The organism is Photobacterium satsumensis (genome assembly GCF_050336935.1).
Classification (GTDB): Bacteria; Pseudomonadota; Gammaproteobacteria; order Enterobacterales; family Vibrionaceae; genus Photobacterium; species Photobacterium satsumensis.
Genome location: NZ_JAKJSK010000007.1, coordinates 576716 through 634386 on the forward strand (window position 1 = coordinate 576716; position 57671 = coordinate 634386).

The following is a 57671-nucleotide window of genomic DNA, read 5'->3' on the forward strand; positions in this document are numbered from 1 at the left end:
GATTTTATTGATAGCTATGAGCAATCGCGAGATCAATTACAAAAAGACTTACTGTCTCTAACCGATCCAAATAAGCCGGTTGATTTACTTGAAAAGGGAAATAGTCAAAAAGTAGAGGCACTATTGCGGCGTTTTATATGCCGGACGGAAAGAAGCCAGATTAGTGATGGATTCGATGATATTTACGACTCCAGTGAGTTGATCTGTAATCAAACATTGAATATTGATGAAGTAAAAGCTTTTCAGGCTCTTGACGCTATTAATAGCGCAATTGGACAGTATTCTCGAACTCAGACTGGCGGACAATTACTCGAATTTTCAAAATCAGCGCCTTGGGTGATGTCTTTTTTACAAGGGTATGTGTTTAAAAAGCAGTTTTTAAATCATCTTGATAAGCCTGAGGTAAAGCAATTACTTAAAGACGACTCTTCGGCCAATCAATTTGCGTGGCTACGTAGAGGGAAAATTGATAATCATACGCTTGATATTGCAAGGGAAACCCCTAATGCACGTGTAAGAGAAATGACAAAGACTGTCTTTAAAGGAAACGGCGAGCATTTATTGTGGGTGCCACCCTCTAAACCGAATTACCGTCCTACGGGTGTGTATGAAAACAGCAATAGTTTTACTAAATCACTGATTTTTTCCGCTTGGGCCATGGTTCCACGTGTCTTGAGTGGAATATGGTCTTATGAAGCCGAGCGGCGTGTTGTGTCTGGAGCAGAAGAGAAGGAAAGCTATTTCTCATCAAAAAAACATACACCATTGCTGCGCTTCTATGGTACTGCACCGCTCAATAACTGGGCTTTGTTGTACCCTTCTAAGTTTCTTCAGAGTTTCAAATTCAACAGTGAGACCTTGAGTAGTGAACTTGAAGCGCGCAGTGTTGTTATTGCAGATAAATTACTGGATTTGAAACGTTTTGAGAGTTCAGAGGGGACTGGGGCTGAGTGGTATCTGCTGGCGCCTATGCTGCTAGACCGTGAGCATGGCCTTGAAGGGCATATAGACGCTTGGCTTTCGGTGAATAAAACACCGATCTCGGTAGAGGATGATACTGAAGGGGACGAAGCTCAAGGGCCGAGTAAGGGGACTGGTCGCTTAGAACATCTTGCACAAATAGAAGCATTTATTTCTCAAGGTGAATCATTGGTACTTGGCCCTATGCCAGAAGATCTCGCAGACATACTTGCATTGTTGTCAGTAGCAAGTCCTGCGGTTTGTGCGTTACGTACTATTGAAAAGCATTGGGGACATGCTAACTGTGATGAGCAAATGAAGTTCTGCGTGTCATTTTCCAATGTCACAATAAAGTTATTCAATCATGAATATGCCAAGCCAATCGTTCAGCAGGCTGCAACCAGTCAAATATTCGTTGGTAGTAAAACTGCTGCTTGGCTTCAAGTCCTCGACTATTGCGCTCAGGGCAATTTTCAAGCAATGCTTGATGAGTACTGCCATTTATTATCAACATCCGGTTCTAGTTTAGAAAGTGCATACAGTAAGTTACTCACGGCGATGGGTATTCGTAGTACGCCGGTACATGCCCATTTTTGGGAAAACCGTTTTAACGATAAGCAAGAGCAATCGTCATTAAGGTGTCATTATGCGGTGCCTTTAGGTACTCAGAAAATGACTGATGATAAAGGGTTGAGTCGTGTTGTTAATATTCGTGACGCCTTTAATTCACCTTTTCGGCCTTTTGTTTTGAGCTCGACCTCCATCGGACAAGAGGGACTCGATTTTCATTGGTACTGTAGTCGTGTTATTCACTGGAATCTGCCACGCAACCCAATTGATATCGAGCAGCGTGAGGGAAGAGTGAATCGTTTTAAATCGCTGGTGGTGCGTAAGCGTCTCGCTGAAGTTTTTGCTGGTGATATCGATTTGAACGGTGATATTTGGCAGCAAATGTTCGAAGCTGCAGAAGTCACTCAAAGTAACCGAAGTAGTGATCTAGAGCCTTATTGGTTTTATCCGTATGGTTCGGCAAAAATTGAACGAATAGTACCCATGTACCCAATGAGTAAAGAGGTACAAAAGCTTAATGAGTCGCTGAAAATATTAGCTCTGTATCGGTTAGCTTTTGGTCAACCGAGACAACAAGAGCTGCTTGAAAACCTCCTTCATCGTAATTTGACTGCTGAAGAAATTGAGAAAGTAAAATCATCTCTGATTATTAACTTAGCGCCTTTGAAAAGAAAGGCTGAGGTTGATAAAGCGTTTACAGCCGATTGTGAAGTTGAAGCGCTGTGATTGTAAGCTTGCGATTGCCACATGAGCAAGAAAAGCAAATATGCTTTGAATTTATAGTATTGGTAACAAGATTGAATACATGATTAAAGACACGCTAATTGAACGCCTGCACCAAGAATTTGGCGCCCCAAGCCGTACAACCAAAAAGGTCGAAGCTTGGCACCTCACGAACCATTTTGGGTTTGTGATTGAAGTTGACAAGCCAGACCATGGCCGCTTTGCCAACGTGTGGCTACCGCACCCGTTCGGTAGCATCGAGATGCCAGAGGTAGAGCATGTGGTCTACCCACATGACAAAGGCCGTCATAGCAACACTTACACCACTCCAGGTTTGGAACGTGGTGAAGTGGTACTAAAACTTAAAATCACATCGCCGAACGATATTGAAAATTTGGTCGACTACTTGAAGCCGTAAGGATAACAATGAATACATTCCGACATTGCATTGCAGATATTTTGGCATCACGGCAATTAAAGCACGTGAATGGTGCACCGCTTTATAGTTATAAGCTAACCCGTGATGAGTATGAATCACTACAAACTGCTTTGATTGATAGCTTACGGAGCCAAGATATTGCCTGTCATGTTCCTGTCTCCATGAGTTCTGAGTGGGCGGGTGCTTTTGTAATGTATGCGGCGGAATGGTGGCGAAAAGAATTTAACGGCGGTCATTGGAGCTGGGAGCCTATTTTTAGCTCTCTGAATATCAGTGATGATGCCATTACAGCAGGCCAACGAAATAAGTTAATCGCGGCTGGCTTTCGTTTTTGGCGTCGGCCGATCCTTAGCAATGGTCAGGGGCGGATGTTTTTGGGCTCGGTTGCGGTAGAAGGGGGCCTACCACTTAAGCTGATTACCGATCCAAACAGTAAGCTAGCTCACTATTTTGAGCTGGTGATTAAAGACTTCGGCAAATTTACCTTATCGAATCCTAATGCGGCGGCCATCGCCGAAGCGCACGATCATTGCATTGCTGCTTCGTTCCGAACTGAAGCAGTATATTCCGTGGTCGGCAAAATTGCTCAGGCGATTTATAAACTAACCGATCAATATGGGCTCGATGAGCAGCATGACCCGATGCGCTTTTTAGACGCTGTTGCACCCAATTGGCCTGAACAACTACCGCTGAATATTGACCATGAAGTAGCGAAAGGTTTACTCAATAGTGCGCTAGGCCAAGCTATTGCTGTTCAGCGTAGCTTGCCGAGCACGATTCGTTTAGTTCGTCGTTTAACTCAAGCCTATGACAAGCATGCCTATGTCTTGGATGATCCCCAACAAGTTGAAGCCAAGTGGACATGCCAGCTGGCGGTTTCGCTTCGCTCCCGGGTTAATGCGCAATATATCCAACAGTTATTTGGCATGTCATCATTACCAGAGCGCTTTAGCTTGTTTGCCATGGGTAAGAAACCGCTGTTATTAGCTAAGGCGTTTCGCCCTAAAAACAATACAGAGCGTTACTTGCTGGATGTGATGACCAGTGAGTTACCGAATGACTGGTTTGATTGCGAAATACAGTTAATGGCCCGAGGCGACAACGATCAAACATGGTATGCCCCTTTACTGGGCGGAAGTGCTTTGAATAACGTTGAACCTTGGGTATTTACTGAAAACGAAGGCGAGTGGGTCCTAGCGGGCTCTGGTGATGTGGTTTGCGAGTCAAAAAAAGCGTTGATAGCGTTATCGCCTGAAATTGCATTGCCTCCCTTCTTTAGCGGCGAAAGCGTCTTGGGCATTACTGCACAACCGTACACCTGTCGTTTGTATCAGTTAAATGAAGCGGGCACTTACCCATTTGGCGATGCGGTTGTTGAACTAGGTGTAAGTAACAAATCAAACACAGAATATGTCTGGCAAGGTGATGAATTAGCGTACCAAACATTACCGACGAAATGTTTTATGGGTAAGCCGGAATTACTTGCGCTATCACCACAAGGTACGCATCACCGCCTATCAGTAGAAAAGCTGCGTTGGCATCATGCCTCAAAGCAACAATGGCAACCGTTTGACACCTTACCTTTAGGGCAAAGTGAAGTTGCATTCATTGACGGCGGTAAAGCGAAGAAGCGTTTCCGGTTGGCAAGTTTGCCGCAAGATATGGTGATTGAATTCTTGCCCGGTCGTCAGATCAACCGTGGCCAGATAGTAATATCGTCGTCACGCCCCCCGATGGTAGCACTAAATCAAGACGTAGATGGCCAAGTAGCCCATCAAGTGACTCAAACACAGCAGTCAGTCACGCTTGATTTGTTCTGCGCGCAAGAGCAACCGCCTGCGTTTGTTGAACTTGAATTGTGGTGGCAAGAGAAGCCCAAGTCAGTATCGATTACATTGCCATTCCCAAGTAAAGGCGTGTGTTTATTAGATGGTGATCAGAAGTCAGTAGAAAGCCATAGCGACCTACTGGTCGATAAAATCAATAGTTATGAGTTTTACGGCTATGGACTTGATGGCGAGGTGGAATTGCAATTTTCACTTCAAGCTCATGATGTCAGGGGCGCGTTTAGTCGAAGTGCTTATTTCAGCACGGTTTTACCTTCTATTGATGTATTGGCAACGGGGTTATCACTGTCGACATTCCGCAGTGACATCCAAGCACTTTTTGCGTTGTCTTCAAGTTTGGATGCCAAGGTAAAACTGTCTGTGGTCAACCACGGACAAGCCGTGTTTACCTGTTTCTTATCAGCTTATGCGCATTCCCTTCAACCTAATCGAGAGCAAGGTTGGGTTGAGCTTGCCGCTGAAGGGCTTGATGATAAAGCAGCGTCCATCGATTTATACACAGTGCCATTGGATCGCCCTGATCAAACACCGTTGCAGTTATTACCTGTTGATGATGCTGAACGCACACAATCGGCCTGGCTGTTTCCTAATGATGAAGTTGAAGCGGGTGCGTGGTTGGTATATTGCGATAACCCTCAGCAGGGTATCAGGCCATTAATGTGGAGTAAGGATTTAGAGCTACTGCCACAAGCCAGTCATGGTTTCGAGGCGGCAGCAGGTATAGGTCGACGAGCCGACCGGTTGGAGGCATTTAGCCAAGTCGCGAAAGAAATGGCCTATGACTTTTCTCGGTCTGAATGGAAGTTTGTACGTACCTTACTATCGTTCGATCATGTGCCGCTAACGACGTTTGATTTATGGCGCGGTGTTTCCCGCCAGCCTGAATTTATGTTGGCGCTGTTACTGACTGCAAGCAAGAAAGAAATTGACCAAGTGTGGAAAATGGACAAACAATTTCCACTACTTTGGTATTCGCTGAAGGTAACCGCAGCAGCCAAGGTGATGATGGCATTCTATGACCACCTGCTGCACCGCTTAGGTGATGATATGGCAGATGTGGCGCAAACGCGGGTGCAGAAGAAGCTGTCAGAGTTGGTCTCTTATTTCCCAGGCCTTGCCCCGCTCTCGAGCATGATGCAGTTTAAAATCGGTGTACTTGAGCAAAAGCCAGCATTGACGCCTGCTGCTTATATGCAGCATGTGTTTGACAGCCGAAATGCGCTATCCCAACGCCAGCTTGATGCCGATTGGCCCACTATTTTTGCTGATGGAATAATGAGTTCGGTGATCAGTAAAATGAACCCACAGTTCGTTCAATTGTGCCTGACCAACAAACATAGGTTTAAAAATAACGTGATGAATGCACCTGCATTATTAGCGTTGGCGACCAGTGGCCAAGCTGAATTAAGCATGACGCCTGAAGTGGTACATGCGATGCGCGAATATCGTCGGTTTGACCAAGAATATTTTGATGACTGTTTTGCTTTAACCCAAAAAATGATTATTGGTTTAGCTTCAATTTAACGCCTAGGAACAAGAGTATGGAATATTTTGAATCGATTATTGATCAACTGACTAAACGTGCGGCGCGTGCGACGTTAGGACAGTTTGGTCTGCGCTCTAAGCCTTTGCGTGAGTTCTTATGGCAAGCCTTTTCCAAAGCGCCAGGACAAGAAGGTGCCTTTCTTGGTGACCCTGTTTTTGAAGCGACATTTGGTTGGCAACCGCACACCGAAAGTATGAATGTGCTTTCCGGCGGGTTACTGCAACCAAGTGTTGTTCATGCTATGGCCAATCCACCGAAAGAGCTGAAAGAAGACTATCAGTTTGACTCTAGTTGGTACCCCTATGCGCATCAGTATGAAGCGTGGCAGCACCTATCAAACGATGAGCCGCGTTCAGTGATTGTCAGTAGTGGTACGGGTTCAGGTAAAACAGAGTGTTTCCTCGTCCCGATCTTGAATGATATCGCTAAGCGAAATAGCAAAGCTGAAGGGGTAGAGGCACTGTTTTTGTACCCTTTGAATGCGTTGATCAATAGCCAGCGTGACCGCTTGGCCGCATGGACTCATGAGCTGGGTTCTGATGTGAAGTTTTGCCTCTATAACGGTGAAACAAAAGAAAACATGCCAGTTGCCAAGCAGCGTGCACAGCCAAATCAGCAGCTATCAAGAAAAGCATTGCGTGATGATCCCGCCCAAATTTTGGTGACTAATGCCACGATGCTGGAATACATGTTAGTCCGCCAAAAAGATGAGCCCATTCTCGCTAAATCGAAGGGTAAGCTACGTTGGATCGTCTTGGATGAGGCGCATACTTACATTGGTTCACAAGCGGCGGAACTGTCGTTGTTATTACGTCGTGTGATGCATGGATTTGATGTAACGCCTGATCAAGTTCGTTTTGTGGCAACGTCGGCAACCATTGGTGGAAAAGATTCTGATGATGATTTGAAAGCTTTCCTTGCTGATGTTGCTGGTGTTGATATCACACAGGTTTATTTGGTCAAAGGTCATCGAGAAATTACTGAACTCGCTGAGTTTTCGACGCCACATGCGATGGATATTAATCAAGTAAAGGCTATCGAAGATACATCAGTACGTTATCGCGTACTTGAATCGATTATGCCGCTTCGCATATTACGCCAAAAGCTGAGTTCAGATGATAACCGACTGTCGCTTACTCAAATTTGTAAGCTGCTATCAGCAACTGATGAACCAATGGCTGAAAAGTTGGCGCTGCAATGGCTAGATATTTGTGCCTCGACAGTAGGGGCGGATGGACAGGCGTTTATCCCGTTCCGTTTGCATTTGTTCCATCGGGTATCAAGTGGCCTATGGACCTGTTCAAATTTAAACTGTAAAGCAAAATCGGGAACCGCATTAGATACGATTGATTGGCGCTTTGGCATGGTTTACATGTCGCGCCGTGAGCAATGTGGCTGTGGATCGCCAGTCTTTGAAATGACCAGCTGTAATGGTTGCGGTACGAGCTTGTTGTTAGCGGATGAAAGCGTAGAGAAAGAAACAGGAAATAGTGTTCTTAGCCTAACGAAGCCAGATTCAAGTATTGATGACTTCACGCTCGATATCGAAGTGGATGATGCAGAAGCCTTTGATGATTCCGAACCGGATGAATCGGACAGCCATTCTTGCATCTGTATTATGTCGGAACAAGCCCATGACGAAACAGGTCAATATTGGTTAAACAACGATGGCGTATTAAAGCCAAGTTCTCATAAAGGGGCGTTTAACGTTCATCGTGTTGAAGGCTACAGTAAATCAGACGGTAGTGGTGTTGCTCTACGTTGCCCTTGTTGCCAGCATGCTAAAATTCAGAATTATGATTTCTATCGCCATTTCCGCAACGGCGCGCCGTTTATGCTGTCGACCGTTATTCCAACGCTATTGGAATTTTGCCAAGACGGTAAAAAAGAGCAGCTAAAAGGCCCTTGGCATGGTCGCCGAATGATCACGTTCACTGATAGTCGGCAAGGAACGGCACGTTTTGCCGCTAAATCTCAGCAAGATGCAGAGCGTCAATTTCTCCGGGCTGCGCTGTTTCATCTCGTGGCTGATAGGACTCTTAAAAGCGGGTCTCTTACACCAGAGCAGGAAAAAGACCTTAAAAAGTATAAATCCCGTTTAGCGATGTTTATCGAAGACGGCGATGATGACATGGTTGAAATCATAGAAGAGAAGATAGCTTCTTTATGTGGTGGTGCTGGCGAAGTTTCAATTCCATGGTCTGATGTTGAGCATGAGCTAGCAAAAGAGAAAGAACTCCAGTATTGGATCAAAGACTCTTATCAACGGTTTGATGACAAGATGAATATGGTGAAAGACCCAATCCTATTGTCACGCTTGTTGTTATTGCGCGAGTTTAATAGCCGTCCAAAACGTCAGAATACATTGGAAACGTTAGGGTTGATCCGAATTGAATACCCTGCGATCAAGGATAAAGGCAATACCGCACCAACGGAGTGGGTATCGCTATTTGATGATACAGCTGCAGGGCAAGATGCTTGGGTCAACTTTCTGACCTTATGTTTGAACTTCCATGTACGTGCCAATAAAGCCATCTCCTTGACCGAAGAGCAGCAACGCTGGATTGGCGCGAAATTCAGTGCGGGTCTGGTTATTGCTCCTGATAGTGAGAGTCAGTTCAGGAATATTCAGAGTTGGCCGCAAGTAAGAAAAGGCGCGGTTCAGCCCCGATTGGTTAGGCTGCTCGCTGCAGCGTTTAATCTAGATATTATAGATAAAGAAGATAAGACACAGATTGATATCATCTTGCAAGATGCGTGGAAAGTACTTCAACGGTATGTGCTGTCGGCTAGTGGTGATGGTTATCGCCTTGAGTTAGAGCATCAGGCTAGCTTTAGTTTGATTGCCGAAAAGTGGCAGTGCCCGCATACCCAGAAGATCATTGATACGCCACTAAAGCAAATAACGCCTTATTTGAATGTTAAGGGGCATCATGATGAGCAACGTTGCCGTTTATTGGAGGCTCCTGCTTACCCTTACCCCTATGGGCGTCGTATAGAAGATGGCTCAGCAGTGAGCTTGAACGAAACGAGAGATTGGCAAGAACAACCGGAGATCGCCAATCTACGTAAAGAAAATGCGTGGTCCGATATATCCGATCGTATTGTTGAGCGCACGCCGTACTTTAGAGTGGCTGAACACTCAGCTCAACTACCTGCAAGCTTGCTTCGAGATTACGAAGATAAGTTCAAGAAGGGGGCAATTAATGTTCTGAGTTGTTCGACGACCATGGAGATGGGGGTCGATATTGGTGGTATTTCAGTAGTCGCGATGAATAACGCGCCACCTAACCCAGCGAACTATCTTCAGCGTGCAGGCCGTGCCGGTCGTCGTGGTGAAACCAAGTCTGTTGCACTAACACTATGTAAAAATACGCCGCATGGTGAGCATATTTTCGGCCAGACACGCTGGGCATTTGATACGCCGATTCATGTACCGAACGTATCTTTATCAAGTGAATATATAGTAAGGCGGCATATTAACGCTTTATTGCTGTCGGTTTTCTTACGTCAAAAAAGCATTAGCGAAAACTCATTGCGCCTGAGCTGCGGTAATTTCTTTATGCCTGCCCATGATAACTGTGCTTCACAGGCAGAGTTGTTTACCAATTGGTGCTGTACTGAAGCGCTAACGATGATGAGTGATGGCTTAGAAACACTGCTTAGACGTACTGTTTTACAAGCCAGTACAAAAGCGCATTTGGTTCAAGATGCAGCTAAGCAAATGACTCGAATTTTGCAAAGCTGGCAACAAGAGCATCAGTTGTTGTGCGAGCAAAGTGAGGCGGTGAAGGCTGACAGTAATCGACTCTCTACAGCTCAGGCTGCCGTTGAAACCCAAATTCAACGTTTAGAAGGGGAATACTTACTATCTGAGCTGGCGAGAAAAGGGTTCTTGCCAGGTTATGGCTTTCCTACCGACGTGGTTTCGCTCAATAACGACAATGCAGAAAGCATTAACCGTCGGAAAGGGTTAATCCAAGCGGCTAAAGAAGCGAAGTCGGCCAAGGATGATAAATTAGTTCATCGTATTGATAATTTATACAGTGCCCGAGATTACCCATCTAGGGATCTGTCGGTTGCAATAAGAGATTATGCACCTGGCAGTGAGGTTGTACTTGATGGCCGTGTGTATCAATCAGGTGGTGTGATCCTTAATTGGCACAGTCCTGCATCCGCCGATCAGGTGAATGAAATCCAATCTTTAATGTGGGCTTGGCGTTGCCAGCATTGCGGTGCAAGTGGCACCGATAGAAATATGCCCTCGGATTGTAGCTGTTGTGATGCGCCATTAAAAACTGATAGCTACCATCGATTTATAGAGCCTGGTAGTTTTGCCATTGATATTCGCAATAAGCCGCACAATGATATATCTCGGTTAGTCCATGTGCCATTCCAAGATCCTTGGGTAACGGTTGAACAAGCGGAATGGGAAGAAATCAGCGTTAACCCGAGTGCGATGTTCCGTTCCAGTCATGATGGGCACGTTTACTATCATAGTGCTGGCCTTTCAAACAGTGGTTATGCATTGTGTCTTGAGTGTGGCCGCATGGAGCCCATGCCTGATGCTGACGATGTAACGCCGCATCAAGTTCTTGAAAATCACACGCGTTTGCGTGGTGGCAAAGGCGAAATTGAGCGGGAGAGTGAGCACTTCTGTGGCGGGAATGAACGTGATTTCGCGATTAAAGGGCCGATAAAGCTTGGGCACAGCACGCGAACAGACGTTTTTGAATTATTGCTATTTAATGGAGACGGAACGGTACTTGATAACCGTACTGTTGCGCGGTCAATATCTGTATTACTGCGCAATGAATTGGCCGAAAAGCTCGGTATCAACAGTGATGAGATCGGTTGCACAACAAAGCCAGTAAACTATAAAGACCATGAAGCTCAAGCCATTGTTCTTTATGATTCTTCAGCTGGTGGTGCTGGATTCGCAATTAAAGCCCCTGAATTTATTGTTGAGTTGCTGCAACGAGCGAAGAAAAAGGCTGTTGAGTGCCATTGTGATAAGGCATGTCATCGCTGTTTGGTGGATTATTCGACTCAGCATGCATTGGAACTGTTGAATCGATGGAAAGTCATTGAGTTTTTGGATAACGACTTTTTTGCGCGGTTATCACTGCCAAGTGAATTTATGCTCTTTGATCATGCAAACCGAAGAGAGCTGCGTCCGCTGGTTACAGCCATAGAGCAGTCGCTAGCACGTCTGGAGTCTCCGGAACTGTGTATTTATCTCGATAGGGAAGCGCTTGATGATCTAGGAGAGTGGCCATTAATTGATGTCCTTTACAGTTGGGCGAGAGAGAGAAAGGTGAAAGTGGCGCTAATCAGTCGTGGTAGTGAACTATCAACGTCTGAGCAGATCAGCCTTTCATGGTTCTCGAACCATCCAAATATTGAGCTACGTCAGCGTGTTACACCAATTAAAAGTGAGATAACGTTATGTGCTGAAATTTATAGCGGTGAGCTTGCTTATGGGTGGGGCTTTCTTAATGAGTATGACTCGCAATTGATTACTGGGTGTAGCGGTGTACCTGAACTAGAAGCGATAGAGCTAAACCTAACAGAACACTCTGAAAAAATCGGTACGGTGCAGGTTCATAATGAATTAAATGGGACAGTAAAAGCATTTGGATCGCTTTTTTGGACCAAAGTACTCCAAGCGTCTGATTTGTTACTGAGTAAAATGCAAACTAATAAAATTGTAGAGGTTGAGTATTGTGACCGCTACTTGGCAGCACCATTACCATTTAGTTTGTGCTTAAGTACTGTCGGAGCATTACTCGCTCATTATGAAGGCTGTAAAGCGAAGATCATCACAGGTCGCTTACATACTTCGCCATATGCACCTGAGACGGTACAAGATAACTGGTACTGCGAAGAGGATAGAGCTGAATTAGTCGATGAATGTATTAATCAAACTCGACTTGATGTTGAGTTTGAAACTGTACACAAGTTTGCCCTTCCACATGCAAGAACCATGAAGCTTAGTTTTGATGACAGCACTGCGGTAACGATATGGTTAGATCAAGGCTTCGGCTACTGGTGGATAGACAAGTACGATCCTGAAAACCGCTTCCCTTTAGACCTTAACCTTGAAGAGCAGGCTGAACATATAATTCAAGGAAAATGGCAGCTGAGGGGCGGGCAGTGGCCTACCGCCGTTTTCTTCTCTATCGGTGATTAAGAAAATCAAGGGCAGCTTCGGCTGCCCTTTTTTATGCATACTATTAGCAACTTCCCTCAAGCCATTTGTCATATCGATTCATTTACAACAAGCAAACCGATGATCGTAAGCTTACGAAAAACATGATACTCATTTTGAGTTTTAGTATTACTCCTAAGTTGAGTTCAAGGTGATTTAAATCACCATAACAAAGAGTAATACATCATGAAAAAAATCGCAGTAGCCTTACTTGCCGCACTGGCACTTTCTGGATGTTCACAACGTGTGGCCGATCTTACCGTTGCCTCTACCAAAAACATGAACCTTAACTCAGACGGTTTCGTAACAGGCGAACGTGTTGAAGGTAAGGATATGGTGCCGGTTGTTCTGTTCCCGTTCGGTATTCCACAGGTAAAAGAAGCGGCCGATAACGCTATCGAGAATAATCACTGTGCCGTTGGCTTAACAGATGTTGTCGTAACACAAAACAACCATGCATTGCTGTTCCTGCTTGGTCAGATCGGTTTTAGCGTAGAAGGTAACTTGGTTATCGATTCGACCAAGCCAGGTTGTGAGAAGTACAAGCATGAAGCTTAACTTAACCGTTCCACCTATCGCAGAGCAGGAGCGTATCGCGAGGGAGCTTGATGAGCTAAAGGGTCAAATTGATAAAGCGACATGCTTGAATGAGAAAGAAGCGCTATCACTGAAGTTGCGCGACAAGATGGCGTTTTATTTCGGTCAAAAAGTGTGGTCTGAGCATAATGAAGAAAGTGAAATTGATGAAAAATAATTGGATTTTGGCTCTAGGCCTTCTTGTTGTAGGTACAGCTAATGCTACAACTAATAATCAAAAAACAATTGACCCAAAAGAAGTAGCAAGCTGTTCTGCTATCGATGGTGATTTAGCAAGGCTAGAGTGCTTCGATACTCTTTCAGCCAAGAATGGATTGAATGGGCTTCAAGCAGTACCTACAGAGACAGATGGCACTGGAAGCTGGATTGTCAGTAAAGACATCAATCCGGTTGATGACAGTCAAACGGTTACCATGATATTGCAATCTGAGTCTGGTACTAATAAGTGGGGACGTAAGGTGGCAATGGTGCTGCGATGCAGCCAAAATACCACGGATATGTATATTAATTGGGGTGAATACTTAGGGCGTGATGCAAGTGTGTTAACCCGTGTCGGTTCCGATAAAGCCGAAACCGAGAATTGGTCACTGTCAACAGACAGCAAAGCATCATTCAAACGCAAACCAATACCGATGATTAAACAGATGTTAGGGCAATCAAAGTTTGTTGCACAGATTACGCCTTATAATGAATCACCAGTGACCGCTATTTTTGATATCAATGGTATTGATAGTGCTATCAAGCCGCTACGAGAAACCTGCGGCTGGTAAGTAATAAATACAATAATGATTAATATGTTAGTGGTAAGTAGACTTACTGCTAACAGAATTTAAGGCTACGAAATATGAAGAACGTCCTTCTGTGCACAACAGGCGCAACCCCTCAAGTGCTAACTGAAACGCTGTATGCATTACATACCCAGGGCAAGACGTACCCTGATGAGGTATTTGTAATCACGACTGAAAATGCCAAGCAGTTGCTGATTCAAGGGCTTTTTGAGGAAGGGCGCTTACAGGCGTTGATTGAAGAATACGAGATGCCAGCTGTACGGTTTGATGAAAGTCATATATGGGTAATTAGCGATGAGAGCGGTAAGCCATTAATTGATGCCAAAAGAGAAGAAGATCAGGCGCATATGGCAGATTTTATCACGAGCAAAGTAGCTCAGCTAACATCAGACGAAAATTGTGCTATTCATGCTTCGATTGCTGGTGGCCGTAAAACCATGGCGTTTTACATGGGATATGCGATGTCCTTGCTTGGGCGTGAACAAGATGCGCTAAGCCATGTTTATATAAACGATGAGTTTGAGTTTGTTTATGACTTCTATTATCCGACAATAAATGACAACTGGATTGAAGGTAGAAACGGCCAGAAGTTAAATACAAAGGATGCGACGGTGACCTTGGCTGAAATTCCCTTTGTCAGGATGCGTAAGAAGTTTGAAGGTGATTTGATAGGCCAAATTGAAGAAACGTCATTTAGCAAGACTGTGGCGATGATGAACGCTTCCGAGCAGGCAATTTCTGCTCAAATATCGAATACTGCGGTTACGTTGTCGGCATTTGGAGTGGACATTAAGCTCACTACAAAGGAGCTAGCACTTTACCAATTCTTGGCGCGTGAGCCGGGTAAAAAAGTGACTATTGACCGGAGTTTCGTTGATAGTCTTGAGCCCAGTAAAGCGTATTTGTCCGTCTATTCATTGATGAAAGGGGATGCCCGCGTATATAAAACATTTGGCTTAGAAGATGAGATCGCTTGGAAGAGTAATGAGCTTGATAACCTGAAGCCGATGGAGAAAGAGTTTTTCCAGCCAATTCGTACCAACATAAACAGGAAGCTGAAAGAAAAGTTACCTGTAGGTATCTTTGAGAAGGTTCAGATCAACTCGAAACGAGTCAGTGGTGGAAATATCTATTGGATAGATGAAGATTTAACAATTTCTGAAACCTTCCATCCCTAATCATTCGTAAGCTTACAAAAAACAGATATAACTCTCTTCAAGTAATATAAAACGTGAAGAGAGTTTATACGCATGCCCATAACTCGAGGTTGATAATAATATGAAAAAAGAATGCCACCACAGAAATGTTGTAAGAATAAAAAGAAAGGTTTGGCAGAAAGTTTTCTATAAAGCCATTTATTATTGTAATGATTGTGGGGCAGTATTGAAGTTATGAGCAAAGACAAGTTAATTGTAAGGAAGATGATTAAAGAAAGATCTCAGTATCACCTATTAAAAGTTAAGTGTAATCATAAAGCAGATATAGAATTACAGTTATCGAGTAAAAATATCTATTTAAGTAATGAGCGTGAAAGCTCAAATGACAATTTAAAATGTATGAATAAACCAGAGGGAGGAAAAAACGAACAAAACCTTTAATTTACTTACCATTACAATGAACCTTTATGAATATGAAATTACCTAATATTAATCCACTAAAAGCTATTCCAGCTTTTTTCATTCTCGTTATTGTCTCTGGCTCTTTTTATACGGTACCAGAAGGGCATCGCGGTATAGTGAGTCGCTTTGGTGAGGCCACCAAGCAGGAGACCCCAGGCTTACATTTCAAACTACCTTTAGTTGATTCTGTCCGTGAAATTGAGATCCGTACTAAGCGTATGGAAGAGCCACTTGCTGTTGCAACTTCGGAGCAACTTGCAATTAAAACGAGTATCTCAGCGAACTGGACGGTTAACCCAGATACAACTCTTGAATTGTTCCGGAAGTACGGAGACTTGAATCAATTTGAGCAGCGGATCTTGGCGCCAAGGCTTCGAAATGCGGCAAAGATGGGGATGGCAAGACACACTGCTGAAGGGCTTATTCAAAATCGTCAAGCTGCTGTTTCTGATGTAGAAAGGCAATTAGCAAAAGAGCTGGAAGGGATCCCTGTAACTGTCGATTCGATTCAAATCGAGAATATAGAATTGCCTGCTAAATTCAGAGAGTCTATTGATCGTAAACTTAACGAAAAAAATCTGAGGGATGCAGAAGCATTTCGACTTGAGCGCCAGGATCTTGAAGCTCAGCAAGCAGTAAATACTGCAAATGCCGATCGTGATGCAGCAAAAGCAAGGGCTGACGGTGAGGCCTACACTATTGAGCAAAAGTCGATAGCAGAAGCTGCGGCAATTAAACGTAAGGGTGAGGCAGAGGCTGCGGCAATTTTAGCAAAGGCGAAAGCACTAAAACAATCTGGCGGCTTGGTGATTGAGCTTGAAAAGGTTCAGCGCTGGCAAGGTCAGGTTCCAGCAACAGTAATGGGAGATCAATCAATGCCAATTATTGATCTACGTTCTCATGCTAAATGAAGAATTATTGAGAAGGTATGAATATAAGCCTTCATTTATGAGTAAATACGGACCAGCAATATCAATACTGCTGATGTTGATTTCATGTGCCATGCTTATATCATCGCTTCTTTACGTTAAGTGGGATAAAAAGCAGACCTTGATACATAGTTGGGATAACTTTGAATCAGAAATGACTTGAAATAGTTGCCAATTGAGCTATCGGGAAAGAGGAAAATCATGGCCTAACTTTCCAATATTCGCCAAGTACACATGTTCGGGCTATATAGAGGTTTGGAAAGTGGAGCAAACAATCAAAGTAAACCCGTATCCTTCTGAGCATGAAAAGCAAAAGGAATTGTAATTATATAATCATGGGATTCAGTAGCTTTATTGAAAAAGCATTGGCTTGTTTGGTTGCAGTGTTTATTGGGTTTATTGTTTTCATGATTGGTGAGGCAATATTCTATAAAGTACCGCCGGTTACTCCGAAAGTGATTGATAAGACCGTTCGCTTTTATTGTGGTCACGGTGTTACCGATGTTCAGAAGCTGACCCAGTTTAGGAAGTCGGTTTCAGTAACCTGCAGCGATGGTAGCAAAAAATACGTAGATTACCTTTAACTAAAGGGGGCCAATATGGCCTCCTTTCTTGTATCCGAACATCAGTTTGGCAAGCGTTTAGTTACTTTCTGCAAAGAGGTGTCTGTTGTCCAGTTTGTCCGACTAAGCATCTACTCAACACAAAATGTTTCGAATCCTAACTACCCCCTAAAAAACACGTTCAACTACCTAATGTTTAGTACCCATATCAATCAAATGACCAGTAAGTGCAATATTTAGTACAAAAAACCATCATATTGCTGTATTTGAATTGTTTATCAAGAGCTGTTAACCTACGTCGACATTTTAAATTGTTTAGTGTTCTAAATTGTTTTTTTATCACTGGCAATTCAAAGGTGCTTTTCTTGGATAGGAAAGCATCAAAAACAAAGCGTTCAAAGAGTATTATGGATAGTGTACTAAAGAAATATAGTATCGAGACGACCGACTATCAGGTAGGTCAGGACAACATTCAGAAATGGGGTTTTGATATACATAACCCTGTCTTCGGCACCAGCGCAGGGTTGATCTTAATTTTCCTTGCTGCACTTTTTTTCATCGACCCAGAAACAGCCAAAGATGCGCTGAACAGCGTTAAAAATGGGATCCTCAATGACTTTGATGTGTTCTTCATGTGGCTGACAAACTTTTTCGTTGTTTTCACTATGGGGTTGATGCTCTCACCATTGGGCAAGATCCGCATTGGTGGTAAAGACGCTCAGCCAGAGCACTCAAGAGTGTCGTGGCTGGCAATGTTATTTGCTGCCGGTATGGGTATTGGTCTGTTGTTCTGGGGCGTAGCGGAGCCAACAGCCTACTTCACCAACTGGTGGGGGACGCCGTTCAATGTAGAACCGTATTCCGAAGATGCCAAAGCACTGGCGATGGGCGCGACCATTTTCCACTGGGGTATCCACGGTTGGGCTATTTACGCGATAGTTGGTCTGGCGTTGGCATTTTTTGCCTTTAACAAGGGCCTCCCACTGTCTATCCGTTCTGTGTTTTATCCAATTTTTGGTGACAGGGCTTGGGGCTGGTTAGGCCACGTTATCGATATCTTGGCGGTATTGGCAACATTGTTTGGTTTGGCGACCTCTCTTGGTTTAGGTGCGCAGCAGGCAACCAGTGGTATTAACCATGTGTTCGGTACCGAAGGTGGTATCGGTATGCAGATGGGGGTGATTGCTTTTGTTACAGCGATTGCGATCTTCTCTGTTATCCGCGGTATTGATGGCGGGGTAAAACTACTAAGTAACATCAATATGGTGTTTGCTTTCGTGCTGTTGGTGTTCGTAGCTTACGTTGGCTTTGATGTGGTGAAAGTGGCACTGCCAGACACCATCATGGCTTACTTTGGCAATATTGTTGAATTGAGCAACCCGCATGGCCGTGACGATACAACCTGGATGCACGGTTGGACTGTGTTCTACTGGGCGTGGTGGATTTCATGGTCACCATTTGTGGGTATGTTCATTGCCCGTGTATCTAAGGGTCGTACTGTACGTGAGTTCTTGTTCGCGGTGATCTTTGTACCAACCTTGATGACCATTATCTGGATGTCGATTTTCGGTGGTATCGCGATTGATCAGGTCGTCAACAAAGTGGGTGAACTAGGGGCGAATGGCCTGAATGATATCTCGCTAACCTTGTTCCATGTGTACGATGCGCTACCGTTTAGCTCGGTGATTTCAGTGTTGTCTATTGCCTTGGTACTGATCTTCTTCATTACCTCGTCAGATTCAGGCTCATTGGTTATCGACAGTATTACTGCAGGGGGTAAAGTCGATGCACCTGTCCCTCAGCGTATTTTCTGGGCAACTGTCGAGGGCTCAATTGCTGCTGCAATGCTATGGATCGGTGGTTCGGAAGCGCTGCAAGCATTCCAGTCGGGGGTTGTTGCTACCGCCTTGCCGTTTAGCTTTGTGTTACTGCTAATGTGTGTCAGCTTGGTTAAAGGTTTACGGACCGAGCGCGCTCTTTACTAGATTTAGCTTCTGATGCAAAAGGCCTCAAACAGTGTTTGAGGTCTTTTTTGTTGCTTGTCTTTTGTTCGTACTTCAAAGTAGTCTATTGAAATATCAACGAATATTGTCAGAAGTCTAGAGGCGGGTAATGAATAAGAAAATATGGACTTTTCCTTATAGTGTTGCACCTCAAAATCAGTCGAAGGTAGTTGCATCCATTGTGATGGGATTTGCAGATGATCCCACCGCTCGTTGGTGCTGGCCTGATGCTGAAACCTACTTAAACGTGATGTCTGATTGGACGTTAGCGTGCGGTGATAAAGCGTTTGGTTTGGGAACAGCACTGTTCAATGAAGGTTGCGGTGCCTTATGGCTGCCGCCGGGGATCACCTCGGATGAAGAACGCTTGGATGAGTTGGTCAAAAAGACGATGACGGTAAAGCAGCAGGAAACGGTTGCATTGTTGTTTGAAAAGCTGTCACCGTTTGAACCTGATTTACCGCATTGGTATTTGCCGTTAATAGGCGCAGATGTCACTGCCAGAGGAAAAGGGGCGGGGACTTTGCTAATGCAGAGTATTTCACAAGAATGCGATGAACACGGAGATACGGCATATTTGGTGTGTTCCAATCCATCGAATGTAGATTTTTACCAGCGCCATGGCTTTGAAGTGATGGATCATGTTTACGCGGGTGATTTCCCTGTGATGATCCCGATGATCAGAGCACCTTTGAATCCAGCACCTTGAGGTAACTTGGGTATATTATTTTGTCACTCAATTGAATAGTCGAAAGGCTTTAAATAAAATACACAGAAGCCCTCTTAACGCTCCCCCAAAAGCCGTTTTATCTATGAAGAAATTCGAGTTCGTTGTTCAAGATATTCTGAGCAAGATTTACCAAGGTGTGATCACAGATAAATTGCCTGCCGAGCGAGAGTTGGCAGAAAGCTACTCGGTATCTCGCTTTACTGTCCGTAAGGCACTCAACAAGCTTGAGGCGATAGGGGCGGTTTTTGTCAGGCAAGGTGCAGGGCACTTTGTGAAAGAGTCTAATGGTAATAACCCACTGGTTTATAACTCGATCACAGAAAACAGCTTTGAGGAAATGTCCTATAAAAAAGTGAGCTTGCATAAGAGGCTGACGGACTCTCACGATAAGAACTCATTCTTGATTGATGAAAATGATTATATCTGGTGTATTAAACGCCTGCGTTTAGTGAATGGAAAAATTGTACAGTTAGAAAGTACAAAGTTGCCGGTAAAACTGTTCACTAAAATGCATGATGAAATCATTGAAAGCTCTTTGCAAAACCATACGTTGGATCTGGGGTTGCAAATAGATCGCTATTTAACTAGCTATAAAGCGATTAATGTTTCTAAAGAAGAGGCAGAGTTACTAGGTTGCAAAAAGGGTATCGCGGCGATGAAAATAACTAACCGGGGATTTTTATCAACTGGGGAAGTGTTTATTGTCAGCGAGGTTATTGATATCGATTACCAATGTACCTATGTAATCCCGTTTAATAGTGAAAATATTAAGTTCAGGGGAAAAAAAGAATAGCTGGCTCTTTCGCGAAGAAACAACACAGCTCTTCTTTTGTTCATGTTTTTATTCTTGCTTGGCCTTTAGCCCTTTTACGGCGTGTGAATTGTACCGTCTGGCAGGCGACTCTGTGTCCACTCATGCGGACGGTATGTGACTGGGAAGTCAGCGGCTGCTTGTATATCCATTTCTACACCAATTCCGATCTCTTCTGACGCGTACAGGTAGCCATTGCGTGGCTCTTGCGCATTTGGGAATACACGTTGGGTATTTTCTTTGTATTCTACGTGCTCTTGAATAGCAGCATTGTGCAGGTGAACATTCATATGGGTGTTCACTGCAGCGCCAATTGGGGTCATATCTGGCGGGCAGTGCCAGGCAAGGCGCACGCCGAAGGTTTGGCACAGATGGCCTAACTTAAGGGCTGGGGTAATACCACCAATTTGCGACACATGGCAGCGGATGAAATCAATCCGACGGTTGATGATCAGCTGTTTCCACTCTTCGGGGTTGTTGAATAGCTCACCTAAACCGAGCGATACCGAGGTTTGGCTGCGGATATTATCCAGCCATTCTGTCTGGCTTGGCGGCAGAATATCTTCAATAAAATAAGGCTTATACTGTTCGACGTCTTTGGCAAACTGAACCGCTTGGTTCGGGAACAGACGTTCGTGAACATCGTGAAGAATATGGAATTGATTACCGTATTTCTCGCGTAGTTTCTTGAACATGGTCAGGGTGTTGTCGGTGTACTGATCCTGATCGTAGTAGGAGCCTTCGGTTGGGCTTTCAGTTGCATGGATATTTTCTGGTACACCGCCATAGAAGCCAAGCTGGCAACGGATATGCTTATATCCTTGTTCTAGGAAGCCATCAACAAGCTCGTAGATCCCTTCCATTGTGTCGCTTGTCGCGTGGGTATAGGCCGGAATAGCATCCCGAGATTTACCACCAAACAGCTGATGCAATGGCATGTTGGCTAGCTTTGCTTTGATGTCCCACAAGGCCATATCGACACCGGATACAGCATTATTGATAACCGGCCCATTGCGCCAATAGGCGTTGACCATCATCATCTGCCACAAATCTTCAATGTTATTAGCATCTTTGCCAACAAGCAGCGGCTTTAAATACTCATCAACCATGGTTTTCACGGCGAGTGGACGCTGCTGGAAAGTCGCACAGCCATAACCTGTAATGTCTTGATCTGTATGGACGATAACAGTAATTAAATTATGACGATCAGGTTTAGTAATAATGCATTCAACATCTGTGATTAATGTTTTTTTCACAATGAATTTCTCATCTGAGTCGGAATCTATTTTTATATATACCAATTGGAAAACCGGTATTTCAAGCCTATTTTTTCATTAAATTTAATTGGTACGGTAACTTAGCAAAAGGGGATAAAAAAACAGACCAATCATAGAAAATTAATTGTTTTAGCCCTGAACGTCCTAATTTTCGTGATTTAACTCTCAGTTTCGTCCGTTGGTTTTTTAGATTGGTTCTATATCATTTGTTTCATCAAATGGAACTTCAGGTGTTGGACAGTGTTTCTAGTGTGCAAATTGATGCATTGTTTCAGGGCTAGGAGGAAAAGAAAATAAATTCTTACGGTGTGATTTTAAAAGGTGAGTTATTTACTCAAATTAATTGAAGTCGTAAGTGAGCAATTTATAAGACATATCTTAAGTATGAATAACACCCTTAATGACTTTGGGCGAAATCCTTTTACAAAAGGGTGCTATTCCACTAGATTTCTTTTCTTAAAGAGAGTTAATTAAATATGCAAATTAGTGAGTCGATGGGTGGTTTTGGAAACAAGGCATCTGCATCATCAAAGCAAGATGCGATGACTGAAAAACTATCGCTAATGATTGATGCATTGGGTGGCATCAGCAACATTACCGATGCAACACACTGTATGACTAGACTGAGGCTCAAAATTGCCGATCAGTCTAAAGCATCGGAAGAGACGTTGAAATCCATCAAAGGGGTTCAGGGCGTCGTATTTGCAGAAGGTCAAATCCAAATCATTATTGGTGTGGAAGTCGAGAAGTGGCACAAAGCACTGCAAGCCATCATGGCGGGTAGTGGTGCTGTTGTCAGTGATGAAGATAAACCAAAAAGCAAAGATGACGGCAAGTTGTTCCAGAACGTGATGCGTATTGTAGCCGGTATTTTTGGCCCGGTAGTACCTGCTATCGCCGGTGCTGGTATGTTGATGGGCTTGTTATCTGGCCTTATTGCGACCAACGTGATCTCTGAAACTTCGGATACGGTATATTTCTTCCGCTCAATTTCCGTTGCTGTATTCTTCTTTTTGCCAATGCTGGTGTCTTTTTCGGCTGCGAAAATGTTCAAGGTTAATGAGTATATCGCTCTTGCTGTTGCCGCCGCGATGCTTTCTCCTCAGCTTGCTGATAAAGCGGCCGCGCTTAAAGCAGTCAGCGATGCTGCTGAACTGACGGTACTGGGTGTGGTACCAATCGAACTGATGAACTACGGTGGCGCAATTGTACCGGCGATTCTTGCGGTATGGCTATTGTCTAAAGTGACGCCACTGGTTGATAGCATTGTGCCCACTGTTGCTAAACCTGTGTTCACACCACTGCTTGCCTTTGCAGTAACGGCGACGGCGACATTGTCTGCGGTTGGCCCGCTGGGTATGTGGCTAAGTAATGGTGCAGGCTGGGTGGTTAGCGCTCTGCTAGAGATTTCTCCGATACTGACCGGTTTTGTCTTTGGTCTAACCCGTCCTATTACTATCGTGTTTGGTATTCACCACAGCATGACGCCTATCAGCCTGAACAACTTCGCGCTGTACGGCAAGGATTTGCTAATGCCGATTATGTGTCTGGGTAACCTGGCTATTGCTGGTGCAACACTCGCTATCTGGCATAAGCAGCGTAAAACGGTATCGAAAGAGCAATCTTCTATTACTGCAGGTTCAGGTGTAACGGCAATCCTGGGTATTACAGAGCCAGCATTGTTTGGTGTTCTGACTAAGTACACCAAAGCAATGTTTACGGCGAGCTTGGCGGCGGGTGTGTTCGGTGCAATCTCTGTCACACTTGATACGCACCTAACCAGCTACATTCTGTCTTCAGTGTTCAGTCTGCCTGCTTACTTGTCAGCAGGTACGCAGAACTTCATTCAAGCTGTAATGGGGGTATGTGGTGTATTTGTCCTGTCTTTCGTCTTAACAACCCTGTTTGTTAAGCTGGACGACGAATAAGGCTGAATAAGAGTAAGTCAGGAAGATGAATAAAGCCTGAAAAGTCAGTCTTCATAACATAAAAGCCTCAATGAAAGTGAAAGCCGCGACTAGTAATAGCCGCGGTTTTTTGCATCTGGAAAATTGTAACGGCTTTTTTCTCTGACTTGTGAGTGTCAAATACCTTTGCAAAGATGGCTGTAGGATGACACATAACATGGAAGGGAGTTGTCATGTTAATAAAGCAAGGCTGCAATATAGGAACCATAGTGGCACTAGCCTCAATGATGATCTCTGCGGGTGTTGTAGCAAGTGAGGCAACGCAGGGCTATATTCAGGGGCATGCCGTTCAAGAGTGTGGTATTGAAGATGGCAATAAAAGGGTGATAGGACAGAAGGAAAGCTTCTATTCGCCTGCATCTAATTTGAATTTCCGATCTCGCATTGATACTGGTGCTACCCGTACTTCAATTCATGCTACCAATATAGAAATCGAAGACTTTTCGCCAGAAGCTGAAGATAACATTGGCAAGATGGTTAACTTCATTACTGCTAATGAAAAGGGCGAAACGGTACACATGCGTAAAAAGATCACCCACGTTCGTCATATCCAAAACTCGCTGGGTTCAGAGATGCGATATAGCATACAGTTGGATTTAACTTTGGCCGACCGTGAGTACAGTGTTGAGGTTAACTTGAAAGACAGGAGTCTGATGTCAGATAAATTGCTTATTGGCCGTAATTTGCTGGCTTGTAATTATGTGGTGGATGTTTCTAAGGCCACTGCATTTGGCGTCTAGATATTCTGATATACCCAAATAACACAGATATGCCCAAATAGGCGTTGTTTGGGTATACGCTCTTTCATGTGTCTAAGTAGAAGCATTTCTATTTCTAATCATTTCTCTTATATCACAGTAATGACAAGTAATTATCTGATCGCTATAGTGAAGCATTAAATTGTCGCTTTGCTGTTAATGACTTACTGCGGGTTGGATAACGTATGAAAGAAAGAATAATAACCATTGAGCGTCAATCTATCCGTGTGGGTATTGCGGCAAACTTGGTGATGGCACTGAGTGGTTGGGGGGTCTACTATTTATCTGGCTCAGAGGCACTATTGCTTGATGGCAACATGTCGTTCATTTTGTTTTTATCATCGATAGTGGCGTTGAAAATTGCGGCTATTAAAGCGGTTAGATCAGAAACCTTTCCTTTTGGTTTATTCGTTACCGAGGCTTTGTACTCGTTGGTGAAAGGCTTGCTATTGCTTGGGGTGATTATCTCGGCGTTTACCAGTAATGGCGGTAAGGTTTTACGGTATTTGGCTGGCGAGCCCATCGCTATGATCAAAACAGGCCCCATTGTGTATTACGCGATCGCTATGGTGACGATTTGCTGGGGATTATCTGCGTTCTATTATGTCCAGAATAAGAAAATCCAAGGTAACAGCTCGATGTTGGCGGTTGATCGGAAAGCGTCATTGATTGATGGTGTGTTATCAGCTTCAACCGGTATTGTTCTGGTGGTCATTGGCTACATCAAGCAGGGCTCTTCGTTAGACTTCCTCTTATATATAGGCGATGCCTTGCTGGTGGTTGTGTTGGCGGTATCTATGTTGGGCCAGCCAATTCGCATTATCAAAGAAGCTTTTGTTGAACTGGCGGGTGGTAAGTTGCAAAACGACCAGCAGCATCAGGAGATTGCCCAAACAGTAAACCACGCATTATCTGCTAACGGCTTGAGTGCTGCGTCTTTGAATATCAGCAAAACAGGCAGTAGTTATTTGGTGATTGTCGGTTTGTCTTTAGAGTCCCTGAACCAAGAACAAAGTCGCCAGGTGATGGAGACGAAAGCGTCACTGCAGCAGATGTTGGCTGATAGGCTGACATTTGTCGATGTCGAGATGGTGTTGGTTTAGAAAATAAAGCACCAATACACTCTAGAAAGCACAGCCAAATCGCTGTGCTTTTATTTTGATATCAATAAATCAGGGGATTGATTAGCCGTCTAGACCCATCAGTTCGGTGACATCAGAACCGGCCTGGATCAGTGTGCGCTCTTGATTGAGTTTGAACCAGTGTAGCGGTTTGCCGTTAGCGGCTTCATAGGTCATGGTATCACCCGATACTGCAAGCCATGAACCTTCTGGGATACCAATAACGGATTGGTGAGGGTTGACCACAAGGAACTCTTCGATACGCTCGTCGCGTGTTTCACCCATATGGCCTTCAATAGATGCATCAATGTAGTGAGCATTGATTTGGAAGGGTACAAAGCTAAGCGAGGGAGTAATAGCTGCAGATACAATGCACATATCATTGGTCGTGCGGATCGTTGGCGCACTGATCACGGCACCGGCACTCCAACCAACATAAGGAGCGCCACGCTTTGTAACGGCCTGCTGGATTGGGCCGATAAGGCCAAGGTCATGTAATGTCTTATTCAATACCCAAGTGTTACCACCGCTACAAACAAAGGCATCTGCTTGGCGAATAGCCTCTACAGGATCTTCTGCACGGTGTAGACCAGTAACATTGACATCAAGGTGGCTTAGCGATTCTGCAACCATTGCGGTACGGTCGTCGTGGCTACTGCGGATCACCGCGTAAGGGATAACCAATACGTTTTTAACTTGCTTACGGGTAAATACTTCTGTGATCGCAGGAAGAGCGAATTCCATCACCTTGGTGTTGCCGGCAATTTTGCCATTACTTAATAGTAAGAGATCCATCATATATTCTCTTGTTTGGGTAAAGAGGATTATCATATATGAATCTATCAACAGGGAAGGTGAACAAGAGCACAGTTTTGTCCCTGTTTAGAGCCTTAGTTTTAGTGACGCCATCAGGTGAGGTGGAAGTATTAATGCTCATAACATTCACCTCTTCTATGGCTAAGTAGACAATATTAATGTACCCAATTGGACGGTTGATCATAGGTTGCTTCTAGTTGAAGTTGTGCAGCTTCTAATAGGTTTAGCAATTGGCTGACCTGCTGGGTTTTACCATGGGCAACCGCTTCTCTTATTTGCTTGTGGTACTGTCGAACTTTCTGAATACATTGCTGCCGCTGAAAAATGCTTCGTAAACCTTCTGCCTGATCCATATTACCCTCACTATTTTGCTTTGTATTTTATGCTTTGGATGTATATAACCAAGCCGTTTGCAGTTACTTGGTGTACATATTTAACCAGCAAAATAGCGTTCGTTTTTCAGGGGATTGTCAATTTACTATCAATTTATTTTAAAATTATATTTTTTATAATCAGTATTGTTGATTAATATTTAGACAAATTTGAGGCGGTTATTTTAAAAAGTCACTTTCAAGAATGGAAAGTTAGATTGCACATAGTTGGTAAGGGCGATCTAACACTGCGGTTTAACCGAGTTGTTTTGAGTGTGTTAAATCATAAAAAACATAATAAATATTAATCTTATTAATAGCTTATGTGGTGCGTTTTTATATGTTTTATAAACTTAAAAAAACGCCTGATTTCATTTTGTATGCCATTGAAAATCTTTATTTCAGCATTAATCTTTAGTAATGGTGACGATATTTTGCCTTTATTTTTATCACAATTGATTTCATATAGGGTATTGCTGTCTTCGAATTTTAGGTAACTCAAAAAATGAAAACAGCACAAGTGAAAAACCGCTGGTTAATTGCGCTCGCTGCGGTAGGTATTCATATTTCCATTGGTTCAGTGTATGCGTGGAGCGTATTCTCTAACCCGCTTCACGAAGCTTTTGGTTGGGATTTGCAACAGATATCGCTGACCTTTGGTATCGCTATTTTCTTCCTTGGCGCTTCGGCAGCTGTTATGGGCCATGTGGTTGAGAAAAAAGGGCCACGCTTCACCGGTATGATTGCTGCTACATTCTTCGGCATAGGTATAGCCGGCGCAGGTGTCGCTGTTGCGATGGAAAGCCTGTACATGCTTTACTTTAGCTATGGTGTTTTGGCGGGTATTGGCCTTGGTATGGGTTATGTCACCCCGGTATCGACGCTAATTAAATGGTTCCCTGACCGTCGTGGCCTAGCGACAGGCTTAGCTATTATGGGCTTTGGTTTTGCATCTATGATTGCAAGTCCTGTTATCCAGGCACTGATTAGTGCTGTGGGTCTGTCTTCTACCTTCTATATCATGGGCGCAACATACTTTGTTGTTATGCTGTCTGCATCGCTTTACCTAGAGCGTCCACCAGAAGGCTGGAAGCCTGCTTCTATGGTTGAAACCAAAGAACACGGCACTCCTGCTAAGAAACCAGCGGATGATCTGAACCAATCAAGTGCTAACGATGCGGTCCGTACTCCAACGTTCTGGGGTCTGTGGGTGATGATTTTCATCAACATCACGTGTGGTATTGCGATTATCTCGGCAGCTTCGCCGATGGCTCAGGAAATTGCGGGTCTGACAGCAATGGAAGCCGCAACGATGGTGGGTGTAATGGGGCTGTTAAATGGTCTTGGCCGCCTGCTATGGTCTGCAGCTTCTGATTACCTAACTCGTCCGAACACATTCATGCTGTTCTTTGTTATTCAGATTGTTGCCTTCTTTATGCTGCCGTCGCTTTCTCACGCAATGGCATTCCAAGCTGTGGTGTTTGTTATCATGACTTGTTACGGTGGCGGTTTCTCTACACTACCGGCTTATATCGGCGATCTTTTCGGTACCAAGCAGTTGGGTGCTATCCACGGCTACGTACTGACAGCATGGGCGCTTGCGGGTCTGTCTGGTTCATCTCTGGCCGCTTTCGTGCGTAACCTTACCGGTAGCTACACCATGACCATGTACATCTTCGTGGGTATCTTGACGGTGGCATTGGCTATTTCCGTTGTGATGAAAGTACACGTGGCGAAAGTACTGCGTGCTAAAGAGCAAGAAGCGATTGAAGCAACACCAGTTACTGTATAATCTGTAGAGATAGGGCAATTATGTGACAACAAACACACTTTAATTGTCCTATCTCAATGTTGAAGTAGAATCAGTTGGTTATAAACAAGAGATTCGTCACAAACAGTAAGTAATATGAAAGCAGTAATTAATACACTTTATGAAGCCAAGTTGGCTGAGCTTAAAGAGCAAATTGACGCAGACAGCGTTCCCGTTCAACTGACTATCGTTACTGTCGGTGATGATCCTGCCAGTAAGGTCTATGTGAGAAACAAGGTTCGTCTTTTTGAGGCACTTGAGCTTCCTTGCCACCACATTATCCTTCCGGAAGAAGGGACAACACAGGCAGATCTTGATGGCTTGGCTGACAACGTGGATCATCCGATCTTATTTCAACTGCCTCTACCAAATGGACTGGAAGCACCGGACTTACCGGCAGCCGTTGATGTTGACGGCTTTGGCTCAGAAGCATTGGGTCAATTGGTCTTGGGCCAAAACCCGGTACTGCCATGCACGGTTCAAGCAGCCATTGATATCATCGAACTTCACTGTGGTGAGTACAGCTTCCCAGGTTTGAAAGTGGCCGTACTTGGTCGCAGCAATATCGTGGGTAAGCCGTTGGCGATTGAGCTGATCAACCGACAGAGTACCGTAGCAAGCTTCAACAGCCGCTCTGATCTGGACGCGGTAGACTGGAACAAGTTTGATGTCATCGTGGTAGCGACGGGTTACCACGGTACACTGGACAACACCCAGTTCATTGAAGGCCAGCTGATTATTGATGTGGGTATCAACCGTATTGACGGAAAGCTGGTGGGTGATATCAAGCATCAAGATGGTCACTTATCAGATGCGGCAATTACACCGGTTCCGGGTGGGGTAGGCCGCCTGACTTGCCTGAATGTTTTGGGCAATGCCGTTAAGCTTTGCCAGTCAAAATAATCGCTATAACCTTCTCATAAAGGCGCTACGCAGGTAGCGCTTTTTTTATGCCTGAAATCGACACTCTGTGCCGTTATACCAAAGCTGGTATATCAGTGATACAGGTGGCGTGATTGCTGCTTTTTTCACCTGTTTTAGAATGTGCTCATTACTTCACTTCAGTCTGTTGGAGGCGATAAATGAGTGATTCTCGAAAAGTAAATAACATCCATTTTTATATTGTTGCTGTTGTGACTGCTGTCTTTTCAATATTTTCAGCTGTTGTTATGACTGAGCCTGGTCAAAGCTTGGACTTACCGCGTAGCTGGACAGTCGCTTACTACCACTACAGCGAGTATTTTGTGGCCTTGAATTTGGCAATGCTGGCCTACCTTTGGTACCTACACTCGAAAGTAAAACTGTGGACGAATCGTGCAATGCGATGGTCTTCCAAAGGGGTCCTAGTGTGCATTATTGCGGCGAATTTCTTATTGAGTTTGCTGTTCCCCCCGAAACAGACTGATGCCGTTTACGTAACGGTTGCAGAAGCGAATAATCAGCTACGCAAAGAAGATATTATTTATGCCGTCGAGATCAATGGTGATGTACGGGGCTACCCACGTCAGCATTTGGCTATTCCCCATATTGCGGGCGATACGATTGGTGGAAAAGAGGTCGTGATGACATTTTGTGGTTTGAGTAACCTGCCAGTGGTTATCGGCCAAGACATAGGCCATGGTGAGAAATCAGATCTTGGCATACTGATCCAAACCCATAACAATTTAGTGATGGTCGACCGCAACTCGGGCGATCTTATTCAGCAAATAACGATGGAAACTGAGTTTGGCGAATCGGATATCAAGCAGTACCCCAACACCATGATGACCTGGGAGGCATTCCAGCAAACCTACCCGGATGCCGAGGTGTTTATATACGCGTTTGACCGCTGGATGGATAAAGTTTTGGTTAAAGTATTTGATAAGCCAATGCAAAAGCAGTTTGACCCTGAGCGAGGAGCCATCTTTCCGACATTGGATATGGCCGATGACAGGATTAATGCCAAAGAGCAAGTCTGGGGTTTTGACAGCGGAGAACAGCAAATCGCCTTTACCCGTGAATTTGCCAAGCAAAACCCGGTGTACGAGTTTGAGGTGGCCGGAAAGCCTTATGTTTTGGTGTATAGCAAAGACTTCGACATAGTAAACCTTTTCAGTCTGGAAAAAGATGGCCAGCGGGTGGCGTTTAATGACGTCAACTTCAGAGGTGAAACGGATTCTGGCGCAGGGCGCCTAGAGCAGATACCGATGCATAACGGCATATTCTGGATGGTATGGTCCCATTGGTTCCCAGAGACAGAATTGATGGGCTGATGTTAATAATAAAAAGAGATAGATTAACAGTATTAAAATAAAGGAAGCACTAGGCGCTTCCTTTATTTATCTTATAGTTTCAAACCTATGGTGAAGGAGAATTGTTCAATATCAACACCTACATTCTGATCTTCCATATCAAAATAATCTTGTCTTACATCAGCATAGAAGTTTTTATATGTTGCTCGTGCTCCAAATCCCCAATACGCTCCGGTGTCATCATAAAAATTCTCATCATACAAATAGGCGCCACCTGAAATAAACGGTTTTATAGAGAAGTCTTCATGATAAAACGTATACCCGATATCGCCACCCAGCTTAAGTGTCTCTCCTCTTAATATACTTTCATCATTTTGTTCGTATGAGACATGAATACCTATATATTTATTTATATCATATCCATACTCAAGTTTTATTCCATCCCCATAGCCGAAGCTGAAACCCATCACTTCTGCATCAGTTGAACTATAACCCACACCTAAGCGATGACGCTTTTCATCGTTTGCACTTACTTGAGTTGCCACAGCGAGTACCAACGCCATGACAGTAAAATTTAATTTTTTCATGTGTTTAATGCCGAATGTTTCGAAGTGGGATAAAGCGTATACGAGAAGCTGGAGGAATAAAACTTTATTTCCAATGAGAAGTTCATGGATGTTTTATTTCGATAAAACAGTCACAAATAGGCTTAAATACAAGGCGAAATTTCGATAAATAAAATTGAAAGTGTGACAGGTGATAACTGTATGGGTAAATTATTGCTTTATGATTTATTAAGTGCTAGTCATTATTTAAGGACTAATAGTTATTTAAGCTCTGGTTGTTATTTAAGTTCTAATAGCTATGGCTATTCAGGGACAAATGGTTATTTTGGGTGGTTGTTTAATTATTTACTGAAAAAACTGATTTCACTAGTTTCTCCAGCCAAATATATTTGGCGCTGCGAAATTGGCTGTTGTTGAATGTTAAGGAAATTTGCATGGTCAGTGTATCCTCGAGACCTGCAAATTGGATGAAAGAAAACTCATCAGCAGACAAGCTTGCCAGCGAGGTTTTGGGGCAGATACAAACTGCATTGTTCTCTGCAATATATTTTAGGACATTACTCAGGTACTGGCTTCTCAACTTTGGCTTAAGTACCGTCCCTTCAGGAAACAGCTGCTGTATTAGCATGTATTGGTTGTTCAGATCCGGCAGGATCAAGCCAGTAATAGGGTAGTTCAATATGGTCGCTATAGGGGTGGTTTTCCCGGCTAATTCATGACTGCTTTTACATATCCCACCAATTAACGTTTCTGCCACGGGGACTTGCCTGAGTGCTTTGGGTACACCAATGGGATAGAAACTGATCCCTGCATCTAGCTCCTGATTGACTAACTGGCTTACCGTTGCGGAGCTGTAATTGTGAATCTCAATATCTAGGTTTGGGGCATCTTTGGTGAGAGCGTCAAATAGCGCATAGCCATGGCTTTCGGATAGGTAACTGTGTAACGCAATGCGAAACTTACCGGTTAGCTCGCGTGGTTTGAAGTCGTCACCCTGTAACGTTTTAGCGAGGAGGGCTAGTACCTTCGGTAGCTCTTGCTCCAACCCTTGGGCTTTGGGTGTCAGTTTTAACCCTCTTGGTTGGCGGATAAACAGAGGATCGTCAAAGTGGCTGCGGATCTTAACCAGTGCCCGGCTGACTGCAGGTTGGCTGATCTCCAAGCGTTCAGCAGCCTTACGGGTGTTCTTTTCTTGCAGCAGAACCACCAATATTTTGAGCAAATTTAAATCGAAGTTATCGAGTTGCATGTCCGGCCTACCGCTTCTTTTTATTGTCGGTATTAATCCTAGCTGATGCCGCAGGGATCGTTTTGTGTGATAAATAAGCGTATTGGGCGAGGTTAATCGATTACGTGCTCAATTAAATGCTTATTGAGGATATTTTCTTGACCACGACAATAAGGAAGAGCAAAGTTAGCGCCGAATGTAACAAATTGTAAATATGGTCAGTTATGAAAAATATCACTCTTGTTGCCTCAGCAATGGCAGCTTTGGCACTTGCGCCGACTTCAGCATTGGCTTGGAATTACCAAGGTCACGTAACAGTAGCGGAAATTGCTTATCAGAACCTGGATGAAGCAGTAAAAGTGCAAGTGGATGAACTTGCAGGTAAGGCTTACCAGTCAATGCCTCAAGATGTTCAGCAGAAAATGGACAGCTTTGAAGGCGCAAGCCAATTCGCTAAATTGGCTATGGTGCCTGATCTTATCCGTAAAGTGCCAGCTGAGCAGGTATGGCAGCAAATGGGTGAGACAATCCCTGCGACGTTGAACCAGTGGGATGAGAAAGAAACGGGTGCATGGCATTACATTAACCAAGCGTACCCGGCAACGAGCCAGTGTGACTTTGTGCATACCCCGAATATCAAGTTGGTGGCGAGCTACCTGTTTGAAGATTACAAAAAAAACCCACAGGCTGCGAGCTTGATGTTCATGAGCCATGTTGCCGGTGATTCACACCAACCAATGCACTCGATCTCGCAAAGCTTGAATGAAACTGCGTGTGTCACGGATTTGGGGGCTAACAAGCATACTTTGGATGTACCGCAGAAAGATCTTCACCACCTGTGGGACAGTGGTATGGGAATGCTTGATGAATCGCATAACATCCATGACTTTGCTGCTTCGCTTCAGCAAGATTTCCCGAAAGGCAATATGGATCTGGGCAAGGTCGCTGATGTTGATTCGTGGGTGAAGGAAAGTTATGCGCTAGCTGACTTTGGTTACAGCGTCGAGAAAGACACCAAACCATCAGACGCGTATTACCAGAAAGGCACGGAACTGGTTAAGCAGCGTTTGACACAGGCGGGTTACCGCTTGGCGGATGAGCTTAATACAGCGTACACGCAAAGCCACTAATGTGCTGAAAGCCTGTATGAAAAAGCATTGAGCGATCCTAAAGGGATAACAAAATCCGAGTGCACCTGTTGTACTCGGATTTTTTCATTTTCATTTTGAAAAAGTTTCAGGACAAAATTGGCTGGCATTATGGTTCAATACAATCAGTAGCTAAGTTGTATAGGGCCTATCATGAAGAAATTAACCATCCTTGACGGTGGAATGGGACGAGAGCTTAAGCGTATTGGCGCGCCGTTCTCTCAGTCTTTATGGAGTGCGCAGGCACTTATTGAATCCCCTGAGCATGTTCGCTTGGCACATCAGCGCTTTATTGAAAGCGGCGCTGAAATCATTATTACTAATAGTTATGCTTGTGTTCCTTTCCACCTAGGGGAAGCTCTGTACGCATCTGATGGACCACGTTTAGCTGGCAAAGCAGCGGCTATTGCTCAGTCTGCTGTAGTAGAAAGTGATCGAGAAGTACGTGTAGCAGGTTGTATCCCACCGGCTTTTGGTAGCTATCGCCCAGATTTGTTCAAGCCTGCAGAAGCGACCGTTATTTTCAATGCTTTATTTCAATCCCAACAACCATACGTGGATGTTTGGATTGCAGAAACTATCTCCAGCCTTGAAGAGTTTGAGGTGATTAAAACAGTTCTGAGTGACACGAATAAGAAATGCTATTACGCCTTTACCCTTGACGATGAAGGGGCAGAGGCGCGGTTAAGATCTGGTGAGTCAGTCAAGAATGCAGCGAAGCGAGTTTGTGAAGTGGGTGGAGCCGGTATTTTCTTTAATTGTTCAGTGCCTGAGGTTATGGAGCAAGCAATTAAGGAGGCCAGAACGGTTATCAATAGTTTAAATATGGATGTAGAAATAGGAGCCTACGCCAATAACTTCACACCGATAAAGTCTGATCATCAGGCAAACGACACGTTGCAGAGTGTGCGTGAACTGTCACCGAGTGATTATTTAGACTTTGCTAAGCGTTGGTATCAGGTAGGGGCGACGACGATAGGGGGGTGTTGTGGTATTGGGCCGGAACACATTGATGTTTTGGTAAAGTGGAGAGATGCGCTTTAAGGGCGTAATACCCAGTCATCTCTTCCACCTGTCAACAAGCCCTAGTTCGCAGGCTTTAGCAACTGGCCGAGGTAGCGAACTACGTGCGCGGCATCTTGTGCTGTGGTGTTAATTTTGGCGATGATCGCATCGGCGCGTTCGTCGTCTTCCTTAAACATCAGCTTCACTTTTTCATTCATCGCTTGGGCATTTTCAAGCTTCTGCTTGCAGTCTTCAAACAAAGCCGTTAGAAATTCCATATCGACTTCGCCGCCTTTGATGAACATGTCAGCCGCAATGCGGTATACGGTATGAAACTTATTAGCCATGTCTTTTTGGTTAGTCTGACCTTCTTTGGCCCAGTCTTCAGCCCAACCTTTGAAGATAACGGCAATTTGAGGATTTGGGATAATGTTTACTTGTGGCATTCGAACTGTCCTTCGGCATGATACTGCGATTTCAACTCGGCAAGTGTAATAGAGCTGGCGGTATGGTTAAAGGGATAGGGCAGTGTATGCTCAAATATCGAACAGTGTGAGAGCTATGTTGGGAGCAATGGCGAGAGATAGAAAGGCTATCTCGAAAGATAGCCTTCAGTGTTTGCCTATAGGCTTAAAAACTCTTCCAGCTCGTTCTTGACGATGGTGACGTGTGGGCCGTAGATAACTTGGACGCCATTCCCCTTGACGACGACGGCGACGGCTCCGGTTGTTTTCAGCCCAGCTTCGTTAATCTTAGTGGCGTCATCTAGCGTTAGACGTAATCGGGTGGCGCAGCAATCAACCTCTTTAATGTTATTGGCGTCCCCTAGGTGTTTAACAATCGCAACTGCGCGTTCACTGCCAGAAATATTGTCTGCCTCAACCTGTGATTCATCCTCACGACCAAGGGTTTTGAGATTGAATTTGGTGATCACAAAGCGGAAAGAGAAATAGTACAAGCAGAACCAAGCTGCACCAATAACCGGTACTGCCATCCAGTTTGTTTTTGCCTGGCCCTGTAATACACCGAACAGAATAAAGTCGATGAAACCGCCAGAGAATGTCTGGCCGATGGTGATTTCAAACATGTGAGCGAACATGAAGGCAAAGCCATCGAATACCGCATGGATGACGTAAAGCACTGGCGCAACGAAAAGGAAGGAAAACTCCAGCGGCTCTGTGATGCCAGTCAGGAATGAAGTCAAAGCCGCTGATAACATCAGGCCGCCAACCCTAACTTTGTGTTCAGGTTTAGCACAGTGGTAGATTGCCAGTGCAGCCCCCATTAGACCGAACATCATGGTGATAAAGCGTCCGGACATAAAACGAGATGTACCAAGGTAGTACTGTTGCACTGACGGATCGGCCAATTGAGCGAAGAAAATTCGCTGTGTGCCTTCAACCATCACACCGTTTACGACTTCTGTGCCACCAAGTGCCGTTGTCCAGAAAGGAAGGTAGAAAATATGGTGAAGCCCGAACAAGCCAAGCATGCGAAGAATGAAGCCATACAGTAACGTACCAATATACCCAGTCGTTTCTATTAAGCCACCCAAACCGAAGATACCTGACTGGATCTTTGGCCACACTAGGTACATGACGGCACCTAAAATGATTGCGGAGAACGCTGATACGATAGGGACAAAGCGAGAGCCACCAAAGAAACCAAGGAACTTAGGCAGTTCAATATTGTTGTATCGGCTGTGTAAAAAGTTAGACATAATGCCGACGACCACACCACCAAATACACCGGTATCGAGTGTTTGGATGCCGAGAATCATTCCTTGTCCAACGGCGCCGAGGTTATCTGTTGCCAGACTGCCTTGAAGCGAGAGCATTGAGCCAATTGTTGCGTTCATAACCAAGTAAGCCAGCAGCGCAGCAAGACCTGCCGTTCCCTTATCACTCCGGGCCAGACCCACAGCGACGCCAACAGCAAATAGGACCGGCAAGTTGCCAAATACGATAGCGCCTGCAGCTGTCATGATGGTGAATAGAGCTTGTAGGAAGCCAACATCTAAAAAGGGATAGGCGACTAAGGTGTTTGGGTTCGATAAAGCTCCTCCGATACCAAGTAACAGACCGGCGGCGGGAAGGACTGCAATCGGAAGCATGAACGACTTTCCGAATTTTTGTGCAGTTTCGAAAAAGGTAGAACCTGGCATGAGAATTAAAACTCCATCTAGTGATCTTGTTGTGGAGTATGGTTTCATCTGGCCGAGTGATTATCTATCATGAATTTATCAATTCATGATACGGCTCACAGAAATCCGTCAGATGTATTAACGGTGTGCTACAGGTTGCAAGGTTTTATGAATCAGATTTCTTAAGCATAATTCCTAAGTAGTGCGGTAAGCTATTTTCTAGGGAGTCTTTTTGCAGGCATCACTTAATATTGCAAAAGAATGACAGAATTGGTTTAAATTAATGAGGTTTATAGCTATTGGTAATGAGCTTCAGTTTATGATGAGTTGAGATAATCACTTAATTATAATTATCAATGCTTTTATAACTATTTGGTTAAATTTGGGATGATTATTTTTTGAGGGGAGATAAATAAGTAAAGCAGTATTAATGATGTGGCTGTGTATTAATTTCACTGTTGTATGTGCAGGGTATTAGTCATCAATTCAGTCTCTGTGACGTGGTAACTTTAAGCAGAGCTCAGAAGTTAAATTTGCCATCACGGTGTGTTTGCATCTTTTGTTCATAAAATCAATAGATTGATTGCCAAGGTTTGAAGTTGAATTGTACTTTTATGTAATCGTGTGCACTTGAGTCAGAAGTTGAATAAAAAAGACATTTCTCGTTCATTAAAATTGATATTTGTAACATGGATATATGAGAATAGACTCGCTCGTGGAGATAAAGTTCAATTTTAACTTTGCTTTACTCCTATTAAATAATTATTCACTGAGCACTTTACCTATATCAGTTGGTATTGCCTGAGCACGAATCGTATTGGGCTTGCCTTATATCGGAGTTTTCACATGACACGTATGAACACTTTAGCCGGGGCTATTGCCTTGGCCTTAATGTCATCTTCTGTTTCTGCACAACTATTAATAACGGAATATGTTGAAGGAAAGAGTAATAATAAAGCCGTTGAGGTGACGAATGTATCTGAATCTGGGATTAACCTCTCAGATTACAGTATTCGCTTGGCAATGAATGGTGCAAATTCATTCGGCACAACCATTAACCTGAATGATATAGATTTAGCTGGTGGCGAGAGTTATGTGCTTCACCATAGTTCAGCTGCGCAAGATATCAAAGATGTCGGTGATCAATCGTCGGGCAGCCTGAGCTTTAATGGTGATGATGTTGTTGCCTTGTTTGACGGTGAAAACGTCATTGATAGCTTGGGCCAACTCGGTGTTCGCGAGGACTTTGCCAAGGATGTGACGCTTCGCCGCGACCCATCAATTACCTCGGGAAGAACAGATGTTGAAAATGATTTTGACGTCGATCTGCAATGGGTTACCTTCCCAACAGATACCTTTGATGGCCTAGGCTGTAGCGGCCTTGAAGCTTGTGATGGCTCAACCCCGCCACCGAACCCTTTTGTTTGTGATACCGACAATCTTGTTCCTATCTATGATGTACAGGGTGACAGTGACCGAAGCCCGCTCGTTCCAGAAGGCAGTTTTGAAAGCCCTGAAAAATACTTTGTGCGTGGTGTTGTCACAGCAAGAGGTGAGAGTTTATACAAAGGCTTTTACTTACAAGACCCATATGGGGACGGTAATGAAAATACTTCTGACGGTGTTTTTGTTCATTTAGGCGGCGGTGCGCCGTCAAAGGAAATTCAGCCGGGTGCAGAAGTCTGCGTTGAGGCGACGGTTAAAGAGTATTACGGTAATACACAGCTCGATGTTCGCAATAACGCCTTTAAAGTGCTGAGTACAGAAAACCCAATTCCGGCCCCAACGCGTTTCCGTGTACAAGAGGGTGAGGATCTTCATACGGCTCTTGAACGACATGAAGGCATGCAGGTATTGCTTGATGCTGACAGCCCGTTGGTGATCACCCGTAATTTCAGTTTTGATTATGCGTCCTACCGTAACAACTTGGTATTGGCACATAACGCACCTTTGTATAACCCAACACATCTGTATGCGGCAGAAACCGATGCCGCTAAAGCACAGGCTGCTGAAAATGCCATTAGCCGTGTTTATGTTGAATCTGATTACAAAGCCAAAGACGGTGAACTGCCGTGGTTCGATAACTTCAACCCGGTTGATGGTTATCTCCGCATGGGTGATCAACTAACCGGCCTGACGGCAATGGTTGGATACAGCTACGGCGAATACCGTTTGGTAACCACAAATACCATTGGTAGCGGTGATTTGTTGCGCTTACCTGAAAATGAAAGGGCTGATGAGCCACTAACGGCAGATGAAAATGGGCTGAAAGTAGCAGGCTTTAACGTGCTTAACTATTTCACCTCATACGCTGAATCTGGCAATCCAAACTATATGTGTTCAGAGGCGTCTGTTGGCCCTAACGATAAGTGCTACCGTGGCGCACCGTCTACGGAAGAGTTCGCGTTGCAACAGGCCAAACTGGTCAATGCAATCGTGGCAATGGATGCTGATATCGTCACGCTAATGGAGCTGGAAAACAACGGCTTTGATAGCAATAGTGCCTTGGCATCATTGTTAAACGCGCTAAACGATGCACAATCGAATAAGAAAGATCATTACCGTGCTGTGAAAGTACACAAATCAGATCTGACTTTCAAAGATGAAGCAGGTTTTGAAGGTGTTGAATACTTTGGTACCGATGCGATCACGGTGGGGATTATTTACCGTCACCATAAAGTAAAAGCGAAAAATAAAGCGCGCCAAATCATGCTGCCAGAGCAGCATGCACCGCTAGATAATGGTGGAGTGAAAAGTGCTTACCAGCGTCATGCCATGATGCAGAAGTTCAATATTCCCGGTGCAAAAGATGATCTGACGATTATTGTGAATCACTTTAAGTCTAAAGGCTCGTCGTGTTGGGAAGACGATGTCATCTTCGGTGACGATGAGGATGTGCAGGGTAGCTGTAACAACTTCCGTGTCTCGGCTGCAAAAGTACTGGGTGAAGCGGTTCAGGATATCAAGGGTGACGTGCTGGTGACGGGCGACTTGAACTCGTACGGTATGGAAGATCCTATTCTGACGCTGACTTCATTTGATGACGCGGATCGCGGTGGCAAAATCTTTACCGCTTCGCATACAACGCTTGATGGCAAAGTTTTCGAGCAAGAGGGTCAGTTGGTTAAAAAAGGTTATGGTCTGGTTAATCTGAAACACAAAACGGATTACAGCTATAGCTTTGAAGGTGAGCTAGGCAGCTTGGATCATGCGTTGGCTTCACCATCACTGGTTGGTAAGGTCGCAGCGGTTGAAGCTTGGCACATCAATGCTGCAGAAAGTGATATGTTTGAATACGGCAGCAAGCACACCGGTGATTTGGAGAAGTCAGACAATATCTATTCATCGTCTGATCACGATCCAATCATTGTGACACTGGAATACAAACACAAGAACGGTAAAAAATAACGTCTCTTGAACAGCAAAAAAACCGGCGCTCTGCCGGTTTTTTTTGATCAGGCTAAAATAATCATTATTATTGAGTGAAGATTGGTTTATTCCATGTATGGCAGAATACGCAAGAATAGAAACGGACATTAACCAAGTAATAATGTAGGAAAAAGAATGGCACTGATCCGAGAAATGGATATCTCTGACTATCCGCAGGTGATTAAACTTTGGTCTGAAACCGAAGCAATGCAACTTCGCGATGCTGACTCACACCAGAATATCTCAAAATATTTAAGCCTAAATCCCGGCTTGAGTTTTGTCGCGATGGATAACACCAAGATAACGGGGGCTATCTTAGCTGGAACTGATGGAAGGAGGGGGTATATTCAGCACCTCGCAGTTTGTTCAACTTGCCAAGGGCTAGGGATTGGTGCAAAGCTGTTATTAAGTGCAATTGATGCGCTGAAAGAGCAAGGCATACCAAAGACCCACTTATTTGTTGCAAATGAAAACATTAATGCACAACACTTTTATGAAAAGCTCGGCTGGTTTCCTCGCGACGAAGTACGGATGTATTCGTTTAACTCCTCAGATTTAAGTAACGTTTAGTTGATCAAAATATGCACTTATTTAGTGGGGTGTGGTGAGGCAAGCATATGAAAATATTTATCTTTTTCTTGGTGTTCTTGCCGCTTAGAGGACTTGCTATTGATACACCGTTGCCTTTTGCATTCACAACTCAGTATGAAATATATTCAGTTGAAGGTGATATTGTATCTGACATTGAGAAATCATTCGAAGAAGAAAAACCACTGTTTCTTAAGGTGCGGGAAGCGGACGGATATACTGAGTGGAGGTATGACTACTGGATTGATGATGATACCTGTGAAATTAAGGCGTTTAGCTTAGAGATTACTTATAAGCTACCACAAATAAAAAAGTCAGCAGTATCACCTGAAACCACAGAGTTATATCGAGAGTATATAAAGAAACTTTATAGGCATGAAGAAACACACTGTGCGTTGACTGTCATGTCAGTAAGCGAAATGTACATAGCCTTTGAAAAGGGACAAAAAGGTAATTGTGCAGAACAAAGTAAAAAAGTCGCAGAGCTTGTTGAGAAGGTCTCAAGTGATAACGAACGCTTCGATACTTATACTAACCACGGCGAAATTGAATTAGCGGTATCTCCATTTGGGGAGGAGGCGTTTTATCCGATCTGTAAAATTCCATTCTCAGGAATTGTCGATATTTAATGAAAGTGGGGTTGCTATCTAAGGATTCATATACTCACTATTTTTCTTTTTATTTCATGCTTCAGTAGACTTTCTCTATTGATAGACACTAACTCTCCCGGGACTCACAATGATACAGCGGGAGATAGAAGGAATGAATAATGAATCGAATATATCCACTGACAGTCATCGCGAGCCTGATAATTAACCCGAATGCACTGGCTTTCGAACAAGCCGACATGGTTCTAACGAACGCAAAAATTTTTGGCCATAGTCGAGCCGATACGATAGCGATTCATGATGGTACTATCGTGTTCGTTGGCAAAGCAGTAGACGCCGAGGCATATAGCAACAAACGCACTGAATATATCGATCTTGAACAGGCATATGTACTGCCAGGTTTCATTGATAATCACAACCATGTTTTTGAGGCAGCTTCAGAAGCTGGCGGCAACTGTGAGCTGGATATGGATGCTACGCTTGAAGAGCAAATTCCCTATTTAAAAGCGTGTCGTAACAAAGCTGACTCCAGCGCGTGGTTGATGGGATATGGGTTCTCTTTAGATGCTGTATTGAATGAAGACAACCGTTATACACCACTTGAAGTAATCGACCGTATTTTTCCGACCCAGCCTGTGGTTATCATGGAGCAAACGTCCCATTCCATGTGGGTCAACTCGGCAGCGCTTAAACTAGCCGGTATTACTAAAGACACACCCGAACCACAAGGAGGAAAAATTCTCAAAGACGCTGTAAGTGGCGAACTGAATGGAATTCTATTTGATAACGCTGGTGATATCGTCATGGAGATGGCTTGGAACAGTTTAGATAATCAGTTTAATCAAAGCTACGATGGTTTAATGAGCGGACTTGAAGAAGCGGCTGCGCATGGTATTACAACGATTGGTGATGGCCGTCTTTACTGGAAACGCGGTTGGTTCGAAGTGTGGAAACAAGCAGAAAAAGACGGTGATTTAACGGCACGTGTTTCACTCCGTCCATGGATTTACCCTACGGACGCTATGGAGCCGCAGATCGAGTTTTTGAAAAAAATACAATCCAGCGATAAGTCGCACTTACTGCTTGTTGATCAAGTGAAAATGTATAGCGACGGCATTACTATTAACGGCACGGCTAAAACACTAGAGCCATATTTGGAAACATACATTCCTGATGAGCCTCGCGGTATTCATTATATTCCGCCAAGCCAGATGACAGCATGGTTGGAAGCGCTTGATGACATTGGTTACAGTGCTCATATACATGCTATCGGGGATGGTGCGATTCGTGAGTCGTTAAATGCGATTGCGTATGTTCGGGAGCAAGGTTCGACAAAACCTTACACACTGACTCATGTTGAATTGGTGAGCGAAAAGGATATTCCTCGTTTTGCTAAACTGGCGGCTACTGCGGATTTCCAAGTAGGTTCTGACTATGTCGCGAACCATGACCACCAATGGGCAGAAGTAATGCTGGGCACTGAGCGAAGTGCTGCCCTTATGAACCCTCGAGCCATTTTTGATACCGGCGCGAATGTTACGTTAAGTAGTGACTGGAATGTTCACGACATCAACCCTTTAGTTGGTATTGCGAATAGCTTAAAAATGGGTAAAACCGGCTTACCAGATGTACAGTCTGCGATAGACTCCTACACGATCAATGCTGCCGAAAGTTTAGGGCTCAGTGATATTACAGGATCGATTACCGTCGGTAAGTCGGCCGACTTTGCTATCCTCGAACGAGATATTACCCGTTTATCTCCCGATGATATTGCAGATACGCAAATCATAATGACAGTGTTGCAAGGGAATATCGTATTTGATGCGCAAGAATAGCACCGTTAGATGGGACCAATTTCTTGGTTAGCATTTCTTTCTTTAACCGCTCATTATAAGCGTATTAGCAGTTTTAATACTTAATAGGCCGCCTTCATTGTCAAAATTGCCATTGCACAGCGCTTCACAATCAAGCTCACCCGTTAAAATAGCCATTTATGTCATTAGCGCTATGCTGGCATTTGCGGGAAACTCCATATTATGCCGGCTGGCACTAGCCGAAGGGTATATTGATGCAGGGAGCTTTACTCTGATTAGGTTAGTTTCTGGCGCGATTACGCTGGTGGTTTTAACCTTAGCCATGCATTCAAGGATGTCCTATTCTCGAGCTAATTGGAAGAAATCAGACATTGCCGGTGCGATGATGCTGTTTGGCTATGCGGCGGCATTTTCTTTTTCATACGTAAAGATTGCTACCGGGACTGGGGCCCTGATCCTATTTGCTTCAGTTCAATTTAGTATGATTGGCTTTCACCTTTTCAGTGGCAATAAAATGCACTTTTGGGAGTGGGCTGGACTCGCTGTTTCTCTCACCGGGTTTGGATATTTACTGATCCCCAATGCGACTCGGCCTGATTTGTTCGCTGCAGCACTCATGGCCTTCGCGGGTATGTGTTGGGCAGCATTTACCATATTGGGCAAGCAATCGAGTGAAAGGCCTCCAATTTTGACCATGTCTATCAGCTTCTTGTTGGCATCAACGCTGGCTGTGGTGGTGGCAGTGGTACTAGCTGTGTTCATTGGCGTGCTCCCTTCTGTATCCATGGAATTTGAACACATCGCTTACCGTGGTGTTTTGCTGGCTGTGTTGTCAGGAGCCGTAGCTTCAGGGATCGGTTATGCCATTTGGTATGCGGTGTTACCAAAGCTGTCGATATTGAAGGCATCGGTTGTTCAGCTATCGGTGCCGGCATTGGCAAGTATTGGCGGGTGGTTAGTGCTGAGTGAGGCTATTACGGTTTCTACAGGGATTGCGACATTGCTTATATTGGGAGGTATCGCATTGGTGTTTGCGTCGAGAAACTAGTTTTGCTTTATCCTGCCCAAAGCCGTTGTTGATTACCCAATATATAGAACGCCTGAACAACTAGGTTTCAGGCGTTTTTCAAAGTAGTTGCTCTGTGGTTTACACCCAAGGAGTTTTAATTTTTTTAAATAGGGCTTATTGGCGCTTCTTTCAAGCTTGGATCAAGGTCATCATTAACTTTGATATGGGTTTCAACTTCACTATCAAAGATATGTGGAGAATCAGTGATTGGGTTTTTACCCGTCCAGAATTCTAAAGAGTTGAAGACGGCGTAGTCTGCAGCACTAGTAACGCCATAAACAGGTGCTAAAAGAAAGTTAACACCGGCACGTGCGTATCGGTTATCAACGGTTTCGACATTAAACTTCATAACTTTACCTGTGACCGCATTACTGCCCACACACCCGGTCATTGTTGTTGCTAATATAGCTATTCCTGCAAATTTTACTACGACGTTTTTCATCTTGCTTCCTGTGAAATTGATATACCCAAGCTACTTCAAGATGCCATTTCTGCAAACCTTCGCCTTGCATTGAATGAGCTGGCAACCCTCTGAATCCTGTATCTTGAGGTAACTTGGGTATAATGGTATTTATTGTTAGAGTCGGAGAGTGTATTTAATGGCTTATCACTATTCTTACCATGTAGCGCCATTTGACATAAATCGTTGATGTAATACCACAGCAAGCAACCCGCATATTTGCCAGATACGTATACTGCAAAAGCAGAAGATGCTTATGTCAGAGTTTATGATGATAATTGAAAGGGGATACGCTAAAGATAAGTACGCGAGTTATGAATGACGAGATGAAGGAGCATGCGTTACCACCAAAGGTATATAACGTCACTATTTATTCTTTGTAGTCAAATGACTAGAGCTCACTTATAGTCATTAGCGACTAGTCTCTAGCAACGAGACATAAAAGTGCTAAATAGAGTAGAGTGACATGAATCAATGCATGGAGGATAAATGCACATTCCTACAATTGGCTTTAACCATCAAAAATCGAATCAAGCTGAGTTAGAGATCTTTGATTTAGAGTCACTCTATCAACGTGAGTTTAAAAGTCATTCTCCGCAAAAGCCGCATCGAATCACTTTTTTTATGATGGTGTATATTGAGCAAGGCACTGGTACACACATGGTTGATTTCCAAGAGTACCCATTTGAGTCTGGCAGTATCGTCTTTGTACGAAGAGAACAGGTGCATGCCTTTGATTTTACCTCCAAGCCAACTGGCAAGATGATTCTCTTTACACAAGCGTTTCTTGATCAGGTGCACGCCAACATGCGTCTACCTAACTACACCCCGACACATCTCAATCAGGCTTATTCACCAGTACAGGCACTAGATAAGAAGACCTGCAGCAGTGTCAAACGAATTATTGAAGAGGTCGTTAATGAGATGTCCCATGAGAGTACTGATCCTCTGATTGTGATGTATCTATTTTCGTCGTTTGCGCTTATGCTTCATCGAATTCGGCCAAAAGAGCGTCACGACAAGCTGTCCAAAGAACAAAGCTATAAACTGGCTCGTTTCGTTGAGCTCTTGCAAGATAACTATGAGCGTATTCGAGATGCCAGTTGGTATGCTTCGCAAATAGGCACCACATACAAAACCCTTAACCAGATCTGCAAACTCGCTATTAGCCTTACCGCGAAACAGATGATTGATGCTTTTATAATAATCGAAATGAAACGGCGCTTGGTGGTAAGCAACGTCACCACACAGCAGTTGGCATATGACTTTGGTTTTGAGGATGCGAGCAATTTCGTTAGATACTTTAAAAATCAGACGGACATGACACCAAGTCAGTTCCAAAAACAGTATGCTGCCCCCCACCTTTGAACCTGGTGCTCTCAAGTGTGCAAGCCGTCAGGTTCGATATTGACCATTTTCAGACCTATTTACACACAGATCTCGACGCTATTCGCTCCTATTATTGATCCCGAACCTACTCGAGGACAACAATATGAACAAGCTTACCCATCTTTTCGCAACCACCCTTTTGGTGACTTCAGCCCTTAGTACTTCATTTATTGCGACTGCAGGCGACATGACTAATCGTGATAAGGCAGTGGCGGTTATCTCAAGTATTGAGACAGGTGACCAGCACGCAATTTCTTATATCAATCCAGAAAAATATATTCAGCACAATCTCGCTGTGGGCGAGGGCCTAGAAGGTTTTGGGGAAGTGCTCAAGCAATTGCCCGAGGGCAGCGCTAAGGCGAATGTAATTCGAACTATCCAAGACGGCGATTATGTAGCTTTGCACACAGAATACAATTTCTTTGGTCCCAAAGCAGGTTTCGATATTTTTCGTTTTGAGGATGGTCTTATCGTTGAGCATTGGGACAACTTACAAGATGTTGCCAAGCCCAATCCAAGTGGCCGAACTCAATTCGACGGTGCTACCGAAATTACTGATCTAGACAAAACCGATGCGAATAAGGCATTGGTTGCGGAATTTGTCCAAACGATTTTGACTAAGGGCGATATGGATCAAATTGGTAACTTCATTGGCGACAAAGAAACGGATTATATTCAGCACAACATTGCTGTGGCTGATGGTCTAAATGGTCTCAATGCTGCATTGAAGAAGCTTGCCGACTCAGGGATGCCAATGGTGTATGAGAAGAATCATTTGATTATTGGTGAAGGTAATTTTGTTTTGTCTGTCAGTGAAGGTCAGTTTATGAATCAACATGTTGCTTTCTATGATCTATTTCGTATTGAAGACGGAAAAATCGTTGAGCATTGGGACACCATTGAAGTTATCCCACCTAAATCAGAATGGAAAAACGACAACGGCAAATTCGGCTTTGAATAAATCAAGCTTTAAGTAATGTCAATTAGAACCCAAAAGGGTCATTCGAAATCGATGGCCCTTTTTTAACAGCATGAGTAATTAGGCTGGAGGCGCGATGAAAAATATATCGGTTAAAGATTATGCCAATGAGATTGCGCTTGAGCAGCTATTTTCACCAACGCGATTAAAGCACGACACAGAGCAGTTGGTCGCGATGTTGTGGAAAGAATTAGTGCCAGTACTTTCTGTTCTAGGGGCGCCGCCTGTCGAGCATTGCGAATCGTCTAAGCGAAGAGGTTGGCTAGACGCAGCGCTTACGGTACTCGCACCCAATGCATTAAGCCCAAGTGGTATCGCCGTACTCGACACTTTGTTAGATAAAGACAAGCAACAACAAACGTTGACCTCGGTATCAGCGTTAATGGAGCAGCCGTTTTTTACCGTTGGCAGTACCAAAATAGTACTTTGGAAAGGCGATATTACGACATTGCAGGCCGACGCTATCGTCAATGCGGCAAATCATCAATTGTTGGGCTGCTTTCAGCCCGGGCACAAGTGTATTGATAACGCTATTCATCGTCGGGCAGGCGTGCAGCTAAGAAAAGACTGTAAAACCATTATTGATATTCAAGGTGAAGATGAGCAAGCGGGGCAAGCAAAGATCACAAGAGGGTATCATCTTCCTGCACGTTATGTGATTCACACCGTGGGGCCAATTGTCTCGGGTATTGTCCAAAAGAGCCACCGGCAAACACTGGCGTCTTGCTACCGGAATACGCTTGATATGAGCAAGCAAGTAGATGGTATTGATTCCATTGCGCTCTGCTCAATTTCAACAGGGGTTTATGGTTACCCGATAGAAAAGGCAACGCCAGTGGCCATCGCAGAGGTAGTGGGCTGGATTCATGAGAACCCGAACCAACTTAAGTGCGTGGTGTTTAATGTCTTTAGCGATCGAGACCATTCAGTCTATCAGAGCTTGTTAGAGGAGTTTGTATGTCAGCAGTAAAAAAGAAAATCACTCAAGTAGCCGAATTACTCCAACAGGCTGATGCAGTTTTAATAGGGGCTGGGGCAGGGCTTACTGCTGCAGCGGGGATCAATTATCTTGATGAACAACGCTTTGCTGATATCTTTCCCGGTTGGGTTAAGAGAGGCTTTAGCGCGCAGTATCAATTAATGGGTTATCCTTATTGGACTCAGCTTGAGCAGTGGGGTTACTACAAAACGCATCTGGAATATGTCTATTTTGGTCAGCATCACAACCCTTTGTATCAACAGCTATATAACTTAGTTAAAGACAAAAACTATTTTGTCATGACCTCAAATGTTGATGGTTTGTTTTACAAAAATGGGTTTGATAGGTCACGCCTTTATACACCACAGGGTGATTATGGCAAGATCCAATGCACCGTCCCATGTAGCAATCAAACTTGGAACATTGAGCCCTTTTTAGAGGCGATGGCACCGTATTACGATCCGGTAGAGCAAGTGCTAACTGATGAACGCGGCATACCAAAGTGCCCGAACTGCGGCAGCAATATGTTTATTCATGCTCGCATAGATGGCTCGTTTATTGACGCCGAGCATAAAGATGAACACAAGCAATTGATGGCATGGTTAAATAATGTCGTGACCCAAAAAGTACTATTGCTGGATTTAGGTTCAGGGTTTAATACGCCGACGGTGATTCGAATTCCGTTGGAAAAGCTGGCACATGCCTTACCCAAGGCTCATTTAGTCAGAGTTAACCTTGAGCACGAAAAGATAGGGCCTGAACTAAGCTCTAAAGCGTACTCTTTAAAGCAGGATATTTCTGAATTTATTCAGGGATTGGCTCGCCAAATTCCAACGACCTGACACCAAAGCAAACTAACAAGTAATTTAGTGCCTTGAAGTAATTAAAGAGGGGCTGGGGTTGCTAATCAGCACTGTTTTGGGATAAAAAAAGGGCCCGTAGTAGGCCCTTCATTTTATCTTAAGCTGTTAATACAAGTATTAGTTTGCGCGGTTAAACGTTACTACGTTGTAGTTTAGTGGCTTAAGAGTTGGCGTGTTTTCTGCGATGTAATCGATCACCGCTTGGGCGTCTGTATTACAGCGAGTATTTTCAGCCTTACAGTTAGGTGCTTCGCCTTCGTAGCGAACTTTGAACTTACCACCTACTTCTTCGATGTTCTTCACCTTGAAGCCAGTTAGCTTGCCGTCAACGTAAGCGAGGTCAACGCGATCTGAAGATTTCTGCTGGGCAGTAAATAGCGGTGTCCAGCCATCGTTACCGGTTGCGTTGTAGTTGTTAACTGCAACGTTGTAGGTCTTGTTGTCTTCAATCGGTGTCCAGACTGGCGCATCAGCAGTACCCGTCATCACTTCAACGTAGTCCAGTTTACCGTTTTGGTAAGGGGTTGTTTCAGTGTATTGGTAACGGATGTGGCCACCGTATGGGAATTTACCTGCGTGAGCACCTTCAGGTAGAGTGGCAGAAACCGTACTGTCGATCAGCTCTTTGATGTATTTGCCTTGTACCGGTACAACAGACATGAAGTTAGAGAACGGCAGTAGCTCTAGTGAAATGTTACCTTCACGGTATTCACCCGCTTCAATGTTGGTGCGGATACCGCCAGCACCAATCAGTGAGAAGTCGACTTTCATACCGGTTACAGTAACGACTTCTGGTGAGTTAGCCCAGTAGTATTGACCAGCAGCCAAGATAGGGGCAACGTCAGAGCCGTGTACATCAGTACCACCGTCACCAGGGCGACGCTCGTGGTTGATTTCTGCAGGTACCTGGGCAATCACTTTACCATAGGCTTCATCAACGGCCGGCTTGTACTTAGTGTCGATGATCTGACGCATTACTGCTTCTTCTTCAGTAATGGTGATGTTCTCTTCACCTTCAATGAAGTTAACCACAGTCGCGGCTTCTTCAGCATTGAACTCGCTGCCTGCTTCACGTAATGGTGAATGGAAGTATTCGTCGTTGCTTAGCAGTACGTTCAAGCCAGCACAGTTACTTACCTGACCGTTAGCATCGAAAGTAACGTCTAGCTGGCCGATAGCTTGTGAATATTCACCCGCTTGAACGACACAAGTTTGGCCTTGGCCATTCGGGTTCTGAACCATTTGGGCGTATTCGCCACCGTGGTCATGGCCGATGTTGGTGAAGTCGCCCAGAAGGGTGTGCGAGTGGCCACCAACGATCAGGTCGATACCGTTAACTTGTGAGGCAACCTCAACATCAACCGCATTACCGATGTGGGTTAGGGCGATAATGTTGTTGATGCCTTTGGCTTGCAGCATGTCAACTGTTGCCTGAGATGATTCCACCATGTTGTGGAATTCGACTTGGCCAGTGTTAGGGGCAATATTAGGCATGTTGTCCAGTGCGATACCAAATACGGCAACAATGTCTTTGTCTGCAGGCAGGTTGTTTAGGTCGGTGATTTTTGTTTTCTGGTTGCCGTCAAAGGCGAAAACAACGAAAGGCTTGAGGTTGGTTTGGTCTTTAAGATCTGGATCGTTGCTGGTGTCGACGTTGGCAGCAAGGACCGGGAAGTTAATATCGCTGATGAACTGGTTAAGCTTGGCATTGGTAAGGTCGAACTCATGGTTGCCGAGTGCCATTGCATCAAGGCCCAAGCGGCTCAGTAGTTCCGCGTTCATTGCCCCTTCGTTAAGTTTGAAGTATGCACTGCCTTGCCATGCATCACCACCGTGGAGGAACAAGAAGCTTTGGTCATTGTCTTCTGCCGCTTTCTTATATTCGTCCGCCATGGTTTGCAAACGAGGGAATCCACCGAACTCATTGTAGACCAGGGTGTCATTGGCCTTGAAACTTGATTTGACCGGGTCGAAATTAGAATGCGTATCGTTGATGTGCGCGACGGTCAGTGTGAAAGAGTCGCTAGTGTCTAGAGTGGACTGAGCACAACCAGCAAGGGCAGCAGTGACAGAAAGCGCAATGAGAGGCTTAATAAACTTCATTAGATAACCTATTTATAGTTATTGAAAAGCCTTATGTAATTAAGGCTTACGAACTATATACGAGATGAATTAGAGGGGCAATTGCAAAAAACATGGTGGAAAATGTCAATTATTCGTAACATCGCAAACGATTAGGCGATAATTTCGCATGTTATTGAATAAAAAGGGAGAATAAAACGCCGCTTTAAATCCTTATGTACGTACAAACTTGTAACTAAGTGTACTGATAAATCAGTTGATGATTATATGGGCGTTTTAGTGCTGCTAAATTGGCCGGGATAATAGCGTTGGGAAAAATATCCCATGGGTGAAATTATCGATGATAGCTAAATTGATGTAGCGCAAATTATTAGGGGTATTTAATATACCTCTAAAGGGTTGGGCTTTGACAGCACAAAGAAAGAGTGACGGAAAATGAAAAATGCATTCAGTATGGCCAATCACTGTTAATTTTGTGTGACGGAATAATTGATAAACATTTAACTTTTGACAAGGTCGTGTATTGCTTAAGCGAGTGATCACAAATTTTTGCTGGGAAAATCGTATTCCCTTGCCTATTTTTGCTGTGAGTGGAAAAATTTCCCATAGAAAACGATAAGCGGGAAATAAAACCCATGAATAAACAAGAGTTCATAAATGCAGTGAATAGATTTGATTCATGTACAGCGGCAGAGAAACGTATTGCGGCTTATTTCATGGATCACTATACCATGTTGCCATTTGCCAAAATCGATGAGCTCTGTAAACAAATTGGCGTAGGGAAAGCGACGCTTGGACGCTTCTTGCAACGGCTAGGGTTTAGCGGTTTTATCCAATTTAAGAAAGAAGTGTCTGATGATTTGGCACAATCCTTAACAATACCTATCGAACGTTATGAATATCATACACATGAACAATCGCAAGATACGATAGAAGGGTTACTGGCGAATCATTATCAAGAAACTATCGATAATGTCGACAAGACATTTACTCGCATATCGGAACAAGATTTTGAGTCAGCCATGACGTTGATGCGCCACTCGAAAGGTAAATTGTATGTAATGGGAAGTGCTTCATCAGAAGCCTTGGCAACGTATTTCTACTTACTTGCTAGATACTTACGTCAAGATGTGGTGCTACTTAAAGCCGACATATCTACTTTGCCTCACCAATTGGTGGACGTGAGTAAAGACGATGTTCTGTTAGCGATTTCATATCATCGCTATTCCTCGATTACGATTAAACTTGTCCGTTGGTTTCATGAGTGCGGCGGCCATAACATTTTAGTGACTGACCAACCGGTGAACCCTTTTGTCTCGTATTGCGACGTGCAGTTTATCGTTGAAAGTGCGGGTAGAGGATTTTTTAATAACCGTGCCGCTGGGTTTGCTTTGATAGAGGCATTCATTAAAGGCCTTTCACAGCATCAAGAAAAAGATAATCGATTTAAACGAATAGAAGGGCTATTCGACGAATTCAGTGTGTTTAAAAACTAACGTTCTAACATTGAATATTAATATTTAAATTCCATTTATGGAATGATATTGATTTTAATAACGCTTCAAACTGTAGCGGGATACTGAGTGGGCTTTATACCTCTCTATGTATCATGCTCATTTAAACTTAAAACCATTTTAAATAATTACCATTTTATTTTTCTCCATTGAAGGGGTTTTTAATGATTACATACCTTGCTCTTCCATCAATATTTGGTGTTGGATATTTTATTGTCAAAAAATATAATACCCAGGCGGTATTATTTTTGGCCGGTCTGTCGATGATTGCTTTAGGGGTGATAAGCGGTAATACCGACTTTATGCCAAAAGGTGGTGCACATACCGGTTCTGTTGTTGTCGACTTCTTCGAAGTGATCAAGGTCATTTCATCCACCACGCTAGCCAAGCTGGGGTTGATTATTATGGCTGTGGGGGGCTTCTCCAAATACATGGGCCATATTGGTGCTGCAAACGCCATGGTGCAAATCGCAACTAAGCCATTATCCTATGTGAAAAACCCATACATAGTATTGGCGATGGCTTATATCATCGGTCAATTGATCAACATCTTTATTCCAAGTGCGACAGGCTTAGCGCTATTGCTATTGGTGGCAATGTACCCAGTATTAGTGGGAGTAGGCTGTAATCCGGCTGCGGCAGCGGCTGTTGTTGCAACAACAGGTTGTTTGGATCTTGGTCCTGCATCATCGGCAGCGAATAAGGCTGCAGAAGTGTCAGGTATTGATGTTGCGACGTATTTTGCGAGCTACCAGCTACCGGTTTCACTTGCTGCAATGGCGGTGATTGCTGTACTGCACTTTTTCTGCCAGCGTTACTTTGATCGTAAAGATCAAGAAAATGGCGTGATTCATGAATTCAACCTTGATTCCAAAGATCAGCGTGAAGCACCAAAGTGGTTCGCAATCCTGCCTGTACTTCCTTTGATGCTGTTGCTGACGTTCAGTAAATTTGCGATTACTTCGATCAAAATGGATGTGGTTACGGCGATGTTCATTGCCCTGTTTGTCTCTATGGTGTGTGATTTCATCCATACCCGCGATGGTAAAACGGTAGCCGCATCACTGAAAGTGTACTTGGAAGGCATGGGTAACGTCTTTGCTGGTGTGGTAACACTGATCATTGCGGCTCAAGTGTTCGTTGTTGGCCTAAGTGCGATTGGTTTTATCGACCTACTACTTAACTCCGCGGCAAGCATGGGATTGGGTTATTCAGCAATGGTTGTGATGCTGGTGGGTATTATCATCACTATCACCATGCTATCGGGCTCGGGTAATGCTGCATTCTTTAGCTTCTCTAACCTAGCTCCGGACGTGGCGTCTCAGGTCGGTACCGCTGCCGCACACGTAGCACTGCCAATGCAGTTGTCAGCAGGTCTGATGCGCTCAGCCTCACCGGTAGCCGGTGTTGTGATTGCTTGTGCAGCAGTTGCTAATATTTCTCCTATTGAGTTGGCAAAGCGTACAGCAATCCCAATGCTTGGCGGTTTGCTAACAGTGATGATTTGCTCGCAACTTATTGTGTAAGCAGGGCTAACAACGAAAACAAATAATAAGAATACGGCAGGCATTACCTCTGCCGTATTTTCGATTCTAATCGGAGCTGAACATGAACATTGTCGAACGTTTTATCAATTATACCCGCATCAATACTACAACGAGCCGTGAGAAGGGTGCGGCTGGTATCATGCCTTCATCTCAGGGGCAGATGGAATTAGCCACTTTGCTTAAGAGTGAGCTTGAAGCGCTTGGTATGGAAGATATCATCCTTAGGGATACCGCTATTCTTACTGCTACGCTACCTGCCAACACCAACAAAGATCTGCCAACCGTCTCCTTCTTTGCTCACCTTGATACCAGTGCTGAACAGGCCAATGACACTCTGGCGAAAATCGTACCGTACCAGGGCGGGGATATCGTACTGAATAAAGCATTAGACATTGTGCTAAAAGAAGCCGAGTTTCCTGAGATCGCCCAGTATCAGGGACAGGAGATCATTGTTACTGACGGGACGAGCTTGTTAGGTGCGGACGATAAAGCCGCTATCGCCGCTATAATGCATGCGCTTCAGGTATTAACAAGTAACGCTGAGATTGAGCATGGCCCGGTGAAGGTCGCGTTTCTTCCTGATGAAGAGCAAGGACTTCGCGGCGCTAAAGCGTTTGATGTCGAAAGCTTTGGTGCTGACTTTGGTTATACCCTCGATTGTTGTGGTATCGGTGAATTCGTTCATGAAAACTGGAATGCGGGAAATGCAGTGGTGACTTTCACTGGTCAGTCCGCTCACCCGATGTCGGCAAAAGGGAAGTTGAAGAACTCGCTATTGATGGCCCATAAGTTTATCGCCATGTTGCCACCGGGTGAGGCTCCGGAATATACCGACGGTAGAGAAGGGTATTACTGGGTCAAAGAGTTGGCAGGTAACAGTGCGAAAACCGTGTTGAAAATGGATATCCGTGATTTTACCAAACAAGGGTATACCCACCGCATGGCATTCTTGCAACAACTTGCTGACAGCTGTCAGGCGCTTTGGGGAGAAGGGCATATCGATATCGAGTTGTCTGACCGCTATGAAAACGTCGCCAACAGTCTGGAAGGTGACGCAGGCTTCCCTATTGATATCGCCAAAGAGGCTTATCAGCGCAACGGTATCGAGATGAAAGCGGTCCCAATGCGCGGTGGGTACGATGGGGCGGTGTTGTCGCAGAAAGGCTTGCCATGCCCGAATATCTTTACTGGCGCTCACAACTTCCATTCCATCTATGAATATTTACCGGTTAACTCGCTGCAAGCGGCGAGTGATGTTGTGGTGGATGTGATTCGTATCACTGCTGAGAAGCTAGCAAAGTAAATGCTGAAGAAGGTCTTTATGAGGCTTTCCTACCGATAAAAGAAAAGAGCCAGCGTATTAAAACGCTGGCTCTTTTTTTGTCAATCTTAGGAAAGATTACTTGTTGGTAGCGGCTACAGGTTCAGTACCTTCTGGATGCCATGCACCGTCAAGGTCGTCTAGTTCTGGGAACTTAGAACGGTCGAACTCAGGCGTTTTACCAGCTTTAAGCTGTGTTTCGTAGTCTTTGATTACTTTGATTGCCAGCTTAGATAGCATCACAAGAGCAACGATGTTGATTAGCGCCATCATACCCATAGAAGCATCAGCAAGGTTCCAAACAACTGGAAGTGATGCTACAGAGCCGAACATTACCATCACGAGTACACATAGGCGGAAGGCAAATAGACCTTTCTTAGTGTTACCGTTTAGGAACATGACGTTGGTTTCAGCGTAGCTGTAGTTCGCAATGATAGACGAGAAACAGAACAGTAGGATCGCTGCAGCCATGAAGTATGTTGTCCAGCCACCTAGCTCGCTTGTTAGCGCTTGTTGAAGCAGGCTGATACCGGTTGCTGCGTTTGGCTGATCCATCACGCCACTTAGCATGATCATTGCTGCCGACGCTGAACAGATAACGATTGTATCAACGAACACACCTAGCATCTGAACAAAGCCCTGTGAAGCAGGGTGGTTCGGGTTAGGCGTCGCACTTGCTGCAACGTTAGCCGCAGAACCCATACCCGCTTCGTTCGAGAAAAGACCACGTGCGATACCGCTCTGCATTGCCTGTGCAATGGTGTAAGCCACACCACCTGCTGCAGCTTCCTGCCAGCCGAACGCGCTCTTAACAATCAGAGAAATAACCGCTGGAAGCTCAGTGATGTTCATGATCACGATGACCATGGCGATTGCTAAGTAGCCAATTGCCATGACTGGAACAATTTTCGCAGAAGCTGCTGCAATCTTGCGTAGGCCGCCCATGATGAAGAAAGCGGAAAACGCAACAATCACTACACCCATAATGGTTTGGTCAAAGCCGAAAGAGTGGCTTAGTGCGTCAGTGATTGTGTTTGCCTGTACGGCGTTGAACACGAGACCAAATGCGATGATTAGGAACACAGAGAAAAGTGAACCCATCCAACGCATGCCTAGGCCTTTTTCCATGTAGTAGGCTGGGCCACCACGGTATTGACCATCAACATCTTTGGTTTTGTATATCTGTGCCAGTGTTGATTCGATGAAAGCGGTAGACATACCGAATAGAGCAATCAACCACATCCAGAAGATAGCACCTGGACCACCAACGGTAAGTGCGACTGCAACACCAGCCATGTTACCTGTACCTACACGGGCAGCCATTGATGTACAGAAGACTTGGTAAGAGCTGATACCGTTATCAACTTCTTTACCGCTTTTTAGGACATCAATAGAATGGCGGAATTGGCGAATTTGGATAAAGCCGAGACGTAAAGTGAAGTAAATACCGACTGCTACCAGAAGGTAAACAAGGAGTTGGCCCCAAAGTACACCGTTAATTGCGCCGATGACGGTTTCCAAACCATCGTTCAGCGAGGTCAACCAAGTTTCGTTTGTAACACTCATACTAATTTCCTGTATATGACACTCAACCAATTAGCGGTTGGTTGAGCAAATTGAAACGTCCATTTACATGACAATTCATGAATATGATTCTGAATTTATATTTGTTATTAGCTGGTCGATCCCAGCTATGTGTAACTTGTTGAAGTTACAATTGTGAAACATAGAATCAGGTGTTTCATCTGTAGACGGGGCCGTAAGTTAGCACGAAATCTGCCTATTTCAGCGTGATATATATCACGTTTTTTGAATCGAAATCTTGCAAAATAGCCTTGCAGTATCACGTGTTGTAAAATATATCGTTTTGTTTCAATGGCTTGTCTTGTTGTGGTTGGTTTTCTTACAGGTGCTTAATGAACGGTGTATAATTGATGATAGTTTTACTTTTTACTCTGTGTTAACCAAATTACGCAGAATATTTAACCGTTAATTGTTTGCCAGATTTCAATTATTCTTAACATTTGAGAATGGCTGTAAAGGTTATTGAATGAAGTGATGAATATTTTTTCATGGTTTAGTTAATTAAAAACCGCTCATTAGCAGCGGTTTTAACCAGTTAGCGATCTATAACAGAGTGGCTTAATGAAGTGGTGTGTAGGGAGAGCGGTGTTGATATGACTCATGGTCAGTCGAATGATTAGCTTCTCGAAGGGTCAAATGCTTGGCTTTATCGTTATTTGCCTCGAGCG

The 57671-nt window shown here is 44.3% G+C and carries 42 protein-coding genes and 1 pseudogene (1 of these 43 cut by a window edge); 33 read left to right on the top strand and 10 right to left on the bottom strand.

Features of this window, described 5'->3' with window-relative positions; translation table 11 throughout:
- The 13 genes from L4D79_RS14230 to L4D79_RS14290 all read left to right on the top strand — a co-directional run.
- A protein-coding gene (locus L4D79_RS14230; RefSeq protein ID WP_428652219.1) for a C-terminal helicase domain-containing protein crosses the window boundary here: on the top strand, window positions 1-2256 show its 3' portion. 1110 nt of this gene lie to the left of the window's left edge; 2256 of the gene's 3366 nt are visible here — the last part of the coding sequence; the start codon falls outside the window, past its left edge; its stop codon occupies window positions 2254-2256.
- Window positions 2257-2335: 79 nt separating this feature from the next.
- Window positions 2336-2671: a hypothetical protein gene (locus L4D79_RS14235; protein WP_428652220.1), complete on the top strand. Its 336-nt coding sequence runs from the start codon at window positions 2336-2338 to the stop codon at window positions 2669-2671.
- Between the two features lie 8 nt (window positions 2672-2679).
- Entirely contained in the window at window positions 2680-6063 is a 3384-nt protein-coding gene (locus L4D79_RS14240) for an STY4851/ECs_5259 family protein (RefSeq protein ID WP_428652221.1), read from the top strand.
- 17 nt (window positions 6064-6080) lie between these two features.
- Entirely contained in the window at window positions 6081-12278 is a 6198-nt protein-coding gene (locus tag L4D79_RS14245; protein WP_428652222.1) for a DEAD/DEAH box helicase, read from the top strand.
- Window positions 12279-12482: 204 nt separating this feature from the next.
- Entirely contained in the window at window positions 12483-12854 is a 372-nt protein-coding gene (locus L4D79_RS14250) for a lipoprotein (RefSeq protein WP_428652223.1), read from the top strand.
- Window positions 12844-13050 carry a restriction endonuclease subunit S domain-containing protein gene (locus tag L4D79_RS14255; RefSeq protein ID WP_428652224.1) on the top strand — a complete coding sequence of 69 codons (207 nt, stop codon included), beginning with the start codon at window positions 12844-12846 and terminating at the stop codon, window positions 13048-13050. Before L4D79_RS14250 ends, L4D79_RS14255 begins: the two co-directional genes overlap by 11 nt.
- Entirely contained in the window at window positions 13040-13663 is a 624-nt protein-coding gene (locus tag L4D79_RS14260) for a type VI secretion system-associated protein TagO (RefSeq protein WP_428652225.1), read from the top strand. The genes L4D79_RS14255 and L4D79_RS14260 overlap by 11 nt, the downstream gene beginning before the upstream one ends.
- Window positions 13664-13737: 74 nt before the next feature.
- On the top strand, window positions 13738-14859 hold the full coding sequence (csm6, locus tag L4D79_RS14265) for a CRISPR-associated ring nuclease Csm6 (protein WP_428652226.1): 1122 nt from the start codon (window positions 13738-13740) through the stop codon (window positions 14857-14859).
- Between the two features lie 446 nt (window positions 14860-15305).
- On the top strand, window positions 15306-16211 hold the full coding sequence (locus L4D79_RS14270; protein ID WP_428652227.1) for a prohibitin family protein: 906 nt from the start codon (window positions 15306-15308) through the stop codon (window positions 16209-16211).
- A 353-nt stretch (window positions 16212-16564) separates the two neighbouring features.
- A complete protein-coding gene (locus L4D79_RS14275) occupies window positions 16565-16813 on the top strand; it encodes a hypothetical protein (RefSeq protein WP_428652228.1) in 249 nt (82 codons plus the stop codon).
- Window positions 16814-17199: 386 nt separating this feature from the next.
- Window positions 17200-18777, top strand: coding sequence for a BCCT family transporter (locus tag L4D79_RS14280; protein ID WP_428652229.1), 1578 nt, complete (start codon window positions 17200-17202; stop codon window positions 18775-18777).
- A 127-nt stretch (window positions 18778-18904) separates the two neighbouring features.
- Entirely contained in the window at window positions 18905-19504 is a 600-nt protein-coding gene (locus L4D79_RS14285) for a GNAT family N-acetyltransferase (RefSeq protein WP_428652230.1), read from the top strand.
- A gap of 103 nt (window positions 19505-19607) precedes the next feature.
- A complete protein-coding gene (locus tag L4D79_RS14290; RefSeq protein WP_428652231.1) occupies window positions 19608-20318 on the top strand; it encodes a GntR family transcriptional regulator in 711 nt (236 codons plus the stop codon).
- A gap of 74 nt (window positions 20319-20392) precedes the next feature.
- Here the strand turns inward: L4D79_RS14290 and L4D79_RS14295 are convergent, their stop codons facing one another.
- Window positions 20393-21592, bottom strand: a complete 1200-nt coding sequence (locus tag L4D79_RS14295; RefSeq protein WP_428652232.1) for an enolase C-terminal domain-like protein — start codon at window positions 21590-21592, stop codon at window positions 20393-20395.
- Window positions 21593-22155: 563 nt separating this feature from the next.
- Here L4D79_RS14295 and L4D79_RS14300 point away from each other — a divergent pair.
- The 3 genes from L4D79_RS14300 (at window position 22156) to L4D79_RS14310 (ending at window position 25441) form a co-directional block, all read left to right on the top strand.
- Complete coding sequence (locus L4D79_RS14300) at window positions 22156-23541, top strand: PTS transporter subunit EIIC (protein ID WP_428652602.1); 1386 nt, start codon at window positions 22156-22158, stop codon at window positions 23539-23541.
- Between the two features lie 212 nt (window positions 23542-23753).
- A complete protein-coding gene (locus L4D79_RS14305; protein ID WP_428652233.1) occupies window positions 23754-24320 on the top strand; it encodes a putative ATP-dependent zinc protease in 567 nt (188 codons plus the stop codon).
- Between the two features lie 203 nt (window positions 24321-24523).
- Window positions 24524-25441, top strand: a complete 918-nt coding sequence (locus L4D79_RS14310) for a cation efflux transmembrane domain-containing protein (RefSeq protein ID WP_428652234.1) — start codon at window positions 24524-24526, stop codon at window positions 25439-25441.
- An 81-nt stretch (window positions 25442-25522) separates the two neighbouring features.
- On the opposite strand, the gene pepE is transcribed toward L4D79_RS14310, so the two are convergent.
- Together pepE and L4D79_RS14320 are read right to left on the bottom strand one after the other, a co-directional pair.
- A complete protein-coding gene (gene pepE, locus L4D79_RS14315) occupies window positions 25523-26254 on the bottom strand; it encodes a dipeptidase PepE (RefSeq protein ID WP_428652603.1) in 732 nt (243 codons plus the stop codon).
- A 176-nt stretch (window positions 26255-26430) separates the two neighbouring features.
- Entirely contained in the window at window positions 26431-26628 is a 198-nt protein-coding gene (locus L4D79_RS14320) for a hypothetical protein (protein ID WP_428652235.1), read from the bottom strand.
- 523 nt (window positions 26629-27151) lie between these two features.
- On the opposite strand from L4D79_RS14320, the gene L4D79_RS14325 reads away from it, so the two are divergent.
- The 3 genes from L4D79_RS14325 to L4D79_RS14335 all read left to right on the top strand — a co-directional run bounded on the left by L4D79_RS14325 (window position 27152) and on the right by L4D79_RS14335 (window position 30708).
- A complete protein-coding gene (locus L4D79_RS14325; protein WP_428652236.1) occupies window positions 27152-28438 on the top strand; it encodes an L-lactate MFS transporter in 1287 nt (428 codons plus the stop codon).
- 114 nt (window positions 28439-28552) lie between these two features.
- A complete protein-coding gene (locus L4D79_RS14330) occupies window positions 28553-29359 on the top strand; it encodes a tetrahydrofolate dehydrogenase/cyclohydrolase catalytic domain-containing protein (RefSeq protein ID WP_428652237.1) in 807 nt (268 codons plus the stop codon).
- Window positions 29360-29538: 179 nt separating this feature from the next.
- The gene (locus L4D79_RS14335) at window positions 29539-30708 is read left to right on the top strand and encodes a DUF3179 domain-containing (seleno)protein (RefSeq protein ID WP_428652238.1); all 1170 of its coding nucleotides are present in this window, start codon (window positions 29539-29541) and stop codon (window positions 30706-30708) included.
- A 71-nt stretch (window positions 30709-30779) separates the two neighbouring features.
- On the opposite strand, the gene L4D79_RS14340 is transcribed toward L4D79_RS14335, so the two are convergent.
- Complete coding sequence (locus tag L4D79_RS14340) at window positions 30780-31274, bottom strand: outer membrane beta-barrel protein (protein WP_428652239.1); 495 nt, start codon at window positions 31272-31274, stop codon at window positions 30780-30782.
- Between the two features lie 316 nt (window positions 31275-31590).
- Window positions 31591-32502, bottom strand: a complete 912-nt coding sequence (locus L4D79_RS14345) for a LysR family transcriptional regulator (RefSeq protein WP_428652240.1) — start codon at window positions 32500-32502, stop codon at window positions 31591-31593.
- Between the two features lie 203 nt (window positions 32503-32705).
- Here L4D79_RS14345 and L4D79_RS14350 point away from each other — a divergent pair, with 203 nt between their 5' ends.
- Complete coding sequence (locus tag L4D79_RS14350) at window positions 32706-33611, top strand: S1/P1 nuclease (protein WP_428652241.1); 906 nt, start codon at window positions 32706-32708, stop codon at window positions 33609-33611.
- A 171-nt stretch (window positions 33612-33782) separates the two neighbouring features.
- A complete protein-coding gene (locus L4D79_RS14355; protein ID WP_428652242.1) occupies window positions 33783-34673 on the top strand; it encodes a homocysteine S-methyltransferase family protein in 891 nt (296 codons plus the stop codon).
- A 41-nt stretch (window positions 34674-34714) separates the two neighbouring features.
- Here the strand turns inward: L4D79_RS14355 and L4D79_RS14360 are convergent, their stop codons facing one another.
- Window positions 34715-35080 (bottom strand): hypothetical protein, encoded by a 366-nt coding sequence (locus L4D79_RS14360; RefSeq protein WP_428652243.1) that lies wholly within the window; start codon window positions 35078-35080, stop codon window positions 34715-34717.
- 176 nt (window positions 35081-35256) lie between these two features.
- Window positions 35257-36798 carry a PTS transporter subunit EIIC gene (locus tag L4D79_RS14365; RefSeq protein WP_428652244.1) on the bottom strand — a complete coding sequence of 514 codons (1542 nt, stop codon included), beginning with the start codon at window positions 36796-36798 and terminating at the stop codon, window positions 35257-35259.
- A gap of 825 nt (window positions 36799-37623) precedes the next feature.
- On the opposite strand from L4D79_RS14365, the gene L4D79_RS14370 reads away from it, so the two are divergent.
- The 5 genes from L4D79_RS14370 (at window position 37624) to L4D79_RS14390 (ending at window position 44264) form a co-directional block, all read left to right on the top strand.
- Window positions 37624-40185 carry an ExeM/NucH family extracellular endonuclease gene (locus tag L4D79_RS14370; protein ID WP_428652245.1) on the top strand — a complete coding sequence of 854 codons (2562 nt, stop codon included), beginning with the start codon at window positions 37624-37626 and terminating at the stop codon, window positions 40183-40185.
- 156 nt (window positions 40186-40341) lie between these two features.
- Window positions 40342-40776: a GNAT family N-acetyltransferase gene (locus L4D79_RS14375; RefSeq protein WP_428652246.1), complete on the top strand. Its 435-nt coding sequence runs from the start codon at window positions 40342-40344 to the stop codon at window positions 40774-40776.
- 47 nt (window positions 40777-40823) lie between these two features.
- Window positions 40824-41423, top strand: coding sequence for a DUF922 domain-containing protein (locus tag L4D79_RS14380; RefSeq protein WP_428652247.1), 600 nt, complete (start codon window positions 40824-40826; stop codon window positions 41421-41423).
- A gap of 140 nt (window positions 41424-41563) precedes the next feature.
- Entirely contained in the window at window positions 41564-43237 is a 1674-nt protein-coding gene (locus tag L4D79_RS14385) for an amidohydrolase (protein WP_428652248.1), read from the top strand.
- A gap of 172 nt (window positions 43238-43409) precedes the next feature.
- Window positions 43410-44264, top strand: a complete 855-nt coding sequence (locus tag L4D79_RS14390; protein WP_489685941.1) for a DMT family transporter — start codon at window positions 43410-43412, stop codon at window positions 44262-44264.
- A 127-nt stretch (window positions 44265-44391) separates the two neighbouring features.
- Here the strand turns inward: L4D79_RS14390 and L4D79_RS14395 are convergent.
- A pseudogene (locus L4D79_RS14395) lies at window positions 44392-44727 on the bottom strand (DUF3332 family protein); the annotation flags it as partial.
- A gap of 507 nt (window positions 44728-45234) precedes the next feature.
- On the opposite strand from L4D79_RS14395, the gene L4D79_RS14400 reads away from it, so the two are divergent.
- From L4D79_RS14400 to L4D79_RS14415, 4 genes are all read left to right on the top strand, one after another.
- A complete protein-coding gene (locus tag L4D79_RS14400; RefSeq protein WP_428652249.1) occupies window positions 45235-46113 on the top strand; it encodes a helix-turn-helix domain-containing protein in 879 nt (292 codons plus the stop codon).
- Between the two features lie 124 nt (window positions 46114-46237).
- Window positions 46238-47095, top strand: coding sequence for a nuclear transport factor 2 family protein (locus L4D79_RS14405; RefSeq protein ID WP_428652250.1), 858 nt, complete (start codon window positions 46238-46240; stop codon window positions 47093-47095).
- 94 nt (window positions 47096-47189) lie between these two features.
- A complete protein-coding gene (locus L4D79_RS14410) occupies window positions 47190-48083 on the top strand; it encodes a protein-ADP-ribose hydrolase (RefSeq protein WP_428652251.1) in 894 nt (297 codons plus the stop codon).
- Window positions 48071-48934: an SIR2 family NAD-dependent protein deacylase gene (locus L4D79_RS14415; RefSeq protein WP_428652252.1), complete on the top strand. Its 864-nt coding sequence runs from the start codon at window positions 48071-48073 to the stop codon at window positions 48932-48934. Before L4D79_RS14410 ends, L4D79_RS14415 begins: the two co-directional genes overlap by 13 nt.
- Window positions 48935-49072: 138 nt before the next feature.
- On the opposite strand, the gene L4D79_RS14420 is transcribed toward L4D79_RS14415, so the two are convergent.
- Window positions 49073-51058 (bottom strand): bifunctional metallophosphatase/5'-nucleotidase, encoded by a 1986-nt coding sequence (locus L4D79_RS14420; RefSeq protein ID WP_428652253.1) that lies wholly within the window; start codon window positions 51056-51058, stop codon window positions 49073-49075.
- 614 nt (window positions 51059-51672) lie between these two features.
- Here L4D79_RS14420 and L4D79_RS14425 point away from each other — a divergent pair.
- The 3 genes from L4D79_RS14425 (at window position 51673) to pepT (ending at window position 55401) form a co-directional block, all read left to right on the top strand.
- Window positions 51673-52533, top strand: coding sequence for a MurR/RpiR family transcriptional regulator (locus tag L4D79_RS14425; RefSeq protein WP_428652254.1), 861 nt, complete (start codon window positions 51673-51675; stop codon window positions 52531-52533).
- A 182-nt stretch (window positions 52534-52715) separates the two neighbouring features.
- Window positions 52716-54077 carry a C4-dicarboxylate transporter DcuC gene (gene dcuC, locus L4D79_RS14430; protein ID WP_428652255.1) on the top strand — a complete coding sequence of 454 codons (1362 nt, stop codon included), beginning with the start codon at window positions 52716-52718 and terminating at the stop codon, window positions 54075-54077.
- A gap of 82 nt (window positions 54078-54159) precedes the next feature.
- Window positions 54160-55401 (top strand): peptidase T, encoded by a 1242-nt coding sequence (pepT, locus tag L4D79_RS14435; protein WP_428652256.1) that lies wholly within the window; start codon window positions 54160-54162, stop codon window positions 55399-55401.
- A 96-nt stretch (window positions 55402-55497) separates the two neighbouring features.
- Here the strand turns inward: pepT and L4D79_RS14440 are convergent, their stop codons facing one another.
- Window positions 55498-56985 (bottom strand): alanine/glycine:cation symporter family protein, encoded by a 1488-nt coding sequence (locus L4D79_RS14440; RefSeq protein ID WP_428652257.1) that lies wholly within the window; start codon window positions 56983-56985, stop codon window positions 55498-55500.
- Window positions 56986-57671: the final 686 nt, after the last annotated feature.

Coding starts and splice junctions, on each gene's coding strand:
- L4D79_RS14240 (WP_428652221.1), top strand. CDS start 2,680: ATGAATACATTCCGACATTGCATTGCAGATATTTTGGCATCACGGCAA.
- pepT (WP_428652256.1), top strand. CDS start 54,160: ATGAACATTGTCGAACGTTTTATCAATTATACCCGCATCAATACTACA.
- csm6 (WP_428652226.1), top strand. CDS start 13,738: ATGAAGAACGTCCTTCTGTGCACAACAGGCGCAACCCCTCAAGTGCTA.
- L4D79_RS14335 (WP_428652238.1), top strand. CDS start 29,539: ATGAGTGATTCTCGAAAAGTAAATAACATCCATTTTTATATTGTTGCT.
- L4D79_RS14385 (WP_428652248.1), top strand. CDS start 41,564: ATGAATCGAATATATCCACTGACAGTCATCGCGAGCCTGATAATTAAC.
- L4D79_RS14380 (WP_428652247.1), top strand. CDS start 40,824: ATGAAAATATTTATCTTTTTCTTGGTGTTCTTGCCGCTTAGAGGACTT.
- L4D79_RS14350 (WP_428652241.1), top strand. CDS start 32,706: ATGAAAAATATCACTCTTGTTGCCTCAGCAATGGCAGCTTTGGCACTT.
- L4D79_RS14390 (WP_489685941.1), top strand. CDS start 43,410: ATGCTGGCATTTGCGGGAAACTCCATATTATGCCGGCTGGCACTAGCC.
- L4D79_RS14275 (WP_428652228.1), top strand. CDS start 16,565: ATGGGATTCAGTAGCTTTATTGAAAAAGCATTGGCTTGTTTGGTTGCA.
- L4D79_RS14305 (WP_428652233.1), top strand. CDS start 23,754: ATGTTAATAAAGCAAGGCTGCAATATAGGAACCATAGTGGCACTAGCC.
- L4D79_RS14345 (WP_428652240.1), bottom strand. CDS start 32,502: ATGCAACTCGATAACTTCGATTTAAATTTGCTCAAAATATTGGTGGTT.
- L4D79_RS14245 (WP_428652222.1), top strand. CDS start 6,081: ATGGAATATTTTGAATCGATTATTGATCAACTGACTAAACGTGCGGCG.
- L4D79_RS14365 (WP_428652244.1), bottom strand. CDS start 36,798: ATGCCAGGTTCTACCTTTTTCGAAACTGCACAAAAATTCGGAAAGTCG.
- L4D79_RS14290 (WP_428652231.1), top strand. CDS start 19,608: ATGAAGAAATTCGAGTTCGTTGTTCAAGATATTCTGAGCAAGATTTAC.
- L4D79_RS14340 (WP_428652239.1), bottom strand. CDS start 31,274: ATGAAAAAATTAAATTTTACTGTCATGGCGTTGGTACTCGCTGTGGCA.
- L4D79_RS14250 (WP_428652223.1), top strand. CDS start 12,483: ATGAAAAAAATCGCAGTAGCCTTACTTGCCGCACTGGCACTTTCTGGA.
- L4D79_RS14360 (WP_428652243.1), bottom strand. CDS start 35,080: ATGCCACAAGTAAACATTATCCCAAATCCTCAAATTGCCGTTATCTTC.
- L4D79_RS14320 (WP_428652235.1), bottom strand. CDS start 26,628: ATGGATCAGGCAGAAGGTTTACGAAGCATTTTTCAGCGGCAGCAATGT.
- L4D79_RS14425 (WP_428652254.1), top strand. CDS start 51,673: ATGAATAAACAAGAGTTCATAAATGCAGTGAATAGATTTGATTCATGT.
- L4D79_RS14420 (WP_428652253.1), bottom strand. CDS start 51,058: ATGAAGTTTATTAAGCCTCTCATTGCGCTTTCTGTCACTGCTGCCCTT.
- L4D79_RS14330 (WP_428652237.1), top strand. CDS start 28,553: ATGAAAGCAGTAATTAATACACTTTATGAAGCCAAGTTGGCTGAGCTT.
- L4D79_RS14270 (WP_428652227.1), top strand. CDS start 15,306: ATGAATATGAAATTACCTAATATTAATCCACTAAAAGCTATTCCAGCT.
- L4D79_RS14405 (WP_428652250.1), top strand. CDS start 46,238: ATGAACAAGCTTACCCATCTTTTCGCAACCACCCTTTTGGTGACTTCA.
- L4D79_RS14370 (WP_428652245.1), top strand. CDS start 37,624: ATGACACGTATGAACACTTTAGCCGGGGCTATTGCCTTGGCCTTAATG.
- L4D79_RS14285 (WP_428652230.1), top strand. CDS start 18,905: ATGAATAAGAAAATATGGACTTTTCCTTATAGTGTTGCACCTCAAAAT.
- L4D79_RS14235 (WP_428652220.1), top strand. CDS start 2,336: ATGATTAAAGACACGCTAATTGAACGCCTGCACCAAGAATTTGGCGCC.
- dcuC (WP_428652255.1), top strand. CDS start 52,716: ATGATTACATACCTTGCTCTTCCATCAATATTTGGTGTTGGATATTTT.
- L4D79_RS14375 (WP_428652246.1), top strand. CDS start 40,342: ATGGCACTGATCCGAGAAATGGATATCTCTGACTATCCGCAGGTGATT.
- L4D79_RS14300 (WP_428652602.1), top strand. CDS start 22,156: ATGACTGAAAAACTATCGCTAATGATTGATGCATTGGGTGGCATCAGC.
- L4D79_RS14325 (WP_428652236.1), top strand. CDS start 27,152: ATGAAAACAGCACAAGTGAAAAACCGCTGGTTAATTGCGCTCGCTGCG.
- L4D79_RS14355 (WP_428652242.1), top strand. CDS start 33,783: ATGAAGAAATTAACCATCCTTGACGGTGGAATGGGACGAGAGCTTAAG.
- L4D79_RS14280 (WP_428652229.1), top strand. CDS start 17,200: ATGGATAGTGTACTAAAGAAATATAGTATCGAGACGACCGACTATCAG.
- L4D79_RS14260 (WP_428652225.1), top strand. CDS start 13,040: ATGAAAAATAATTGGATTTTGGCTCTAGGCCTTCTTGTTGTAGGTACA.
- L4D79_RS14255 (WP_428652224.1), top strand. CDS start 12,844: ATGAAGCTTAACTTAACCGTTCCACCTATCGCAGAGCAGGAGCGTATC.
- pepE (WP_428652603.1), bottom strand. CDS start 26,254: ATGGATCTCTTACTATTAAGTAATGGCAAAATTGCCGGCAACACCAAG.
- L4D79_RS14440 (WP_428652257.1), bottom strand. CDS start 56,985: ATGAGTGTTACAAACGAAACTTGGTTGACCTCGCTGAACGATGGTTTG.
- L4D79_RS14410 (WP_428652251.1), top strand. CDS start 47,190: ATGAAAAATATATCGGTTAAAGATTATGCCAATGAGATTGCGCTTGAG.
- L4D79_RS14400 (WP_428652249.1), top strand. CDS start 45,235: ATGCACATTCCTACAATTGGCTTTAACCATCAAAAATCGAATCAAGCT.
- L4D79_RS14415 (WP_428652252.1), top strand. CDS start 48,071: ATGTCAGCAGTAAAAAAGAAAATCACTCAAGTAGCCGAATTACTCCAA.
- L4D79_RS14310 (WP_428652234.1), top strand. CDS start 24,524: ATGAAAGAAAGAATAATAACCATTGAGCGTCAATCTATCCGTGTGGGT.